The sequence below is a fragment of the Paenibacillus sp. TSA_86.1 genome, assembly GCF_052691815.1.
Map to the genome: position 1 here is coordinate 461,371 of NZ_JBQZGE010000003.1, position 47,162 is coordinate 508,532.

Below are 47,162 nucleotides of genomic sequence, written 5' to 3' on the forward strand. Positions count from 1 at the left end.
AGTATAAGAGTTGTCCTGCAAGGGAAGGAGACATAAGGATGAACAAGATCTTGGCATGGAATATCGGCAAGTGGAAAAAAAGATGTCTGCACGTGCTGGCCATGGGCCGTACACTGTTGCTGCTTATGATGATATCTGCCCTCTTTTTTGTTGCACTGGGGCTTGGTGGAATGGCGGAAAAAAGGCTCAATAACTCCCCTGTTTCTTCAATGAAAGGATTTGCAGGTTCGGTCTCCAGCCGATTCTTTGTAGATATGTTAGGCATGGAGATGCCCCATCTGACGCAGAAGGAACAGAATGCTGCGATCTCCGGTGAGAATCTAACCTCTTTGGTGTTTCAATTGCTTACCAATGTGAATCCACAAGATCCCAAAAGTTTGATCGCACGAGAGATGCCAGGCATGGGGGCGAATCAGCCTGTCATGCTTAGGCCCGGGTCTGGAAATGCCAAGGCCGAAGCACCGGAAGACTATCAGCCAGATCCAGGAATTACGGAAACAGCCGCTTCAGGTGGAGGTAAGCCAGGAAGTGAGTTACATGTCCCCCCGGGACAGGATAATGCAGGTGTTCCCGGTGAGGATGATCCAGAGAACGGAGCAGGAAATGAAGAACCGCCATCCAAGGGAAATGGCCAAGGCAAGGGCAATCCGGCAATGACCAAAAAGTCGGTTCTCATCTATCACTCTCATCCGCGTGAAGGCTATAATCCGTTACTTGGCACCAATAGTGACAATCCTTCCTCTGGTAAGTCGACAGGTAATGTTTTCCAAGTGGGGACCTATTTATCGGATAGCCTGGAAAAACTGGGCGTTGGTGTAGAGCACGCGAAGGAAGATTATCAGACTAAAATTAAAGACTACAACTGGAACTTCTCATATAAATATTCACGGCAGACCGTCAAAGCGGCGCTTGCTCAGAATGATGAACTGACATATTTAATAGATATTCACCGCGATTCCCAGCGGCACAAAAAAACGACAACAACCATCGGTGACCAGAGCTACGCCAAAGTGTATTTTATCATCGGACATGAGAATCCAAATTGGCGCAAAAATGAGGCCTTTGCTGCGAAAATTCACAAAAAGCTGGAAGGAAAGTATCCAGGAGTGTCCCGAGGGGTGTGGGGGAAGAATGGTGGAGGTGGCAACAATGGAGAATATAATCAAACCCTTTCCCCGAATAGCATTTTGATCGAGATCGGTGGCATTGACAATACAGCAGCTGAGTTGAAACGAACATCCAAAATTCTAGCGGATATGATCGCCGAAGTGTATTGGGATGAACAGAACGTAGATAAAGCAAATGCAAAGCCTGTATCAAAGGGTGGATAAGTGATGTGAACGTAAAACTGCAGCAATAGATTGACATGCTCCATTAATAAAAAAAGAGGGAGGAAGGCGAGATGTCCAGATTCGGCAAAAAAATGCTGTCTGTCAGTGTGCTTATGTTACTTGGTGTCCTGCTTGGCATGCAGCTGGCGGGGAGTGGTTTTCAGAAGAACAACCCTGTAGAAAGTATCCCGGTAATGGCGACCACAGAATCGGCCCCAGAGGAAAATAAGCCTGTATCAACTGAGCCTGTGCAGACAGAAATTAAGAAACCGTTCGTTCCTGTCCAGACTCCAAGCCAGGTACTTGGCGCAGATCAGCACAAGGCTTCAGTAGACGTTTTGGCGGAAAAAACGGCAGGGTTGCTACAAAACTTGTCAAACAGCGGCATCAAGTGGGTCGTCTCTCTTTTTGGTGGAGTAGATGAATAGAAGCAGACATAGTAAAGGTACACTAAACCTTCGAGACGTTTATCAAGTGCACTTTATTAAGAAGTTGCACATCATGGGATTGATGCACCTTGCAGCAACTGTTATAATGAAGTGATTGACACTAGGCTGTTTCTGGGGGTAAGGAATGACTGACATTCGGGAAAGACAACGTAAAATTCGTAACTTTTCAATTATTGCACATATAGATCACGGTAAATCAACACTTGCGGACCGGATCTTGGAGTACACAGGTGCGCTGACATCACGCGAAATGCAGGAACAAGTACTGGATCAGATGGATCTGGAGCGTGAACGCGGAATTACAATCAAACTGCAGGCGGTTGCTCTGAATTACAAAGCAGACGATGGTGAAGAATACCTGCTGAACCTCATTGATACACCAGGACACGTAGACTTCACATATGAAGTGTCTCGGAGTCTTGCTGCATGTGAGGGAGCGTTGCTTGTCGTTGACGCGGCTCAAGGGATTGAGGCGCAGACACTTGCTAACGTTTATCTTGCTTTGGACAACAATCTGGAGATCTTGCCTGTCATTAACAAAATTGACTTGCCAAGTGCTGATCCGGATCGGGTGAAGCAGGAAGTTGAGGATGTTATCGGATTGGATACCAGTAATGCTGTTCTGGCTTCGGCCAAAGCTGGCATCGGAATCAAAGAGATTCTGGAGCAAGTGGTACAAAGTGTACCCGCACCTGTTGGTGATCCGGACGAGCCGCTTAAAGCGCTGATCTTTGACTCTCATTACGATCCCTACAAGGGAGTTATCGTGTATGTACGTGTCGTTGATGGCAAGATTAAAGCAGGTTCAAAGATCAAAATGATGGCGACTAACAAGTCGTTTGAAGTGATTGAAGTGGGAGCGTTCAAGCCGCGCATGACAATGGTGGACGAGCTTAACGTTGGTGACGTAGGATTTATCGTGGCGGGTATCCGTCACGTAGGTGATACACAAGTCGGGGATACGGTTACCGATGCCAAACATCCGACAGCTGAACCGCTTCCGGGTTACCGTAAAATTAATCCAATGGTTTACTGCGGTCTGTATCCGATTGAGACATCGGACTACGTAGATCTGCGTGAAGCACTGGAGAAGCTGCAACTGAATGACGCTTCACTCAGCTTTGAACCGGAGACATCAAGCGCACTAGGCTTTGGATTCCGTTGTGGATTCCTCGGACTGTTGCATATGGACGTTATTCAGGAACGGATTGAGCGAGAATTCAATATTCCGCTGATCACAACTGCACCGAGTGTAATCTACCACGTAACATTGACTAATGGCGACAAGATTCAGATCGATAATCCATCTAACTATCCTGAAGTAGGACGGATTGATTATGTTGAAGAGCCGTATGTAAAGGCTGCGATCATCGTACCGAATGATTACGTGGGAACCATTATGGAACTGTGCCAAAACAAACGCGGCGAATACGTGAACATGGAATATTTGGACACCACGCGGGTTACGCTTACTTATGAGATTCCGCTGTCCGAGATTGTATATGACTTCTTCGACCAGTTGAAATCAAGCACTAAAGGTTATGCTTCTTTTGACTATGAGTTATCTGGTTATCGTCAGTCCAATCTGGCGAAAATGGACATTCTGCTCAACGGAGAACAAGTGGATGCCTTGTCCTTTATCGTTCACAAAGATCGTGCTTACAACCGTGGCCGCATTATCTGTGAGAAACTGCGCGAGCTGATCCCGCGGCAAATGTTCGAGGTGCCGATTCAGGCATCCGTGGGTACGAAGGTTGTTGCTCGTGAAACGGTAAAAGCAATGCGTAAGAACGTACTTGCCAAGTGTTACGGTGGTGACATCTCGCGGAAACGGAAACTGCTTGAGAAGCAGAAGGAAGGTAAGAAGCGGATGAAGCAGGTTGGTAACGTTGAGGTGCCGCAAGAGGCATTTATGGCAGTACTGAAAATTGATGATTAATAATGAATTTTTAGGTACAGCACAGAATTGTGTGTATGAAATTAAATTCTAATAATGCATCTCCAGGTACTTCAACACCTTGCGTATCGGAGAATGCATTAAAATGCATTAACAAACTAGATTTACACTTTAGCTGAAAGGGAAGCCAAATGGCTTTCCTTTTTTCAAATAGAGGGGGACTTGCCGTGACACTCGCAGCACATAGCCAGAAAACAGGTGCGCCCCAAGCGGTGTATCTTCACATTCCATTTTGCACGAATAAATGTTTTTACTGCGACTTTAATTCCTACGTTCTGAAAGACCAGCCGGTGATGCAATATCTGGAGGCGCTGGAACGGGAGATGGAGCATACCGTTAAAGCTAATCCGCCAGGTGAGATCAAAACAATCTTTGTCGGTGGCGGTACGCCAACCGCATTGAAACCGGACGAGATGGCGTATTTCCTGCGTTCGGTCAAAACCTATTTTCCGAATTGGGCCGATGATATCGAATTTTCGATGGAAGCCAACCCCGGAACGACGGATGCCGAGAAGCTTGCGGCGATGAAAGAAGGCGGTGTTAACCGTGTCAGCTTTGGCGTTCAGGCTTTTCAGAATGACCTGCTGACAGGCATTGGCCGGATTCATAATACGGATGATGTATACCGAAGCTTGGAAAATGCGCGCAAAGCGGGACTGGATAACCTGTCGATCGACTTGATGTTTGGGCTGCCAAACCAGACGGTCGAGATGCTGAACGAGAGCATTGACAAGGCGCTGGAACTGGATTTGAAGCATTATTCCATCTATAGCCTGAAGGTAGAAGAGAATACTCTTTTCCATACACTGTATCAAAAAAATCAACTGCCTCTGCCTCATGAAGATGATGAGCTGCAAATGTATCTTCTATTAATGAAGCGCATGAAAGAAGCGGGTTATGAACAATATGAGATCAGTAACTTTGCTAAACCTGGCTTCGAAAGCCGTCACAATATCACCTATTGGCGTAATGAGGATTATTATGGACTCGGTGCGGGAGCACATGGGTACGTAGGCCGCGAACGGCATATGAACATCAAGGGAATTAATCCTTATGTAGAAGCTTCTCGGGCAGGACTGCCTCGTTTGGATCACTTTGAGATTGGCCGTGCGGAAGCGATGGAGGATTATCTGATGGTTGGACTCCGTATGCTGGAGGGGGCTTCTTCTTTAAGATTCCATGAGCAGTTCGGAGAGTCTATGGACGTAGTATTTGCGAAGCCGCTTGGCAAAATGCTTCATGCAGGATTGCTTGAGCGGACAGCAGACGGTTTTAAACTGAGTGAACAGGGTATTCTGTTCGGTAATGACGTTTTTGCCGAGTTTATCGGCTCAATATCGCTAAATTCGTAGCTTGAAATTCTATACGCTCTGTTGTATATTTATTCATATTGTTTTACAGGGCGTGTCAATTTCACAACTACGAAGCTAGCTTTCCTCGGAAAGCATCGTTATAGGAGGAGAGCTGGATGTCGGTTATATGCAGGAAAGCTGTACCGGAAGATGTTGAACCATTGTTTGAAATGATTAAGGGATATGCAGAGCGTGGGATCATGCTTCCGCGTTCACGGGAAATACTGCAACGGCAACTGGAGCATTTTATTGTGGCTGAGGTGGATGGAGTCGTTGTGGGCTGCGGCTCATTATGTCGTTTGGGTAATGATCTGGTGGAAGTGAGATCACTGGGCATTTCGGAGGGATATAAAGGGCTGGGCATAGGCTCACGCCTGCTTGACCGGCTTGTTGAGGAGGCCGAGAGACAACAGATTCCAAAGGTGATGGCACTTACTTATGAAGTTTCCTTTTTCTTGAAGAATGGTTTTGCTGTCGTGGAGAAGGAGATTTTCCCTGAGAAAGTGTGGACGGACTGCGTTCATTGCAGCAAGCAAGATTGCTGTGACGAGATTGCCGTTTTGAAGGAACTGAATATTTCAGCCTAATATATGTTTATGAATGATGTTTTATATAAAAGAAAGACGGATCACAAGCCTAAGAAATCGGTTGGTTTCAAAGGGTTTGTGGTCTTTTTTTGTACTTTGTTTTTTTCATATACTTTTCACACACTTATTCCATTATTCTCACACAACCTCTTGTTAAGATGAACTTACATAAGCGATCTGCAGAAAAACTTCACAGTGAAAACAACTGGAGAACATGTATGGGAACAAGGTTTCTAACAACTCCAGCGGGGAGTATGCAGATAGCTCAATCTAAAGAATGAGGTGACTGATCATGAAAAAATGGACTAAACATGTGGCAGCATTGGTAACAGCAGTGAGTGTAATTGGTGGAGCAGGCAGCGCTTTTGCCGCAACACCTGTCGTGAATTCAGTAAAACCGGCTGAAACACAAAAAGCAGGAGCATCGAGCAAATCAACAACTAAATCAACAACGACTCCAGCGGCTAAATCTTCTGTAACGCCAACAAAATCGACGGGATCTAAAACTACACCTACCAAAACAACGTCTTCGACCAAGAAGGAAACAACAACTCACAAAGCAAAAACGGTAACGCATAAAGCAAAAAAAGCTGCTCATAAAGCAAAAGTGGCTAAACATAAAGCAAAAAAGGCAGTGCACAAATTAAAAGTAACTCACAAAGCAAAAAGAGCTTCTCATAAAACAACAGCAATGCATCACAAAGGCAAAAAAACGGCTCACCGAGCAAAAGCAGTAACACATAAAGCAAAAACAACGACTCATAAGGCAAAAGCAGCTGCTCATAAAGCAAAACAGGCTTCACACAAAGCTTCTGCAACAGCAAAGGCTACTGCACATAAAGCAAAACAAACCGCACACAAAGCAACGACTAAAAAAGCAGTTGGAACTAAAACGCCAGTAGCTAAGTCAACTGTAACCAAAACAACTGCACCAAAAACTGGAGCGAAAAAAACAACAACAGCTCCAACTCATAAAGCTGCAGCATCTACTACGAAAACACCAGCCAAAACAAATGTTACAAACAAAAATGAGGCACCCAAATCAAGCTCATCCCATAAATAAGAAGATGGCCTTTGACGTGTCCTAACTGTATCGGTTCAGTCTAACGAAGTATGCATCAGTGACACAAGACACACAGCGGCTTACAGGCGGAGTTCCTCTTATGGGAAGCTCCGTCTTTTCTATGTTGGTCGGTATTTTGAATTTAATAATCGGTGCATTCATGGAAGTTTTGATATGCAGGTGCTGACTCTGTTACATTAGTAGTGACATATTAAATAAGAAACATACCAGAGATGATATATCCGTGATTGAGGTGACTGCTAATGCCGCGTATTTTTGTAGTGGATGATGATCCGTATATTCTGCAACTCATTACAGGTTATTTAAAAAAGGAAGACTATGAAGTGACCTCGTTTGCACACGGTGGAGAGCTGATCGGAGAAGTTCGCTCGAAAAAGCCGGACTGTCTCATTCTTGATATTATGATGCCTGGCGTCGATGGGCTTACGCTCCTGACTGAACTGCGAACCTTCACGGAAATTCCGATTATTATGGTCTCGGCACGAGGAGAGGAGATCGACCGCCTGAATGGTCTGGAACTGGGCTGCAATGATTTTCTGAGTAAACCCTTCAATCCGCGTGAACTCGTTGCTAGAGTGAAAAGTATGCTGCGTCTGATTCATAGCAGTCGGTTGTTACAAGGCAGTGAACTTAAAGAAATGGAGCAGCATCAGCCGAAGGAAGGGGCTTATTTTAGTATAGGTAACGTCCAGATTTCAGAAGATTTTCGGCGTGTTAACGTTCGTGGGGAGGAGCTTGTACTGACTGGCAGGGAATACGAGCTTCTGTTGTTTTTGTCACAGCACCTGGATCGTCCCTTCAGCCGGGAACAGCTGATCCAACAGGTCTGGAATTACGATTTTTATGGTGAAGTGCGTGTGGTGGATGATCTTGTGAAACGGATTCGCAAAAAGCTTGTGCAGGTTCAAGCTACACTGACTATTGATACGGTGTGGGGGTTCGGCTATAAAGCGGCTGTACATGCGCGATGAAGACGATACGCAGCAAAATGCTGCTGGCCTTGTTCGCAAGTGTTCTCGTTACCGTGGCGTTTACCGTTCTGTTTTTTATCCACCTATTCGATGATATTCTGCTCAATCAGGTCAAGCAGCAACTACATGGTCAAACGCAGAAGGCGGTTAAGATCATTCGTGTAGATGATCTGGAGGATCTGGATAATGAAAGTTTCCGTTTCTTCATTAAGGACATTCTTTTCTATGCGGACTATTTTGTGATCGATGGAGATGATAAAATTGTCGCCTCGAGCAGCGCAGGGCGTGTGGGGATGAAGTTGGAGGGATTTCCGGGTACACATGAAGGGTATATGATTTTAAATGGAAAAAAGGTGCTCTACAGTGAAGCTGAGCTGTCACATAAACAGTTCCGGGTCATCTTGTATTCCCCGCTCTCGTCACTCAGGGCAATGTATATTCCGTTATTCCGGACAACACTGCTGTCTATTGCTGCAAGTTTTGTTGTCATTCTGTTAATCGGATTATTTGCGGTATGGCGTACCGTACAACCGCTTAATAGGCTGAAAGAAGCTGTCAGTAAATATGAACCTAATATGCCTGACAAGAAGCAATTTCTACAAGCCGACCATACAGAAATCGGAGAATTGATCCATACTTTTCAATTGATGAGCAACAGACTTGATGACCATCACCGGCAACAGCTGGAGTTTCTGCAAAATGTATCTCATGAGCTTAAGACACCGCTGATGTCCATTCAGGGTTACGTATATGCTATTCAAGATCAGGTGGTATCCACCGATCAGGGGCTTGATATTATTGCTGCACAGTCACAGCGACTTATTGATATGGTTGGTAAGCTGATCCAGCTCTCCAGATTGGAAACCGTAGAAGAAGAGTGGCCTCTGACCGTCATTGACTTGAAGAGCATGGCTGACGAGGCAGTGTACCTGCTGATGCCAACCGCACTTCAGCGAGGTATTCATTTGACAGCAGAAGCTGAATCGTTCATGGTTGAAACAGCGGGTGAGCAGTTGTTTCAAATTTTGCTAAACTTGCTGCAAAATGCAGTGCGTCATACCCGAACTCAAGTGAAATTAACATTGGAACACTCGGGGGATGATCATGCTGACTGGAGTTTTCATATTGATGATGATGGCCCAGGTTTGAACGAGCATGACCGGCAACATATTTTTCGGCGTTTCTATACCGGGAACGATGGGGTTACAGGACTGGGACTGGCAATCAGCAAGCAACTGGCCATACATCTTCATGCAGATTTGGTGTATAGTGACTCGCCGCTGGGAGGCGCACGCTTTAGTCTGAACCATTATCCTGTGGATAAAGAAATACAGCATCAAGGTTCAACATTTGCGTTATAAGTGTTGGTTATTGGCCTATACTATAAATAGATGATCCCATTCCGCAAACTCACTTGACAATGATCATGTCAGTTTGGTATTTTTGTATTACCGATTAGCACTCATCTAACTGGAGTGCTAACGACATGGGACAGTACAGTCAGAAGGAGGGAATACTCACCATGTTAACAGAGCGTCAACGAATGATTCTGAACGCTATAGTGGATGACTATATCCGTTCAGCTGAGCCCGTAGGGTCCCGAAGCATTTCCAAAAGAGGGGATGTTGGATACAGCCCGGCAACCATCCGTAATGAAATGGCCGATCTGGAAGAGATGGGTTTTCTGGAACAGCCGCATACCTCGGCTGGACGCATTCCTTCTCACAAGGGCTATCGATATTATGTCGATCACTTGGTTCCCTGGAATCAGGTGGAGCCGCAGGAGCTGGATGATTTGAAGTCATTTTTTGCAGAAAAGCTGAATGTCATGGAACAGGTTATTCAGCATGCATCCAACATTTTGTCTCATATGACGAATTATACTTCGATTTTACTTGGACCAGAGGTGTTCCATACATCATTACGTCATTTCCAGCTGCTTCCGCTGAATGAGAATGAGGCTGTAGCGATCATAGTGACGAACACGGGTCAAGTGGAAAACAAGACGGTTCAGATTCCGCCCGAAATCTCGGTTGCGGAGATGGAGAATGTGGTTCGTTTATTAAACAGCAAATTGGTAGGCGTACCGATCTACAAGTTGAAATCACGTCTTTATACAGAGCTTGGTCAAGAGATGGAGCGTCATATCACACGTTATGAGGAAGTAATGCAAGTACTCAACAGTGCGTTTGACAATGAGCATGATAACCGACTTTTCCTCAGCGGCGCTACCAATATGCTGACACAACCCGAGTTCAGAGATGTGGAAAAGGTTAAACATATTCTGGACTTGTTAGATGAGACACCAACGTTAATGAAATTGATGATGCCAGTGCCCGGCGGGCCTGGAATTCAGGTGCGAATCGGCACCGAAAATGATCATGAGGCCTTTGCGAACTGTAGCTTGATTACAGCGTCCTATTCATTGGACGGCGAGGCACTTGGTTCAATTGGAATTCTGGGACCAACCCGAATGGATTATGCACGTGTCATCCATATTTTAAATACATTATCCCGTGATCTTACGACTATGCTGACGACTCGCTTTAAATAGGCAACGGGAATTACGATTCATTCTTATAAGGAGGTGAACATCTTGAAAGAGGAGCAATCATTCACAGAAGAGCAAGAAATAACAGCCGCTGAGCAGGAACCGGTCAATGAGGCTGCAGCTGCAGAAGCACAGGCTGAGGAGATAACAGATCAGGAACAAAGTGAGCTATCACGTTTGAAAGCAGAGGCTGAGGAAACCCAGCAGCGTTTTGTACGTGCACAAGCTGATTTTGATAACTTCCGTCGTCGCACCCAGAAGGAAAAAGAGGAGCTTGCCAAATACGCTTCGATGAAGCTGGTCACCGAACTGGTGCCTGTTATGGATAATTTCGAACGCGCTATGGCTACGGTACCGGAAGGTACGGAGACTGAATCTTTTGCCAAAGGATTTCAAATGATCTTACGTCAATTGGAAACCGTGCTGACGAACGAAGGACTGACTTCAATGGAAACGGTTGGACAACCGTTTAATCCTGAATTCCACCAAGCGATTATGCAAGTGGAGAGCGATGAGCATGAGGAAGGCATCGTTGTGGAAGAGGTTCAAAAAGGCTACATGCTGAAGGATAAAGTACTTCGTCCGGCTATGGTTAAGGTAAGTTCTTAATTCAAGCTGAGCCAGGGACAAGTTTTAATATACAGGTTTTGTACACATAGAGCAGTTCACTTACTAGCACAATAAGGCTTAATGCCCTATTGATTTCAAATTGTTGAGGGAGGAAATTTTCCGATGAGCAAAGTAATCGGTATTGACTTAGGTACAACCAACTCATGCGTAGCCGTTATGGAAGGCGGCGAGGCTGTTGTTATTCCAAATCCGGAGGGTGCGCGTACGACTCCATCCGTTGTAGGTTTCAAAAAAGACGGCGAGCGTGTTGTTGGTGAAACAGCGAAACGCCAAGCGATCACCAACCCGGATCGCACAATCATGTCCATTAAACGTCACATGGGTACATCCCACAAAGAAACGATTGACAGCAAAGATTACTCTCCACAAGAGATCTCTGCGATCATCCTGCAAAAGCTGAAAGCTGATGCAGAAGCATACCTGGGCCAAACCGTAACTCAAGCGGTTATCACCGTTCCGGCTTACTTCAATGACAGTCAGCGTCAAGCGACTAAAGATGCGGGTAAAATCGCAGGTCTGGAAGTACTTCGTATTGTCAACGAGCCAACAGCAGCAGCTTTGGCATACGGTATGGAAAAATCCGAAGATCAAACGATCCTCGTATATGACCTGGGCGGCGGTACGTTTGACGTATCTATCCTGGAACTTGGCGATGGTTTCTTCGAAGTTAAAGCGACTAGTGGTGACAACCAACTCGGTGGTGACGACTTTGACCAAGTCATCATCGATTATCTCGTAAGTGAATTCAAGAAAGATCAAGGTATTGATCTGAGCAAAGATAAAGCAGCCGTACAGCGTTTGAAAGATGCAGCTGAAAAAGCGAAAAAAGAACTTTCCGGCGTATTGACTACAACAATCTCCTTGCCGTTCATCACGGTTGCTGACGGCGTTCCTCAGCACTTGGAGTTGAACCTGAGCCGTGCTAAATTCGAAGAGATCTCTGCAGGATTGGTAGAGCGTACACTTGAGCCTACACGTCGCGCACTGAGTGATGCAGGCATGACTGCTAGCGATATCGACAAAATCGTATTGGTTGGTGGCTCCACGCGTATTCCGGCTGTACAGGAAGCAATCAAAAAGCTGACAGGCAAAGAGCCGCATAAAGGCGTGAACCCGGACGAAGTTGTAGCATTGGGTGCTGCTGTACAAGCGGGCGTACTGACAGGTGACGTGAAAGACGTGGTATTGCTGGACGTAACTCCATTGTCCCTGGGTATCGAAACTGCAGGTGGCGTGTTCACTAAAATGATCGAGCGTAACACAACGATCCCTACAAGCAAATCTCAAGTGTTCTCCACGTATGCAGACAATCAACCTAGCGTTGAGATCCACGTCCTGCAAGGTGAGCGTGAGATGGCAGCAGGTAACAAATCCCTTGGACGCTTCATGCTGGGAGATATCCCACCAGCGCCACGTGGTGTTCCGCAAATCGAAGTTAGCTTCGATATTGATGCCAACGGTATCGTTAACGTATCTGCAACAGATAAAGGTACAAACAAAACGCAAAAAATCACAATCACTTCTTCCAGCGGTCTGAGCGATGCTGAAGTTGAGCAAATGATGAAAGATGCTGAACTTCATGCAGAGGAAGACAGAAAACGTAAAGAGCTTGTAGAAGCGAAAAACAGCGCGGATCAATTGATCTACTCTGTAGACAAAACGATCAAAGATCTTGGTGAAAAAGCAGATGCTGGCGAAGTAGAAAAAGCAAATGCAGCCAAAGAAAAACTGCAAGGCGTGCTGGCTTCCGACAATCTGGAAGACATCAAAGCGGCTACAGAAGAGTTGACTGAGATCGTTCAACAGTTGTCTGTTAAACTATATGAGCAAGCTCAAGCTGAGGAGCAAGCAGCTCAAGGCGCTGAAGAGCAACAAGGTTCTGCTAAACGTGATAACGTCGTAGATGCTGATTACGAAGTTGTGGATGAAGATAAAAAATAATTAATTCGCCATTGCTGCGAGTTAAAACATCGGTGACGTTCGGATTAAAGGGAAAGTCATAGCCGGGGCTCCCGTGCTTTGACTTTCCTTTTGTCACGATGTGCGATAAGGTGAATGTTATGGGGGTGGAAGAGTGGCTGAAAAACGTGATTATTATGAGGTGCTCGGGCTAAGCAAAAATGCAAGCGACGAGGAGATCAAAAAGGCATACCGTAAGCTCGCCCGTCAGTATCACCCTGACGTTAACAAGGAAGCAGATGCGGAGGCCAAATTTAAGGAAGTAAAAGAAGCTTATGATGTCGTAAGTGATAGCCAGAAGCGTGCTCAGTACGACCAGTATGGTCACATCGATCCGAATCAAGGTGGGTTTGGCGGTGGAGACTTTGGTGGCGGCGGCTTTGGCGACATCTTTGATATGTTCTTTGGCGGTGGCGGTGGCGGCGGACGTCGTGACCCGAATGCTCCGCAACGCGGGAACGATTTGCAGTACACGATGACTATTGAGTTCAAGGAAGCTGTATTTGGTAAAGAATCGGATATTACAATTCCTCGTACTGAGGGCTGTGATACTTGCCATGGATCAGGTGCGAAGCCTGGAACGAAGCCGGAATCGTGCTCGGTCTGTCACGGTAGCGGGCAGCAGGAAGTGGTTCAAAATACACCGTTTGGTCGTATGGTGAATCGCCGTGCTTGTTCGAATTGTAGCGGTACAGGGCAGATTATTAAAGAGAAATGTACAACGTGCAGCGGCAGCGGTAAAGTTCGTAAACAGCGTAAAATCCATGTTCGTATTCCAGCAGGTGTGGATGACGGTGCACAGCTGCGCATGACAGGTGAGGGCGAAGGTGGCCTTCGCGGTGGACCGGCAGGCGACTTGTACATTGTCATTCGTGTGAAATCACATGATTTCTTTGAGCGCGAAGGCGATGACATCTACTGTGAGATTCCATTGACGTTTGCTCAAGCAGCGCTGGGAGACGAGATTGAAATCCCGACACTGACTGAAAAAGTGAAGCTGAAAATTCCGGCGGGCACACAAACCGGAACGTATTTCCGTCTCAAAGGCAAAGGTATACCGCGCTTGCGCGGTATGGGACAAGGGGATCAACATGTGAAAGTGGTTGTGGTTACTCCGAGCAAGCTGAGTGATGAGCAAAAAGAACTGCTTCGTCAGATCGCTGCACTGGATGGCGAACAGACCCATGAGCATGAGCAATCTTTCTTTGATCGTGTAAAACGAGCCTTTCGCGGCGACTGATTCATATATGAAATAGTAGAGAAGGCACCCTTCGTTGATGGAGGGTGTCTTTTTTTATATGGATCTTGTTGTTTTGTGTGTTCCAAGTGTTAGAAATTCGGTATATTCTGGGCTCGGTTGCGGAAAGATAGCATGGCGGGAACGATATGTTAAACCAAAGCGATTGAGAGAACTCAAGGAAGCAGGTGGAGCAAGTGACGGAGAAAAATATTTTGGCCTATTTTCATAGCCCGGAGCAGGCACAGGAAGCGGTCAAAAAGATGGAGGCGTTACGTGTGGAGGATTTGTCCATTAATCGGTTCAGCCGTTATGCGGGTGTTGGACCAAGTGGAGCTTCCTACAAACCGGGTATCTCTGGCAGTTACTCATCATGGGTATCTGATGCGATGCAAACGAATGCCAGCTCAGGCATTATGGCTGCGGCAGACCCTGCTGCAAGCGGAATGAGTGATGGCGGACAGGGTGGCCCTACAGGCAGGGACATTTTATTAACTGTCGTTGTAGATGAAGAGGTACATCACCGCGCAATGTCAATCATTGAACAAGCCGGCGGAATGATCTAATTTTAAGAGGGAGGAAGAACAAGATGGCTAATCGACAACGCCCAGGTGAAATTCTAACGAAAACCGAAAAGATGAAACGTCTGCAATCTGCGAAAAATGAAGATGTGGAGTTCAGTGCTGAAATGGCAGATCACGAGGATGTGGAAGCCCTGCGCCGCAGTGAGGCAGCAGATCGTCGTCAAGGACGAGAAATTCATGACTGAAGATCGCTCAGCGGTCACGATTGAAGCTGTATTTACAAGCTGGTTAGAAGCTGAATCAGCACGCAGAGCGTTAGAACTGCTGCATCCTAACCAACTGCGCATCGAAAGTTTGCGAGAGGATGCGGGTACACCTGGATCAAGCGGCATTCAAGGTCAAAACAACTCGCCTACAGCGGTTGTTGGTGGTTTCAGCGGGGAACTGAATGTACTCGCTCTGATTAGTGATGAGACGGAAATATTATCGGGTGGACAGGTTGTTGACCCTCCAGCGGACGATACAGCGAGAAGCGTGAAGCAAGGTATATTGTTGACTGTATCCGTCTCACAGGAATCTTTGCCGCAAGCAGCAGAGATGATTACACAAAACGGCGGTCGGTTTTATTAGTTTTACCCAAGAGAAAGACCGGCAAGCACCGAAAAATGGGACAGGATATTCGAACGGTCTACCCGTGGATATCCTGTTTTGTTTTCTTTTACGAGTATGCTTTGTGCTTCGGCTTGCTTGTGTAGTACAATAGTTGGGATGTTTAAATTATAAGCAGGTAAAACCACGTTTTAATTATTGAGGAGGCAAAACCACATATGTTATGGCATGAACTAACAATACATACCACGGAAGAAGCAGTGGAGATGATTTCAAATTTTTTGCATGAAGCGGGTGCCGGAGGGGTTTCGATTGAAGAATCCGGTACTTTAAATAAAAAACGGGATACAACCTATGGCGAGTTATACGATGTTCCACTGAATGATATTCCCGAAGGTTTTGCCGTTATCAAAGGATACTTCTCTGAAGGTACGGACATGTCTGCCTTGCAGGAAGAAGTAAATCCGAGAATTGAAGAACTCCCCGATTTTGGAATTAATGTCGGAGAGATTCGTTACGAAACGCGTACAGTTGATGAAAATGACTGGGCAACAGCCTGGAAACAATACTTTAAACCCGTGCGTATATCGGATCGTTTGACGATCAAGCCAACATGGGAAGATTACACACCAGAGAGCGCGGATGAGAAAATCATCGAGCTCGACCCGGGCATGGCTTTTGGTACGGGCACGCATCCAACGACAACACTTTGCCTGCGTACATTAGAAACGGTTATTCAGGGCGGCGAAGAAATGATTGATGTGGGCACGGGTTCCGGCATTCTAGCTATTGGTGCGGTACAACTGGGTGCAAAGCATGTACTGGCACTAGATCTTGATCCAGTTGCTGTAACTAGCGCTATAGAAAATGTGGAGCTGAACAACATGCAACAACAGATCACAGTCAAAGAAAGCGATCTATTGTCTGTCCTTGGAAGCCAGGATCCTGCTCTGGGTGTCAAGCTGCCGGTTAAAATTATTGTAGCCAACATCTTGGCTGAGATAATTTTGCTTTTCGTCGATGATGTGTATAACGCACTGGAGTCTGGCGGGATTTATATCGTTTCGGGCATATGGAAGAACAAGGAGCAGGTTGTACATGATGCACTGGTGGCATCGGGATTTGAAGTTCGCGCGATCGAGCGTGAAGAGGACTGGCTAGCCTTTGAAGCCAGAAAGAGGTAGTCTATGGACTTCTTAGACCGGATCTTCCGTCTTCCGCTGGATCAACTGCCGTTCTTCCTGGTGACTATTCTGATCGCTTTTACGATACATGAATTTTCACATGCCTATTTTGCGAATAAATTCGGTGACCCCACAGCGAAGTTGCTTGGAAGGGTCACGTTGAATCCAGTAGCGCACTTTGACTTGCTAGGAGTGTTGCTGCTCGTGATTGCTGGTTTTGGATGGGCACGTCCTGTACCTGTGAACCGTGCGAATTTCGACAGACCAAGACTCATGGGGACGATCGTATCTGTAGTAGGTCCACTCAGCAATCTGCTGCTGGCTATTGTCGGTGCAGTTATCTATGGAATGTTGTTTGGATCAGGCGCACTGGGGAACATTGAAAATGAGCGGGTAGTCACAGCTGTGATGACATTTTTGCCGATGTTCAGTGTAACGAACTTTTTCCTGTTTATGTTTAATCTGATTCCGCTTCCGCCTCTGGACGGTTACCGTATCCTTGAAGATGTGCTACCGCCTTCGATCAGCCGCAAGCTGCAAGGTGTGGAACAATGGTCAATCATTGTGTTCCTGTTGATTCTGATTATTCCGCCATTACAGGCAGTCACAATTCAACCGTTATATCTGTTTGCAAACGACATGTACAGAGATTTAGCTGGTCTCGTTATTGAATTATATCGTTAATATAAGCTCTTGAAGGCTCTAGCATCTAGACCCTAGTGCTGGTCAGAAGCACATAAAAGTTGTATGATCATCTGTGGCGATTGGATTCTTGCCTGCTTCCAGGCAGGGAGAATTCCAGTCATAACAGGAAAGAATGGGTGGACAACATATGCAGCGATATTTTGTATCTGCAGAGCAGTTCAGTGAAAGTTCAGTGACGATTACGGGGGATGATGCCCGTCATATCGGCAAAGTCATGCGTGGCAAGCCTGGAGATAAGCTGATTGTCAGCGACGGAAACTCCAGAGAGGCGTTGGTCGCCATCGAAAGTATTGAAGCAGGCGAAGTGCAAGCAATCGTTCTGGAACCGCTGGTTATGGATCATGAAGCACGGTTGAATGTAACCGTGGCACAAAGCTTGCCGAAGGGCGACAAGATGGAAACAGTCATCCAGAGATGCACGGAAATTGGAGCCGTATCCTTTGTACCTTTTTTATCGGAACGGACGATTGTGCAATACGACGCCAAAAAAGAAGGCAAACGTCTGGAGCGTTGGCGGAAAATCGCCAAGGAAGCTGCCGAGCAGAGTCATCGTAACCGCATTCCAACCGTTGAGCAGCCGCTTTCCTGGAAAGGGCTGTTATCTTCTTTTGGGGACTATGACCTGGTCTGTTATTGTTATGAAAAAGAGGACGGCAAGCAACTTAGAGATGTTCTGGGGCCGTTTGTGAAAAAGCTTGCTCCTGACTCGGGGGCAAATGTGTTAATCGTAGTTGGACCTGAGGGTGGATTTTCCGAGAAGGAAACGGCTCAGGCCGATGAGGCAGGTGCAATCTCTGTTGGACTAGGCAAGCGTATTTTGCGGGCTGAGACAGCGGGTATGGCTGCACTGACTTGTGTTTTATATGAATCCGGAGAAATGGGGGGAATGTAATTATGCCATCCGTGGCGTTTTACACCTTGGGCTGCAAAGTTAACTTTTATGATACAGAGGCGATCTGGCAATTATTCAAAAACGAAGGATACGAACAGGTAGACTTTGATGAACAGTCAGCCGATGTTTATTTGATTAATACGTGTACGGTAACGAATACAGGCGACAAAAAGAGTCGTCAAATTATCCGCCGTGCCATCCGGCGCAATCCGGATGCGATTGTAGCGGTAACCGGATGTTATGCTCAGACATCTCCTGCGGAGATTCTGGATATTCCTGGCGTGGACCTGGTCATCGGAACTCAGGATCGGGATAAGATTTTGCCATATGTAAACGAAATTCAGGAGTCCCGTCAGCCTGTTAACGCAGTGCGCAACATTATGAAAACTCGTGTTTTTGAAGAAATGGATGTACCGGATTTCGCGGATCGTACACGTGCATTCCTCAAAATTCAGGATGGCTGTAACAACTTCTGTACCTTCTGCATCATTCCTTGGTCCCGTGGTTTGTCCCGCAGTCGTGAGTCAAACAGCATTGTTCAGCAAGCTCATCAGCTCGTACAAGCGGGTTACAAAGAGATTGTCCTGACAGGCATTCATACGGGCGGGTACGGAGACGACATGGAAAACTATGATCTGACCGACCTGCTGTGGGATTTGGACAAAGTGGAAGGTCTGGAGCGCATTCGGATCAGCTCGATTGAAGCAAGCCAGATTGATGATCGGATGTTAGATGTCATCAAACGTTCGGATAAACTGGTTCGTCATTTCCATATTCCGCTGCAAGCAGGAGATGACACCGTTCTAAAACGCATGCGCCGCAAATATACGACAGAAGAGTTCTATAACAAAATGCTGCGTATACGTGAGGCTATGCCGGACGTTGCGATCACAACCGACGTTATTGTGGGTTTCCCGGGCGAAACCGATGAGATGTATCGAAACGGATATGAACTGATGCGTAAAATCGGCTTCTCGGAAATGCACGTATTCCCTTACTCCAAACGGACAGGTACTCCGGCAGCGCGCATGGAGGATCAAGTAGACGATGACGTCAAAAATGCACGTGTGCATGAATTGATCGAACTGTCTGAACAGATGCAACTGGAGTATGCTGAGCAATTTGTGGGACAAGTGCTTGAAGTTATTCCCGAAGGTGAAGCGAAAGGCCGTGAAGGCAGCGGCAAGCTGCACGGTTACAGTGACAACTACATTCAACTGGTGTTTGACGGCACGCCTGATATGGTAGGTAAAGTGTGCCGCGTGAAGTTGACTGAAGCAGGTGCCAATGAGAGTGAAGGTGTCTTAGTTCGTGTACTTGAAGAGAATGTGAAACCCGCCGCGATGTAATCAAGGCGTGATGAACAAGGATTTCATTTCCTTGGGGAGTGTACCCGGGGAGATGAGGTCCTTCTTTGCCAATAAAAAGAATCGAAGTGCATGGGGGAGAACATGATGAACAAAAAAGAAATTTCAGCAGGCGGCGTTGTCTACAGAACAGGAGAAGACGGTCAGCTCCAGATTCAGCTCATTGTGGATCGTTACGGTAAAACGACACTTGCCAAGGGCAAAATGGAAGAAGGAGAAACGATCGAACAGACGGCACTTCGCGAGATTTTGGAAGAAACGGGTATGGTGGGGCGCATCGTGGAGCCGATTAATATCATTGCTTATACGTATCAACATGCCGAGTTTGGACCCGTGGACAAGGAAGTACACTATTACCTCGTGGAAGCAGAAAGTGGCGACTTGCAGCCTCAGATCGAAGAGATCAAAGGTGTGGATTGGTTTGCTCCGGAAGAGGCATGGTCCAAACAGCTGCAGAATGGATACGATAACAACGATGACATTTTGCGCATAGGTTTGAACAAACTGGGCATCAACGTATAACGTGACAGGTACGATGCTGCGTTCGATGGTCGCCTGACTTCATGTTCTACTGATCGAGAAAACCAGATGAATGGCGACACATCAAACGACAGGTGTTTTTGCCGATGGGGTGAGCACTGGAGTTTTTTTATGCCAGATAGGCAGATAACAGAATGGTAAGGCGAGTAATGAACTGATGATGTTAAAAAGGGTCTGGGCATGCGCAATCTGTGCCCCGTTGTCCGCTGACAGCCAGGCCGACACTGCATGCAGCTGGCCGATCAGCGGCATAAACAGCAGCGCTCCCGCAATGTTGAGCACAACATGGGAGGCTGCCACGAATTTGCCTGCGGAAGCCCCACCCGTAGCTGCAATAACAGCGGTGATACAGGTTCCAACGTTGGAACCGATCACAATGGCGATGCCGATCTCCACAGGTAATACACCTGTGGCTGCCAGGGTAATGGCCATGCTGATGACCGCGGCGCTGCTATGAATGAGCGCGGTCAGGCAGGCGCCGGCGAGAAATCCCCACCACAGGCTGTCGGCCGCCCGTTCCAGAAACCATTGGAATACGCCCATACTCCTTAGCGGGATAGCAATGGATTGCATGACCTGAATGCCTGTCATGACGAGAGCAAAACCTGCTGCTGCGAGAAAGCTGAATTGTATATTCGCCAATGAACGGCGGGTGCGTTCAGGAGCTGCCTGGTTGCGTTCACTTAGGACAACAAATATGGCCCAGCCTGTCAGGGATACAAGCAGTAACGGTAGCGAGGCACGTCCTATCTGAAGGCCGACAAGTTCTGTCGTCAGGCAGGTTCCGATATTGGTACCGAGGATAATGCCAAGTGTGCGGCCATAGGTGATTAATCGTGCGTTAGCCAGTCCAATGGTTAGCACCGTCACGGCAGTGCTACTCTGCAACAAGGCAGTTGCACCTGCACTGAACGCCATGCCCTTCCATGGGGCAGAAGTGGCACGGTTCAGCCAGTCTGCCAGCATCGGCCCTGCCATGCGCTGTAGTGCCGTCTCCATCAGCTTCATCCCGCCAAAAAAGATAATAAGCCCATATAACAGAGGCAGAATAACTTCTCTGAACATCCCGCATCATTCCTCCCGTCCAATTCCTTATCACTTATCCTATGAGGAAGCAGAGACAAGCATGACAAGTGGAGGAGCATTATACAAAATCTGCAATATAAGTTGATATTCTTTAATTCAACTTATATTGCCTCCCAATTCAAAAAATACGGTGATTCGGCAAACGTAGCGGAGGGGACGAAATTGAATCCGAAGAAGCGAAGCGCTCGCCTGAAAGCTTTCTGAAAGAAAGCTACATCGGAAGCATAGGCTTGACATCGGATTTTCCCTTTGGAGAAGGGGAATCCAAAAAATCCGAGGACAACAGCGATCATAGGATCAATTCGTCCCCGGAGTGTCTTGCCGCCCAAACCTATCTTTTCAACTAATTGAAGAAAGAAGTGGATCAATCTTGCCATCCGTAATATTGGAACGAAGCCGCAAAAAGCGGCTGGAACATGCACATCCCTGGATTTTTAATAATGAAATTGCATCTGTAGACGGCGACCCGGAACCGGGAGATATCGTCAACGTATTGAATCACCAAGGTCGCTACTTGGCGACAGGCTACTATAACCCGGCTTCCCAGATTACCGTTCGAGTAGTCTCATACCAGCCTTTGGAGTTTGAACAGATGGACACAGCCTTTTTTGCAGCTCGCTTCCGCGATTGTTTGCGTCACCGGGAACGTTTCATTCAAGATGGTGAGGCCTATCGTCTCGTTTATGGCGAAGCTGATTTCCTACCAGGATTGATTGTGGATCGATTCGGCAGCATCTTGGTTGTGCAAATCCTTACACTTGGTATGGATCGCTGCCGTGAAGCCATTGTGCAAGCTCTCATTGAAGTGATGCAGCCGGAAGGTATTTATGAACGCAGTGATGTATCCATTCGTGAATTGGAAGGTCTGGAGCAGGTCAAAGGACCACTTTATGGAGAATGTCCGCGTCACGTTACGGTGACCGAAAATGGGCTGCTCATCAAGGTGGATATCGTGGAAGGGCAGAAAACGGGATACTTTTTCGACCAGCGTGAGAATCGTGCGGCTATTGAGCCGTTGATGAAAGGTTGGGGGTACAAAAGCGATATCACACTGCAGCAGATCGAGCACGAAGGAACCGAACAGCTGCTGCCAGTGAACAAAAGCGGCAAAGTGGTAACTTTCCCGTATTGGGACGGAGCAACTGTACTGGAGTGTTTCTCTCATACCGGCAGCTTTACCCTGAACGCATGCAAATATGGTGCGAAAAAGGTAACCTGTCTCGATATTTCTGAACATGCCATTGAAAGCGCACGAACCAATGTGGAGCTAAATGGATTCACGGATCGGGTCGAATTCGTTGTAGCCGATGCTTTCCAGTACCTGCGTGAGCAAGTCAAAGGACTTGATGAGCGCAATGCACGTGCACGAGCAGCAGAGCAAAAGGTGGACACGTCCAAGGCATTATCCAGTGCTGGAAAAACGTTTGATGTCGTTATCCTTGATCCTCCTGCATTTGCCAAAACAAAATCGGCAGTCAAAGGGGCATGCCGCGGTTACAAGGATATCAACCTGCAGGGCATGAAACTGGTCAACGAGGGTGGATATTTGGTAACCGCAAGTTGTTCTTACCACATGCGTCCTGATCTGTTCCTTGAAACGATTGCGGATGCGGCGGAAGATGCAGGCAAAGTGCTACGTTTAATCGATTGGAAAGCAGCCGGCAAGGATCACCCGCAAATTTTGGGCGTAGATGAAGGACATTACCTGAAATTCGCTATTTTCGAAGTGCGAAGTAAAAAGAATTAAGAGGATCTTCTTTGATTAAGAATGATAAATGTACCCTATGAGATAGACACTTTAAAAAGTCCATCTTATAGGGTATTTTGTTTAATGATAGTGCATAGACACAGCAGACGTACATGAACATGAGCAAAGTAAAAGATGGGATTAGAAAGCAATTTTGTCCTGCCGTTACGAGGCTGCAACTGAACCATTACATACATTTCTCGACAAGCATCAGATAACGTTGATCTCCAATGCTACAGTCGGCTTTTTCAATATCAGTCTTACTTCTTCTTTTCCAATAACAATATTATGGTCTTATTAGGTGGATCATGGCAAACGTATGTTCCGAAGCGGACGAGGTGTGGTATACTGGAAATTAAAATCTTGTACGTGCAGTTTGGAGGATGACACATGTCCGTACGCTTTGTAATTGGCCGGGCAGGCAGTGGCAAAAGCACACTGATCACTCGGGAAATCACATCCTTGCTTAGGCAGGAGCCTCAAGGAAAACCGCTGATTCTGTTAGTTCCGGAACAGAGTTCATTCCGGACAGAACAGGCACTGGTTTCTTCAGGAGGAATTAAAGGCACGATGCGTGCCGAGGTGTTTGGCTTTCGACGTCTGGCTTATCGCGTCATGCAGGAGGCTGGAGGTTCGGCCCGTATTCCGATTGGAGCCGAGGGCAAGAAGATGCTTTTATATAAAGTCATCCAGCGCCGGAAGGAAGAATTACGGCTGTTTGCTGCTTCGGGCAGCCAGCTTGGATTTATTGGGGAATTGACGAATTTATATAGTGAGTTCAAACGATATGAAGTTCATGCCTCTTCACTCGAAGAGGGACTTGCAGAATGGAGCATTGCATCGGCTTCACCTATTCTGGAAGATAAGCTACATGATTTGAACCTGATCTACCATGATTATGAGCAGGAATTGGCTGATTTATATATAGATGATGAGGATACCCTGAACGAACTGACGGGCCGTTTGCCAGAAAGCACATGGCTACAGGGAGCTGAAGTGTGGATTGATGGATTTCACAGTTTCACTCCTCAAGAGCTAAGTGTTATTGGACAATTGATGTTGCAAGCTTCGTCTGTAACCATTTCCCTAACGCTTGATGGCGCTTACGAGCAAGGTATGCTGCCAGGAGAACTGGAATTGTTCTATCCAACCGCGAGTGCTTATGCGCGCCTTAAAGGCATGGCTGATCATTTGGGTGTGTCCAGCGATACAACGATACTGCATGCTGAAGTGTTGCCGAGATTTAAGGAGCGGCCTGGACTTGCCCATCTGGAGGCTGGTTTTGATCGGCGTGTTCGCTGGAGAAGTCAGGGCGAGGACTCGGGGATACGCTTGATCGCTGCGGAGAATCGCAGGGCAGAACTGGAGGGAGCACTGCGTGAAATGCGCCGTCTGGCGCAGGAGGATGGAGCGAGGTATCGGGATATGGCGGTGCTGGTTCGCGGCCTGGAGACTTATGCTGATATCGCGGAGCCGTTATTCAGGGATTATGATGTTCCGGTCTTCCTCGACCGAAGACGAAGTGAACTGCATCATCCTTTATCCGAATTCATCCGTTCAGCACTGGATATCGTCAGGCGCAACTGGCGTTATGAGGATGTATTTCGCTGTGTCAAAACAGATCTGCTACTTCCGCTGGATGGATCTATCACGCGTGAAGATATGGATCAGCTGGAGAATTATGTGCTTGCCTGCGGGATTCACGGATATCGCTGGACAGATGGAAAGCCGTGGAAGTATGTACCGAGTCTGTCTCTCGAGGAGAACAGTCAGGAAGGACGTAGCCGAGGACGCGATGCAGTATTATCACTGATGGAAAGCTGCAGAACCTTAATCACATCGGCACTTGGCACGTTCGAGAAACGAATGAAAAAAGCAAAAACGGCTGCCGCCCAGTGTGAGGCTTTATTCAGGCTGTTAGAGGATGCAGATATTGCACATAAGCTGGATCAGATGTCTACTCGGGCCAAGGCACAAGGGGATCCGGAGCGATCCAGAGAACATCGTCAAATGTGGGGTGCCGTGCTGGATCTGCTGGATCAGATGGTTGATATGATGGGCAATGAACGCCTGGATATCACTTTGTTCGCGGGCATGATGGAAACGGGATTGACTGAACTCAAGCTGGGGCTCGTTCCCCCGGCGCTTGACCAGGTGTTGTTTGGTTCCATGGATCGCACACGTCTGCGTGATATGAAATATGTTTTTATTCTCGGAGCAGTTGATGGAGAACTGCCAGCGATTCCTCAAGATAACGGTGTGTTAACCGAGCAGGAAAGATGGTTACTCAATGAAAGAGGGATGGGGCTGGGACCTGGAGCAACGAGACTCATGCTGGATGAACGTTTTCTGATCTACACCGCTTTGACAGCGGCCAGCAAGCAGTTATGGCTGAGCTATCCGGTCGCAGATGATGAGGGTAAATCACTACTGCCTTCCGAAATTGTGCGCCATGTACGCAAAATGTTTGGATTGCAGGAGCAGCCTTTACTTGCTCAGCCGCCAGTTTCGGATTCGGAGGCCGTGCATCTCTCATATGCGATTCATCCTGAACAGAGCCTATCCATGTTGATTGGACAGCTGCGCAGATGGCGCAGGGGAGAAGATATTTCCGACATATGGTGGGTAGTCTACAATTGGCATGTTACCCGTGAAGAGAGCCGCCCTGGGCTGGAGCGGTTGCTGAGTTCTGTCTTTTATCGTAACCGTGCGCTGCGGCTGCAAACTTCAACCAGCCGCCGGCTGTACGGTACGGAGGTGCGGACAAGTGTTTCAAGGATGGAACGGTTTGTTGCCTGTCCGTTCTCTCATTTTGCATCACATGGATTGAAGCTCAAGGAACGGCAATTATATCGCCTACAGGCTCCGGATATCGGTCAGTTGTTCCATGCTGCACTGAGTCAACTGGCGATGCGCCTGCGTGAGGAAAATCGTAGCTGGGGCAGTCTGACACCGGATCAATGCCGCCAGGAAGCGGAGCAAACGGTGGAGCAAATCGCTCCTCAGCTTCAGGGCGAAATCTTGCTGAGCACGAAGCGTTATGGTTATATTTTCCGCAAATTAAAAGATATCGTCAGCCGTGCATCCGTTATTCTAGGCGAACAGTCGAGACGCGGCAGTTTTGAACCGATTGGGCTGGAGCTTGATTTTGGTCCTGGGAAACCTTTGCCGCCCTTGCGTTTCGAACTGGAGAACGGCTGTGTATTGGAGATTGTTGGCCGGATCGACCGCGTAGATGTTGCAGAAGGTGAGAATGGTCTGTTGCTGCGTGTGATCGATTACAAGTCCAGCCAGACAGATCTCAAGCTTCATGAGGTGTACTACGGGTTATCGCTGCAGATGCTCACCTATCTGGAAGTGCTGCTCAGTGCGGCTGAGGAGTGGTTGGGGGAAACGGCGATGCCAGGAGGTACTCTCTATTTCCATGTGCATAATCCGCTACTGCAATCCGCCAATGGCATGACATCGGAACAGGCCGGGCAAGAGCTGCTGAAACGTTTTAAAATGAAAGGTCTGCTACTCGCTGACCGTGATGCCGTTGCTCAAATGGATAACACGCTGGACAAAGGGCATTCCGCTATAATTCCGGTGGCATTAAAAGCAGACGGCAGCTTCTACAGCAGTGCCGCTGTAGCGACTCCAGAACAGTGGGATACGCTGCTTGCCGCCGTTCGTGGCAATATCCGCGAGATTGGAACCCGGATTACGGACGGAGATACTGCGATTGAGCCTTATCGGATACAGCAGGAAATTGCATGTACGTTTTGTGCTTTCAAACCGGTCTGTCAGTTTGATGAAAATATTGAGGGTAATGATTATAAACTGTTGTCCAAACCGGGCAAACAGCAAATCTGGGACATGCTGTCTCATGGTCAGGAAGGGGGAACGTTATAATGCATATGCTTAAACCGGAAGGCAGCTTCTGGAGTGATGATCAGTGGAGCGCCATTGCTGAGCATGGAGAAGATATTCTGGTCGCCGCAGCTGCGGGATCGGGTAAAACAGCTGTTCTGGTCGAACGGATTATTCGCAAAATTGCAGACCCTTCCCAAGGATTCAGCGTGGATCGATTGCTTGTTGCTACATTTACGAAGGCGGCGGCTGCCGAGATGAAACAGCGCATTCGGGAAGCGCTGGATCGTGCGCTTGAGGAGCAGCCGGAGGAAGAACATTTGCGCAGGCAATTGTCGCTGCTCGGACGAGCCTCCATTACAACGCTACACTCCTTCTGTATGGAAGTCATTCGCAGGTACTATCAGCAGATTCCGCTGAATCCGGCATTCCGAATTCTGAATGAAAATGAGGCCGAGATGCTTCGTCAGGAATTGCTGGAGGAACTGTTTGAGGAAAAGTATGGCGAAGAAGACGAGGGCAGCACGTTCCGCGAACTGGTGGACTGGTTCAGTGGAGAACGGAATGATGATGCGATGCACCGGCTGGTGCAGCGTTTGTACGATTTCTCGCGAAGCCATTCATGGCCGGATCACTGGCTGATGGAGATGGCTGAAGCTTTTCAAGTGGAAAGCGTAGAGGCACTGGGTCAATCGGCCTGGGTGCAGAGCATTTTACGTGATGCGGCTCTCGCTCTTAGCGGGGCAGCAGGTTTGCTACGACAAGGAATTCAGATTTCGTTGCAGCCTGAGGGGCCGGCACCTTATGCGGAGACACTGCAAAAGGATTTGGCGATGGTTGAAGAGCTTTTATCCGCTGTTGAAGTCATGCCTTGGGACAGGTTGCCTGAGGTATTCGAGCCAGCTGTATTTGGCAAATTGAAGCCTTGTAAAAAAGATCAGACCGACCCTGGAATGCAAGAGCAGGTGAAGGAGCTGCGGGAAACGGCCAAAAAGGCTGTTGCCGATCTGAAAGGTTCACTTTTTGGCAGGAGTGCATTCTCCTTCTGGCAGGAGCTGGAGCAGGCTGCGCCGCTGATGCAAGAACTTTCTCGTCTGGTCAGTACCTTTGGCGAGCGTTATCGTCAGGCGAAGCAGGAACGCGGACAGGTTGATTTTAACGACCTGGAGCACTATTGTCTGCACATTTTGCGCCATGAGGATTCGACACCCGAACATTCGATGCCTTCGGATGCGGCGATGGAATATCGTGCACGTTTTGATGAAGTACTGCTGGATGAATATCAGGATACGAACACGGTTCAGGAGGATATTGTCAGATTGATCTCCAGAGAGAACCCGGGTAACCGATTCATGGTTGGTGACGTCAAACAGAGTATTTACCGCTTCCGCTTGGCTGAGCCAGGCCTTTTCATGAACAAATATCGTAACTACACGGCGAGTGTTCATGTGCATACGGATGACAACGAAGAAAATAGTACAAAAACGGGTGTAGCAACGGGAACGGGGAAACGAATCGACCTTGCCCGTAATTTCCGTAGTCGTGCCGAAGTGGTGCATTCCGTTAATGTTATATTCAGACAGCTTATGAACGAAGGGGTCGCTGAGATTGCCTATGATGAGCGGGCTCAGTTGGCCTACGGTGCATCCTTTCCGTCAGAGACACTTGGAAGCGAGGCGTACACGCCTGAGCTTGTGTTAATTGATCGCCAAGGCAGCGGAACGGATCTATCGGAGGTAACCGAAGATGGAGTAGATGCGGTTGGAGCTGCAGAACTGGAGAGCGCCGAACTTGAAACGGCTCAACTGGAAGCACGTGCTATTGCCGCGCGAATTCGAGAAATGGTCGGAGAAACAGATAAACCTGCGCTCAGCGTCTATGATAAGGCTTTGCAGACGATGCGTCCGGCACGTTATGGAGACATTGTTATTTTGCTGCGTTCGACCCTGATGTGGGCACCGCTGATGATTGAGGAATTCAGACAGCAGGGCATCCCGGCAGGTGGAGAGCAGAGTAAGGGATATTTTCAAGCTACGGAAGTGGAAATTATGTTATCACTATTGCAGCTTGTGGATAATCCAAGACAGGATATTCCAATGGCGTCCGTGCTACGTTCTCCTATGGTTGGACTAAATGAAGAAGAACTTGCCCAGATTCGTCTAGGGGACAAAAGACAGTCTTTTTATGATGCAGTCATATCAGCTGCAGGAGAGTGGAAGAGTGGATCAAATATACCCGGTCAGCGGTCTGAGCCAGGACAGGACCCGATGGATGAAGGTTTGATTCAGTTACAGTGGCCGGAAGGTTGGTCAGAGATCGAACAGGCTCAGCGCGAATCAGCCGTTACTACTGAATTAGAAGTGGATTCGGATCTGCAGCAGAAGCTTATTTGTTTTTTGCGTCAATTGGAACAGTGGAGACTGGAAGCAAGGCAAGGCAGCTTAAGTGAGCTGATTTGGCGCATTTTTCGCGAAACGGGATATCTGGACTGGGTTGGAGGACTTCCAGGCGGCCAACAGCGCCAAAGCAATCTGAAGGCGTTGTATGATCGAGCGCGTCAATATGAGGAATCAACGGCAAATCGTGGGTTGTTCCGTTTCCTGACGTATGTCTCCAGATTGCGGGAAAATGGCGGTGACCTCGGAGCAGCAGCCAGCGGTTCAGGGGAACAGGACAACGTAGTACGAATCATGACCATTCATCGAAGTAAAGGTCTGGAGTTTCCGATTGTGTTTGTCGGAGGTATCTCGAAAATGTTTAATCAGCAGGATCTTCATGCACCGTTTCTGATGCACAAGGAACTTGGCTTTGGCCCGAGATTTGTGGATCGTGACAACAGGGTGGCTTATCCTACATTAGCCAATCTGGCTATACGTCGGCGGGCTCAGTTTGAACTTTTGGCGGAAGAGATGAGGGTGTTGTATGTCGCCTTAACCCGGCCAAAAGAGAAAATGATTCTGGTAGGAACGGTGAAGGATGCAGCCAAAAAGGCGCAGGTTTGGTCTCAGGTTAAAGACAGTCCGGAACTGGCGCTACCCGATTATCTGCTTGCTGCGGGACGGAATTATCTGGACTGGATCGGTCCGGCATTGATAAGACACAGGGATGCGGCGGTGCTGCGTGAGCTTGCAGGGGATCGTGATCATTTTGCGGCATGTTTGGCAAGTGATGAATCACGTTGGAACATATCGGTGGTGGCTGCGGATCAAGTGTCACGTGATATGAACTCAGGCGTAGTACAGAACGAAGAAGACGTGATGAACGAGTTGAGAACAGAACGGACGACAGCTCTGCAAGAGTTGCAGCCGGTTCGATTAAATTCATCGGCAGCAGTGATTGAGCAGTCAGATTTAAACGAATCCAATGAAGAGGTTCTGGATGGACTTGTGCGTGAAATAGACAAACGTCTTTCCTGGACGTATCCGAATGAACAAGCCTCACATGTGGCTGCGAGCACTTCGGTGACCGAAATGAAGAGCTTGCTATCGAACCAGGAGGATGTTTCGTATCGTGTGATGGAAGAGCTGCGGGAGCAAGCGGAGATTCTTCAGGGAACCCAAGCCATGCAATCTTCATTCAAACTACATCTGCGCCGTCCCAAATTCATGGAAGAGAGACAACTGACGGGAACAGAACGGGGAATCGTGTATCACACGTTGATGCAGCATCTTCCTGTAGACGGTTCAGTTGTGGATACAGCTGTTGTTGAACAGACCATTTCCCGCTTGCTGGCGCTTCAAATTTTGCTTCCTTATCAGGTGGAGGCAATTGAACGCAGTGAACTAACGTCCTTCTTTGAAACACAACCAGGAATGGAGATGCTTCGTGCATCATGGATTAAAAGGGAGATTCCATTTACTTATGGCCTCCCGGCACATCAATCTCCTGCGGAGTGGCTAAATGAATTGCAGCGGAATGAAGAGCAGGAGATGTTCGGTGAACATCGTAAAGTGCAGGCTCTGCTAGAGAACGAAACCGTGCTCGTAAGGGGGATCATTGACTGTCTCTATGAGGTCGATGGTGAACTTGTTCTGCTAGATTACAAGACCGATCGGGTGCTGGATCATCGCGGGGGGCTGGAACCGCTGATTGAAAACTATCGTTTCCAACTAGAATTGTACGGACGGGCGATTGAGGATATATTGGGTCGGCAAGTTGACCATACATGGCTCTACTTTTTTGATGGTGGTCATGCGGTTAAATTATAAAGTGATAGAAGAAATGATAGATGAGTTAGGGAAGAGAGGTGGAACGGACGATGCGTATCTTGCATACGGGAGACTGGCATCTGGGGAAAACGCTGGAGGGACGAAGCAGGCTTCGTGAACAGGAGGACTTTGTCGATGAACTCGTCAAACTTGCCGATGATCAACAGGCCGATGCTATTTTGATGGCTGGAGATGTGTACGATTCTGTTAATCCACCTGCCTCGGCTGAACAACTGTTTTATGAGGCGGCAGCACGTTTGACCGAACATGGAAGACCCCTTGTTGTCATTGCAGGCAACCACGATCAACCCGAGCGGGTAGCTTCGGTGACCCCTCTTGTGAACAGACAAGGAATTACGTTGGTTGGCACGCCGGTATCAGAAGCGGTTACCATTCATACACGGCGAACCGGAGAGACAGCATACATTGCAGCTTTACCGTACCCCTCGGAAGCGAGATTAAATGAGCTGTTAACGACAGATGGAGACGAGAATGTGCTTCGTCAAGCTTACAGCCGCAGAGTGGGCATGTTAATGCAGCGTTTGGCCTCTTCCTTTCGTCCAGATACAGTGAATCTCGCCATGAGCCATATTTATGTGTTAGGCGGAGTAGAGAGCGATTCAGAACGGCCTATTCAAGTGGGGGGAGCCTACACGGTAGACCCATCTTCTTTGGCTACAGGGGCACAGTATACTGCACTGGGGCATTTGCATCGGGCACAAGCCGTGAAAGGGGATGGTGTCATTCGGTACAGCGGTTCTCCACTGGCGTACAGTTTCTCGGAAGCTGGACAGAGCAAATCCGTTACAATGGTGGATCTCACACCAGGTGGAGCAGCACAAGTCGAAGAGGTGTTGCTTACCTCGGGGAATCCGCTCGTTCGTTGGAAGGCACGCGGCGGTCTGGCTGAAGTGTACCGTTGGCTTGACGAAGGACGTGACCCCAAGGCATACATCGATATGGAAGTCTGGCTGGAGGATGCGATGTCTCTGAAAGAGATTCAGCAGTTGCGTAAAGCCCATGAGGGCATTATCCATATTCGTCCTGTATATCCCGAGATGGAAGCAGCAGGGCTTATAGAGCAGCGTTCAGAGCTGCCAGTGCATGAACTTTTCCGCAAATTTTATCAGCGTCAGACTGGCGGAGCACAGCCCGAAGATAGCCTTGTACAGTTGTTCCTGGAGCTTGTGGATGAAGACGAGCCAGGTGCGCGCGAGGAGGTCGAAGGCAGATGAGACCGATTTTACTGAAGGTTGCCGGACTGCAAAGTTATCGTGAGATGCAGGAAATTGATTTTACGGTGCTGACGGAGACGGGTTTGTTTGGGATTTTCGGGCCTACCGGCAGTGGCAAATCTTCCTTGCTTGATGCGATTACCCTTGCCATGTATGGCAAGGTGGAGCGGGCTGTGAATGGTACACAGGGCATTATGAATCATGCCGAAGATTCGCTCTCTGTTGCTTTTACATTTGAGCTTGTTTCGGCAGAGGGTACAAGGAGATTTCGGGTCGAACGGCGTTTCAAGCGTAACAATGAAGTATCTGTCAGCAATACGGTCAGCAAGTTTATCGAGACGATTGACGGGGAAGATCAAGTGCTTGCTGACAAGCTGGCCGAAGTGAATCGGTGCGTTGAAGATGTGATTGGTCTGAAAATGGATGATTTCACAAGGGCGGTTGTTTTGCCACAAGGGAAATTTGCCGAGTTTCTCTCGCTGAAAGGGAGTGAGCGGAGGCAGATGTTGCAACGGCTCTTCCATCTGGAAAAGTACGGAGATCAGCTCTCGATTAAATTGAGTCGTCGAGTCAAGGACAACGACATGGTGCATCAATCCCTTGCTGCAGAGCAGCAGGGACTCGGCAATGCCAGTCGAGAAACGCTCGAAGAAACGAAACATTTGCTTCAGGCTGCAATTCAGCATGCCGAGGTATCGCGTAAAGTAGTGGATTCAGCGGTGAAGGAAGCAGAACAATTTGGCAAAATCCGTGAGCTGAGTCAGGAACGGCAAACAAGAATGGAAGAGCAGCAGCAACTGCATTCCAGGGCAGAACAGATTGAAGCCAATGAAGAACGTTTGAAGTTATCGGGAGCTGCCGAAGCGATGCTGCCTGCTCTTCAGACCGTGCAGAGCGCATCTGCAACCCGGAAGCAGCGGCAGATGGAGGCAGAAACGGCTCGGCAGCAGGCGGTAGAGCATGAACGTGTAGCTGTGCAGGAAGCGGAAAAGGCTGAAGAGGCCCGGCAACAGTTGGCAGCAGAAGAGCCGAAATTACTCCTGCGTTTGGATCAGCTGGAACAAGCCAAGGAACTGCAGCGGGAACGGGATGGTCTGCAGGCGGATTGTTCCCGACTTGCACAGCTGATGGAGAAAGGGCAAGCAGAACAGACAACATTGAGGCAACAGCTGCATAAAGAGCAGGAGCTTCAACTGCGTGGACGTAAACGGCGTGAGGAATTACAGGAGAGTCTCAAGCCAAACGAAGTAAAATCCGAGGAGCGCAGACAGCTGCAAACAGCGCTTGAACTGAAACATCGGATCGATACGGCGTCTGAGCAGGTAAAACAGCATAAAGTGGATATGCAGACCTATCAGCAGTCTGCCGAACAAGGAGCCGCCAAGCTGGAAGTGGCGGCTGCGGAAGAGAGACGCCTGACCGAACAGCGCCAGCAATTGGTTGAACAGGCGTCAGCGGGTCTTGAGGCCTTGCTTGCCTGTGAGCAGGATCTCAGCCGCGAACAACGCTTGCTGGCCCAGGCGGAGGAACAGCTGCGTGGCACGATGCGTGAGCAGGAGCTGCACCGGCTGTCCACCGCCTTGCGCGCCGAGCTGCGCGATGGCGAGCCGTGCCCGGTGTGCGGCTCCGCACACCACCCGCTCCCGGCTGCGCCGCCGGGAGAAGGTCCGCACGCAGACGATGCGGACCTGGAACTGCTGCGCAGCCTGCACGCGGAGCTGCAGGAGCTGCGCTTCGGGCTGCGCCAGCAGCTGCACGAACGTCGCAGCCTGCTGACGCAGCTTGGCGCCGCGGCCGGCGATGCCCCGGCCGCAGCCGAGGCCGCGCCTGCGGCAGCGGAGCCCGAGCCTGCCGGATCGCCCGATAGCGGGCGAACTCCGGCGGGCTGGGCAGCGCGTGCCGCTGCGCTGCGCGAAGCCGCGCAGGCGCTGGCTGACGCAGCAGCGCCACTGCAGGGCGAAGCCGCCGCGTTGCAGCAGGCGGCTTCGGGCGCGCAGCAGCGCCGCATGGAAGCGGCAGCTGCGCAAGAGGCCGGCCGTGCCGGGCTCGCCCAGGCGGAGCGCAAGCTGGCCGAGAGCGAAGCCGCCGCGGCTGCATTGCAGGGCCGCTGGGCGGCAGAACTGCCTGACATCGCGCAGGAGGAGGCCGCAGGCCGCTATCAAGCGATGCAGGAGCGCGATGCACGCGCCGAAGACATCAAGGAACGCCTGAGCAAAAGCGTCACGTTCCTTGAGGAAAAAGAGCAGCTTGTCCAGACATTGCAGCAGAAGCTGGTGGAATTGGACAAGCAGCTGATCCAGTGGCAGACCGAATGGCAAGGCGGCAGCAAGCAGCTTGCCGAGAAAGAAGAACGTCTGCGCCAGTGGGTTGGCGAGCAACGGGTAGAAGATCTGATCCACGGGGCGCAGCAGCGCTTGAACGAACTGCGCAAGATTGCGGAAGAATCTGCACAACGCTTCAAACAAGCGGATGCGCAGAAGCAGGAATCCGTGAAACGTGACGTAATGACACAGCAGGCGTCCGTTTCTGCGGCAGAGCATCTGGAACAGGCGCAGGAGCGTTGGCAACAACTGCTGGAACAGTCGCCGTTCGAAACAGATATCGCTGTTACACAGGCGGCTATGGCTGCCGAGGACGCCGAACGGTTGAAGAAAGAAATTCAGTATCATCGTGAACGTGAGCGCGAACTGGCTTCTCAGCTGCGTGAGCTGGAGCAGAAGCTGGATGGTGCAGTTGTTACGGAAGAGCAGTGGATCGCTTGCACAGAGCGTTTGAAACAGGCCCGTTTCGAGGATGAGACAGCGTTACAATCGAAAGCGCGTGCCGAGCGAGATCTGGAGGATGTGCAGCAACGCCATGTTCGCTGGACTGAGCTGGAGACGAAACGACTGGAGATTAGCCATCAAGGCGAGTTACTGAGCAAGCTGCAGGCCGCTTTCCGGGGCAATGCATTTGTAGAGTACATTGCTGAGGAGCAGCTGATGCAGGTAAGTCATGCGGCTTCCCAGCGTTTACGTTTCTTGACGAAGCAGAGATATTCCCTTGAAGTGGATTCGGGCGGCGGTTTTGTTATCTGCGACGATGCGAATGGCGGCGTCAAACGTCCGGTGTCTACCTTGTCCGGGGGAGAGACATTCCTAACCTCGTTGTCACTGGCCCTGGCTTTATCCGCTCAGATTCAGCTGCGGGGACAATATCCGCTGCAATTTTTCTTCCTGGACGAAGGGTTCGGCACATTGGATCCGGACCTGCTGGATACGGTCATCACATCCCTGGAGAAATTGCATGACGATCGGCTCACCGTAGGGATTATCAGTCACGTTCCTGAACTGCGTGCGCGTTTGCCGCGCAAGCTGGTCGTTATTCCGGCGGGGGATGCTGGTGCGGGATCGAGAGTTGTGTTGGAAAGTTTGTAAATTCTGATTGAATGTAAATGAATTGTTTGTAAAATATTTCTCTTTTTCTACCCTACGTTAAACGAGTGAGTTACATCACAGATACAGGTTCACCACGCTGTTATACTACAGCTAAGCCGACAAACTTGCTTTAAGCTCCCCGCCCGGACATCTGTTCAGGAAGCATCCTGTATAGATGTCCGCGTAGCAGGACTTCTACGGAAGCCCTATCGCGAGGGGCTTCTTTTTTTTGTTCAGCATGCTTTCCCGTTGTGTTATTTTATCCTCTCATGCTCACGCTTTGATCTAAACCTCTCTAATGCAGTGTCAATCTGCCCAGTTCTGAATACGATGAAGGGTGAAGAAGAGAAGCATTGGGAGGCGTTAAGCGTGGATAAAGTAGCAGCAAAGAAACTATGTAAGGATCACATCCATCGTTATGTATGTATTCAGATGAATGATGGTTCGCATTATGATGGCATTGTAGAGAATGTGGATGATGAAATGATTTATTTGGCCGTTCCTGTTGGGAATGAAGTGATGGCAGGCCATGCCAATGTGGGTCCGAATATGATGCCTGTAGCTCATTATCCAGCGGCGGCTGCTCGTGGATTTTATCCTGGTTACGGTTATCCGTCCCCTTATCCTTATTATGGCTATGGTCGCAGACGCTTTAACAGGCTGGTTCTGCCTTTATTTGCACTGACAGCATTAAGCTTGCTGCCGTATTATTAAAACCGGTTTAAGTCCGCATCACATGTGACCTCATAACGAGCAAACATCTTAAGGTCATACCCTGGCAATGGCATTCATGCCTGCGGGTGTGACTTTTTCTTTTAAAAACGATCACAAGGGAAAAGGAGTACGCGCACGTAGATAAAAGCATTTGTTCCAGTGTTGTGCAGAAATTAAACAAGCCCGCGCAGCATTGGACGTACGATTTTACTTTTAGTATGATATAGGGGTATACATAATTTGAAGTCAAAGGAAGGAGGGATTGTACGATGGACTGCTTATTTTGCAAAATTGTAGAGGGCACCATTCCCTCCAACAAAGTACTGGAGAACGACCATGTGATTGTATTTCACGATATTCATCCTGCGGCACCTACGCATGTGTTGATTGTTCCGAAGAAACATATTGCATCCATGAATGATGTAACCGCAGAAGATTTACCTTTGATCGGGGAAATTCATGCGGCTGCACAGGAGGCTGCCAAACGGCTGGGCGTGCAGGAATCGGGATACCGGTTAATTAACAATTGCGGCCAAGACGGCGAGCAGACGGTGCACCATTTGCACTATCATTTGCTGGGCGGAACCAGACTGGGTGCGCTCACGAGTTTGTCTGATTCTCACCAATAAGATCACGTTATGATGCACTCAGGTTGCAATATTGTTTTTTGCACTTGATAAATTGCTGTAGCTCAGCTAATATTAAGGGATCACGTTAAGGTTGACACTTTTATTGCCTTTCGCCTATAATGAAAGATGATGAACCGTGTTATTGCTCTTGGACGGTCTGGTCGGAGGGAGGGAAAACTGGTGTCTGAAACTAAAGTTCGCAAAAACGAGACTATTGATGCTGCACTTCGCCGTTTTAAACGTTCCATCGCTAAAGATGGCGTCTTGGCTGAGGTGAAGAAACGTAAGCATTATGAGAAGCCAAGCGTAAAGCGCAAGAAAAAGTCCGAGGCTGCTCGTAAGAGAAAGTTTTAGGAGGATTTTAACTACATGAATCTTAGCGAACGATTGAACGAAGATATGAAGCAAGCGATGAAGAGTAAGGACAAGTTCAGACTCTCCACCATTCGGTTGATTCGTTCGACGATCAAGAATCTTGAAATAGATTTGAAAAGAGATTTGGATGACAACGAAGTGCTTGATATCCTGAGTCGTGAAATCAAACAGCGCAAAGATGCCCTCCAAGAATTTGGCAAAGCAGGTCGCGAAGAACTCGCGGCAAATGCCGAAGCGGAAATTGAAATACTTATCCAGTATCTTCCTGCACAGCTTACCGAAGAAGAAATTAAAGTAATTGTACAGCAGACCATCCAGGAAACCGGTGCTTCTTCGAAAGCCGAGATGGGGAAAGTGATGGCGGCCCTTATGCCGAAAGTCAAAGGCAAAGCGGACGGCAAACTGGTTAATCAAGCAGTTCAACAATTTCTGCAATAAAGCAAATTCAATAAACACCTCCTGACTTGTCAGGAGGTGTTTTTTCTATTTTCGTCTTCATCGTCATTAGCATCATCTTCTTTTTTATAGTGAAATAGTTCACGAGAAGGTCATTCTCCAAATTGTTGCTATAATACACGATTACATTCTATTACATGCGTAGGGGGCTTATTCATATATAATTGCATTTCTTTCCTTCACTAAAACTACACATAAATTTATAAATAATGGATCTAAAACATGATTTTGGATATATATTTCTTGCAATTACTCGAACATTCAAATATAATTTTAAGTTTTTGAAACGTAATGTTGCATTGTGCGTAATAAATACCATAAGCTGGACAGTATAACATTATCGGAAAAGGGGGGGACTTATGTGAAGGGAAAGCGCCGGAAGAAGCTTGCGGGCTCAATACTGCTCTTGATGCTGCTGACGCTTTTGCTTCCTGTTTTGATTGGAATACCGTCAGCGCATGCAGCTGAGAAAAGCGGCGCCGTATATATTATTCCGGTAGATAAACCAATCGAGCAGGGGTTAGGCAAATTCATGGAGCGCGGATTCAAGGAAGCAGAGAAAATGAATGCTGGCTTGATCATTCTTGATATCAATACGCCGGGAGGCCGTGTGGATACTGCAGATGCGCTAGGTACGATGATCAAAGACAGCCCGATTGAAACGTTGGCGTTTGTCCGTGGTGACGCTGCATCCGCAGGGAGTTTTCTTGCCCTGAATGCAGATAAGATCGTAATGTCACCAGGCAGTATGATTGGTGCGGCAGCCATGGTAGACAGCACAGGCAAACATGTCGACGATCCCAAGCTGGTAGCATACTGGACGAGTAAAATGGAGGGTGCTGCCCAAAAGAGTGGCCGGGATGGTGATATTGCAGCAGGCATGGCTGACGTGAATATGGTGGTAGAGATGCCGGAGATCAATAAAACCAAACAAAAAGGTGAAATTATTGCTCTCTCCGCAGAGGACGCATTGAAAGTGGGTTATGCCGACCATATCAGCAATACACCTGAGGAAGCAGCAGTTTGGCTTGGTTATAGTCAAGAGCATGTGTTCAAATTGGAACGCACTGCTGCCGAGAACATTTCCACATTTTTAACCAATCCGATTGTGATGACGGTACTTCTGTTCATTGGTATTGCTGGTGTCATCATTGAGCTGATTGTGCCTGGATTTGGCGTTCCAGGAATTGTAGGGATTGTATGTTTTGTGCTTTATTTCTCCGGAAACTACATTGCGGGGTTTGCCGGGGCGGAGACATGGGTATTATTTACGGTCGGGCTTGTCATGATGATTCTGGAGATGTTTATTCCGAGCTTTGGGATTCTGGGGATTTTGGGATCCATTGCGCTGGTAGCCGGAGTTGTCAGAGCAGCTTACGACACGAGTGATGCGTTTGTGTCCCTGGGTATTGCTTTTGGAGCTGCACTAGTCGTAATCGCGATCATCGCTGTGGTCTTCAAGGATCGAGGAATATGGAATCGATTCATATTAAGCGATAAGTTGTCAGCTGACCGTGGATATTCTTCGGCTACAGAACGTAAAGAGCTGATTGGCTTGCAGGGCATCAGTCTTACACCGCTTCGTCCATCAGGAACGGCGATGTTTGATGGTGAGCGCATCGATGTGGTCACCGATGGCGGATTTATTCCAATTGATACGCCGATTATTGTGATCAAAGCAGAAGGTACCCGGATCGTTGTTCAACAGGCTTTGCCGGTGTAACCCTGCGGTTGCCGAAGCGATGATATCACTTCGGCAACGTACATAACCATGCTGCCGAGCTGCAGGCAATGTGGTGCAAGAGGTTTCAGCAGCGGATTCATTAGCGTCAGTTCTGATGCTCCCTTTTACAAAAAAACATATTGCAAACGGAGGAATTTAAACTATGGATCCAATGATCACCATTTTGCTCATCGCGGTACTGGCGATTATCGTATTGAGTGTATTCTTCAGCTTTTTCCCGGTTATGCTCTGGATCTCGGCTATTGCATCCGGCGTGCGTGTAGGTATCATTACGCTGGTGGCCATGAGATTGAGACGTGTAACACCAAGTCGTATCGTTAACCCGTTGATCAAAGCAACCAAAGCGGGTCTTCAACTGACAATGAACCAATTGGAGAGTCACTTCCTTGCGGGTGGTAACGTTGACCGTGTTGTTAATGCATTGATTGCTGCACAACGTGCCAATATTCCACTCGAATTTGAACGTGCTGCAGCCATTGACCTTGCAGGTCGTGACGTATTGCAAGCCGTACAAATGAGCGTTAACCCGCGTGTTATTGAAACACCAATCGTATCCGCTGTAGCCAAAGACGGTATCGAAGTTAAAGTTAGAGCGAGAGTCACAGTTCGTGCCAATATCGATCGCCTCGTCGGTGGTGCTGGTGAGGAAACCATTATTGCCCGTGTCGGCGAAGGTATTGTAAGTACGAACGGTTCCTCGAACTCTCACAAAGATGTCTTGGAAAATCCGGATTTGATCTCTCGTACGGTATTGTCCAAAGGTTTGGACGCGGGTACCGCGTTTGAAATCCTGTCTATTGATATCGCGGACGTAGACGTAGGTAAAAACATTGGTGCCTTCTTGCAAACCGAGCAGGCAGAAGCAGATAAACGTATTGCACAGGCAAAAGCAGAAGAGCGTCGTGCAATGGCCGTAGCACAAGAGCAAGAGATGAAAGCACGCGTTGTTGAGATGAGAGCACGTGTCGTAGAGTCCGAGTCCCAAGTTCCACTCGCGATGTCTGAAGCACTCCGCAGTGGTAAAATTGGCGTGATGGACTATATGAACCTGAAAAACATTGAAGCGGATACTCAGATGCGCAACACTTTGGGAAAACCTGCTGAGGGTCCGAATTCCAATGATCAGGGTGATTCCAAAAACGGAAGATAGGCGGTGAATGCATATGAGCCTATTTGAGTGGATATTTAACAATCTGTATGTTGTAGCCATTGTTGCCTTTGCCCTCTTTTCGTTCCTTGGAAAGTTGGGGAAATCGGCAAACCCCAATCAGAAGCGTCCTGGTAACGGAATGCCGACGTTTGGAGGCGGTGAAGACGCGAATCGTCGTTCCGGTAATGCTTCTCCGCAGCAGTCATCCGGAACAGATGACCGCCGTTACGAGGAGCAGCATGACGAGCGTTATGACAGTGAGCGCTATGATGATGAACGTTATGACCAGCCTTACCCAGAGCCTGCAGCGTCTTCCCGTTTGGAAGGTGATTTTCGAGGTGACCAATCCATGGGTAGCATGAAGAGCTCGGTCGATGAGCAGATGAGATTGATGGAAGAACAGCAACGTTTGATACAGGAGAGACTGAATCGTATCTCTTCAGCAAGTTCTCCATCGGTATCGAACTCCAGTTTTGAAGATACGGATACAACGGATACAGGGGCTTCCCGTCTTCGCCAAGAGGATATACGAACAGGTGTCCTCTGGGCAGAAGTGCTCGGTTCTCCCCGTTCGAAGCATCCTTTTGGCACAAGAGGTAAGCTGTAGACGTCTGCAAGTTATCTGTTATATCTAAGATCCAATGAAGCCTTTTCTGGCGGTATCCTGCCTCCAGAGAAGGCTTTTTTTGTATGCCTGTGTTTTTAGCAAAATTTGTACATTACCGCTCACCAATTCTTCATAATTCCCTGAATTTGCGCATAAGTTGAACTGTAGAGGAAGGGGGAAGACCTTCGAATGACCCGGATCAGTCGCAAGCTGCGCAGATGGACCAGTGAAGTGCTGGATCTGCCGCAGGATGTGCTTTATGATATGCCACGGTTAACCCTGATCGGCAGCAAGCAACTGTATATAGAAAATCATCGTGGTGTCATCCATTTCACACCGGATCGCATCGTACTTGCTCTGTCACAAGGCCAGTTAGAGATTAAAGGCAGCGCTTTGGTCATACGTAACATTTTGCCGGATGAAGTAGCAATAGAAGGTACTATTCTGGATATCCATATGAATGGAGTGGAGGGAAACGGATGAAGCAGCCCAGTCTGTATAAATTGCGAGGAGCCGTGAAGATCAAAGTTACAGGCGGAGACATTGAGACTTTAATCAATATGATAACAGAGCAGCGGCTGAGTGTATGGGATTTGCGTGCACAGGTTGGACGCCAGGCGGAGATGAGCATTTTGCTTCCGCATTTTTTCAGACTGCGTCCCCTTGTAAAAAGGACAGGCTGCAGAGTGAAAATCACTCACCGCAGTGGATTACCCTTTTTCCTGGCTCGTTTGTTCCGCAGGAAGTTTTTTGCCTTCGGCATGTTATTTTTTGTGGCGGCCCTATTTGCGCTATCGTCCATGATTTGGAATGTGGAAGTCAAAGGGAATGTAACGATTCCAACAGATGAGGTGCTGGCTGCGGCCAAAAAGGAGGGCCTCTATCCCTTTCAATGGGGGTTCCGAATGGAAAGCCCGGACAAGCTCTCCAGACAGCTTGCGCTTGCACTGCCGAATGTAACCTGGATTGGCGTAACCAAAGAAGGGACAAGAGTTACGATTCAGGTGGTCGAGTCGGCGCAGCCTAAACGTGAGCCATTGCTGAACCCAAGACATCTGATCAGTAAATCCGATGCGGTTGTCACCCAGATTTATGCCGAACAGGGACGTCCTGTTGTACAGAAGGACATGCGTGTCAAGAAAGGACAAGTGCTGATCTCGGGCATTCTTGGTGATGAGGAAAATACCAAAACGATTGTTGCTAAAGGAGAAGTCCGGGGAATGGTCTGGCGGGAATACGATATACAAGTCCCCCTGATACAGAAACATCAAACGATGACGGGGGAGAGCAAAGAGCGGTTTTATGTGGTACTTGGGGGTTGGGCAATCCAATTATGGGGGTATGGAAGTACGCCCTATAGTTCATATGATACGGAGACCTACCACAAACCTCTCACCTGGCGTTCCTTCACCTTACCTATGGGATGGATGACAGAGAAGGATATGGAAACGAATTTTCATCAGGAAGAGCAGAGTGTCGCTTGGGCCAAAACAAAAGGTTTGGAAGGGGCGCGAAATGATATTTTGGCCAAGAACGGTAAAGGTACGGAAATTTTAAGTGAAAAAATTTTGCATGAGAAGAAAGAGAATGGTAAAGTTTATATGAAAGTATTATTTGAAGTAGAAGAAAGCATCGCGGAAGAACTTCCGTTAGTCCATAGTCAAGGAGAATGAGGATATTTGTCAGAGCAAACACGCAGCATACAAATCTCGCTCCAGAGTGCGGGAGAGGGGCAATCTCTGTTTGGCCCCCAAGATATTTTTCTGAAACTAATTGAATCCGAGATTCCTGCCCAGATCGCGTCACGCGAAGCAGAGATTAATATCTTTGGTACTGTGCAGCAGGTGGAATCCCTTGAACAACTATTCGATGTCTTATTGCAATTGATACGTAACGGTTACGTGTTAACCGAAAGGGATGTCAAGTATGCAATAGAACTGGCAAAAGACTTGCGGGCAGATCAGCTTCTGGATCTGTTCAAAGGCGAAATTACGACGACATATCGTGGTAAGCCGATCCGTGTGAAAACGATTGGACAGAAACATTACGTAACCACGATTAAAAAACGGGATATCGTATTCGGGATTGGTCCTGCCGGAACAGGCAAAACCTACCTTGCTGTTGTGCTGGCTGTTGCCGCAATTAAAGAAGGCAGTGTCAAACGCATCGTGCTTACAAGGCCTGCGGTTGAAGCTGGTGAAAGTTTAGGTTTCTTGCCAGGTGATCTGCAGGAGAAGGTAGACCCGTATCTGAGACCACTGTATGACGCGCTCTATGACGTTATGGGGCAGGAACAGACAGCAAAGGCACTGGAACGCGGATTGATTGAAATCGCTCCCTTGGCCTACATGCGTGGGCGCACGTTGGATGATTCCTTTATCATTCTGGATGAAGCACAGAACACAACACCGGAGCAGATGAAAATGTTTTTGACTCGTCTTGGTTTTGGCTCCAAAATGGTCATCACAGGAGACGTGACACAGATTGATTTGCCGCGCGGCAAAAAATCAGGACTTGTCGAAGCGAATACGATCCTGAGCGAGGTTCAGGAGATTGGATTTGTACATTTCGCCGAGCAGGATGTTGTGCGTCATTCCCTCGTCCAGAAAATCATTGTGGCTTACAACCACGCCGCAGAAAATCAAGCATAGAAAGGGATTGTCTAAAGTGACCTCGAAAGAAATGTCAAAAGGCAAATCTTTTCAAAATAAAGCGACAGGATGGAAGTATAGCGTGTGGGCACGCTATCTTCTCTTTTTGTTTTTAGTGATCCTCTTTTTCGTGAGCCTTTCCTCCAAGCTCTTACCCGAGAAATATGATATCCAGGAAGGTACACGAAGTGAAGTGGACATTGCTGCGCCTATGCAGATTCCGAATAACAAGGCTACGCTTAAGGCTCAGGAAGAAGCAGCCGAGCGTGTGCAGCCGATATATCAGATCGTGCAGATGCGCAATGAAAACTTGATGACAACGCTGCTGGATCGCATTGACCGTTTAAATCAGGACGATCAAATCTCAAGTCAGGACAAGATTGATATATATCGGGACGAAATTCCGCAGCGTCAGAAGGATTTTGTGTCTAATTATATTAATAACAATCGGAAAACAGGTACATACTCCGACACGCTGCTTGAAGAAATTCGAAACGTGGTGCAGGAACAGAGCTACCGCATTCCAGAAGAAACGTATATCAAAATCTCCCGTTTGACTTCGGATGATATTCAGGAGATGAAACCTGTAGCACGGGACATTGTGGCGAGATTGATGACAGATCAGGTCGGTGAGGCTTCAGCGGCGCGTGCAAAAGTGGCGGAAATGGTTAGTGTTAGCTCACTTAGCAAACGTACACAGCGTGAGGTCGTGCAGGAGCTTACGCGACTGGTGGTAACCGCTAACCGTTTTTACGATGAAGAGGGAACCAAGGAAGCGAAAGTTCAAGCGCGTGAAAATACACCGACCGTCTTTATCAAGCAAGGGGATACACTTGTTTCCAAAGGGGATATGATTACCCCGGAAATGTATGCATTGCTTAATGAAAATGATTTGCTGAAAAATGAAGTCAACTACTGGCCGCAGCTGGGACTGCTTTTGTTCTCAGGTATGCTGTCGGCGGGGATTTTAATGTTTATTCAACAAGGCAGCGGAACACATTTCAAATACAATAATGCGCAGCTGCTCATGTTAGTACTCATTTTTATTATTACGATTGTTGTGATGCACGTGACCGCTTTAATCCAGACCAATGAACGTCCGTTTATCGGTTTCCTGGCACCTGTGGCAGTGGGTGCGATGTTGATTGCTCTGTTATTGGATACTTCACTTGCGTTTGTGTGTTCGATAATGATCGGTATGTTGTCCAGTATTATTTTGAATACACATCAGGGGCAGCTGTTCGACTTTGAGCTTGGTTTCTTTGCGGTTGTCGTTTCATTTGTAGCGATTTTTGCAACGCATCGAGCAAGTCAACGATCGACCATTTTAAAAGGCGCTATTATGGTCTGCCTGTTTGGTTCATTGGCTGTATTCACCCTGGCTTTGATCGACACAGGAGACTGGAATCGAACTACGACGCTTTATGGCATCGGATACGCCTTTGCTGGCGGAGTACTGACAGCTATTCTGGTGATCGGCTTAATGCCGTTTTTTGAAACGTCATTTGGAATTTTATCGGCTCTTAAACTTGTGGAGCTTTCAAATCCAAACCATCCGTTGCTTCGCAAATTGCTTACCGAGACACCTGGCACATATCATCACAGCGTTATGGTTGGTAATCTGTCGGAAGCAGCCGCTGAGGCTATAGGTGCTAACGGGTTGCTCTGTCGTGTCGGCTCATATTATCATGATATCGGCAAGACTAGACGCCCCATCTATTTTATTGAAAATCAGAACAATATGGAGAATCCGCATGATTCGATTGATCCCAAGTTGAGCAAGTCGATCATCGTTGCACATGCAAGGGATGGCGTAGAAATGCAGAAGGACTTTAAGTTGCCAAAACCTATTCGGGATATTGCCGAGCAGCATCATGGCACAACATTCCTTCACTATTTCTACCATAAGGCGCTGCGTCAGGCAGAAGAAGCGGGGATCGAACCTGATTTCACGGAAGAGGATTTCCGTTATCCAGGTCCGAAGGCACAGTCCAAAGAATCTGCTATTGTGGGAATTGCCGATAGTGTAGAAGCTGCGGTTCGCTCGCTTCGCAAGCCGACCGTGGAGCAGGTAGAGTCGATGATTGAAAAAATTATTAAGGGACGTCTGGACGATCATCAATTTAACGATTGTGATCTTACCATGCGTGAACTGGATATCGTTGCCAAGACATTAAAGGAAACGGTCATGGGCATTTTTCACTCCAGAATCGAGTATCCGGAAGAGATCAAGAAACCAAAGCCGACATCGCCTGAGGCCGGCTGATCAATATTACGAGTAGACAGGAGTTATGAAAGAATGAGTCTTAACCTCGCATGGAATAATGAACAACAGGATAAAGAAATCACAGAGCCGATGATCGTGATGTTGGAGCAATTGCTGGCACTTGCTGGTGAAGCCGAGGGAATTACGGATGGAGAGGTTGCTCTCACGTTTGTTAATGATGAGCAGATTCACGAGCTGAACCGTGATTATCGAGGCATCGACCGTCCTACAGACGTGTTGTCGTTTGCTATGAACGAAACCGTGGATGAAGAGCTGGACATTATCTACGAGCTTGATGAGGATGAGGAAATGGAAGAAATGCCGGATGTGCTTGGTGACATCATCATTTCTGTTCCGCGGACGATATTGCAAAGTGAGGAGTATGGACACTCGTTCGAGCGTGAGCTGGGATTCCTGTTTGTTCATGGCTTCCTGCATCTGCTCGGTTATGATCATCAGGATGAGGCAAGTGAAGCAGAAATGATGGGGAAACAGGAAGCTGTTCTCGCCCGGGCCGGGTTGACACGATAATGAAAAGGCGCTCCTGGGGTCTGGTATTCCTTAACGCTCTGGAAGGAATTGCATACGGCTTGCGTACGCAACGGAATGTTAGAGTTCACACAGGAGTTGCCATTTTGATGTGTGCAGCCGGATTTTTTTTCCACATTTCGAGAACAGATTGGATGTTTGTTCTGACAGCTGTATTTATGGTTTTAGTCACCGAACTAATGAATACAGCTTTAGAAGCAGCTGTTGATTTGGCACAGCCCGATATTCATCCGCTCGCAAAAGCAGCAAAAGACACCGCGGCTGGGGCAGTTTTACTGGCTGCGGTGTTCGCCGTCATCATAGGATGTATTGTTTTCCTCAAACCAGTACTTACTTGGTTGAGGATTTTACTGGGATAACAGCGATCAAAAGGTTATTCTGTCATCGGAGTGCCCAGTGCAATCAAATGGTTTAAGGTTTTATTGCACACCATCAATGAAGGTGTGTCTCTGCTTTTAAGTTGATTTCCTAAGATTACACAATAACGGAGAGGACAGAAAAAACCTGAAGAAGCGAAGCGCTCGCCTTTATCATCGGATTTTCACTTT

At 48.1% G+C, this 47,162-nt stretch carries 39 protein-coding genes; 38 read left to right on the top strand and 1 reads right to left on the bottom strand.

Translation table 11 applies throughout. The features are described 5' to 3' along the window. Positions 1 to 38: 38 nt before the first annotated feature. From ACUTVW_RS11015 to ACUTVW_RS11110, 20 genes are all read left to right on the top strand, one after another. A complete protein-coding gene (locus ACUTVW_RS11015) occupies positions 39 to 1,331 on the top strand; it encodes a stage II sporulation protein P (protein ID WP_445645828.1) in 1,293 nt (430 codons plus the stop codon). 71 nt (positions 1,332 to 1,402) lie between these two features. Next, complete coding sequence (locus tag ACUTVW_RS11020) at positions 1,403 to 1,759, top strand: DUF3679 domain-containing protein (RefSeq protein WP_445645829.1); 357 nt, start codon at positions 1,403 to 1,405, stop codon at positions 1,757 to 1,759. Between the two features lie 145 nt (positions 1,760 to 1,904). Beyond that, the gene (gene lepA / locus ACUTVW_RS11025; protein ID WP_445645830.1) at positions 1,905 to 3,719 is read left to right on the top strand and encodes a translation elongation factor 4; all 1,815 of its coding nucleotides are present in this window, start codon (positions 1,905 to 1,907) and stop codon (positions 3,717 to 3,719) included. A 185-nt stretch (positions 3,720 to 3,904) separates the two neighbouring features. Further along, entirely contained in the window at positions 3,905 to 5,089 is a 1,185-nt protein-coding gene (hemW, locus tag ACUTVW_RS11030; RefSeq protein ID WP_445645831.1) for a radical SAM family heme chaperone HemW, read from the top strand. Between the two features lie 116 nt (positions 5,090 to 5,205). After that, a complete protein-coding gene (locus ACUTVW_RS11035; protein ID WP_445645832.1) occupies positions 5,206 to 5,676 on the top strand; it encodes an N-acetyltransferase in 471 nt (156 codons plus the stop codon). A gap of 292 nt (positions 5,677 to 5,968) precedes the next feature. Continuing rightward, positions 5,969 to 6,739, top strand: a complete 771-nt coding sequence (locus tag ACUTVW_RS11040) for a hypothetical protein (RefSeq protein WP_445645833.1) — start codon at positions 5,969 to 5,971, stop codon at positions 6,737 to 6,739. A 263-nt stretch (positions 6,740 to 7,002) separates the two neighbouring features. Beyond that, complete coding sequence (locus ACUTVW_RS11045) at positions 7,003 to 7,731, top strand: response regulator transcription factor (protein ID WP_445645834.1); 729 nt, start codon at positions 7,003 to 7,005, stop codon at positions 7,729 to 7,731. Beyond that, complete coding sequence (locus ACUTVW_RS11050; protein WP_445645835.1) at positions 7,728 to 9,092, top strand: sensor histidine kinase; 1,365 nt, start codon at positions 7,728 to 7,730, stop codon at positions 9,090 to 9,092. Before ACUTVW_RS11045 ends, ACUTVW_RS11050 begins: the two co-directional genes overlap by 4 nt. A 161-nt stretch (positions 9,093 to 9,253) precedes the next feature. Beyond that, complete coding sequence (hrcA, locus tag ACUTVW_RS11055) at positions 9,254 to 10,285, top strand: heat-inducible transcriptional repressor HrcA (RefSeq protein WP_445645836.1); 1,032 nt, start codon at positions 9,254 to 9,256, stop codon at positions 10,283 to 10,285. A gap of 42 nt (positions 10,286 to 10,327) precedes the next feature. Continuing rightward, on the top strand, positions 10,328 to 10,891 hold the full coding sequence (grpE, locus tag ACUTVW_RS11060; RefSeq protein WP_445645837.1) for a nucleotide exchange factor GrpE: 564 nt from the start codon (positions 10,328 to 10,330) through the stop codon (positions 10,889 to 10,891). Between the two features lie 123 nt (positions 10,892 to 11,014). Then, a complete protein-coding gene (gene dnaK, locus ACUTVW_RS11065) occupies positions 11,015 to 12,853 on the top strand; it encodes a molecular chaperone DnaK (RefSeq protein ID WP_445645838.1) in 1,839 nt (612 codons plus the stop codon). Positions 12,854 to 12,986: 133 nt separating this feature from the next. Further along, the gene (gene dnaJ, locus ACUTVW_RS11070) at positions 12,987 to 14,111 is read left to right on the top strand and encodes a molecular chaperone DnaJ (RefSeq protein WP_445645839.1); all 1,125 of its coding nucleotides are present in this window, start codon (positions 12,987 to 12,989) and stop codon (positions 14,109 to 14,111) included. A 194-nt stretch (positions 14,112 to 14,305) separates the two neighbouring features. Next, positions 14,306 to 14,674: a hypothetical protein gene (locus ACUTVW_RS11075; protein WP_445645840.1), complete on the top strand. Its 369-nt coding sequence runs from the start codon at positions 14,306 to 14,308 to the stop codon at positions 14,672 to 14,674. A 23-nt stretch (positions 14,675 to 14,697) separates the two neighbouring features. Continuing rightward, positions 14,698 to 14,877, top strand: coding sequence for a YfhD family protein (locus tag ACUTVW_RS11080; protein WP_434750076.1), 180 nt, complete (start codon positions 14,698 to 14,700; stop codon positions 14,875 to 14,877). Further along, positions 14,870 to 15,262, top strand: coding sequence for a hypothetical protein (locus ACUTVW_RS11085; RefSeq protein ID WP_445645841.1), 393 nt, complete (start codon positions 14,870 to 14,872; stop codon positions 15,260 to 15,262). Before ACUTVW_RS11080 ends, ACUTVW_RS11085 begins: the two co-directional genes overlap by 8 nt. Before the next feature lie 197 nt (positions 15,263 to 15,459). Continuing rightward, positions 15,460 to 16,425, top strand: coding sequence for a 50S ribosomal protein L11 methyltransferase (gene prmA / locus ACUTVW_RS11090; RefSeq protein WP_445645842.1), 966 nt, complete (start codon positions 15,460 to 15,462; stop codon positions 16,423 to 16,425). Positions 16,426 to 16,428: 3 nt separating this feature from the next. Continuing rightward, entirely contained in the window at positions 16,429 to 17,109 is a 681-nt protein-coding gene (locus ACUTVW_RS11095) for a site-2 protease family protein (protein ID WP_445645843.1), read from the top strand. 148 nt (positions 17,110 to 17,257) lie between these two features. Continuing rightward, a complete protein-coding gene (locus ACUTVW_RS11100; protein ID WP_445645844.1) occupies positions 17,258 to 18,022 on the top strand; it encodes an RsmE family RNA methyltransferase in 765 nt (254 codons plus the stop codon). Between the two features lie 2 nt (positions 18,023 to 18,024). Beyond that, complete coding sequence (gene mtaB, locus ACUTVW_RS11105; RefSeq protein ID WP_445645845.1) at positions 18,025 to 19,371, top strand: tRNA (N(6)-L-threonylcarbamoyladenosine(37)-C(2))-methylthiotransferase MtaB; 1,347 nt, start codon at positions 18,025 to 18,027, stop codon at positions 19,369 to 19,371. Positions 19,372 to 19,473: 102 nt separating this feature from the next. Then, positions 19,474 to 19,911, top strand: a complete 438-nt coding sequence (locus ACUTVW_RS11110) for an NUDIX hydrolase (protein ID WP_445645846.1) — start codon at positions 19,474 to 19,476, stop codon at positions 19,909 to 19,911. Positions 19,912 to 19,992: 81 nt separating this feature from the next. On the opposite strand, the gene ACUTVW_RS11115 is transcribed toward ACUTVW_RS11110, so the two are convergent. Next, on the bottom strand, positions 19,993 to 20,994 hold the full coding sequence (locus tag ACUTVW_RS11115) for a Na/Pi cotransporter family protein (RefSeq protein ID WP_445645847.1): 1,002 nt from the start codon (positions 20,992 to 20,994) through the stop codon (positions 19,993 to 19,995). Between the two features lie 391 nt (positions 20,995 to 21,385). Here ACUTVW_RS11115 and ACUTVW_RS11120 point away from each other — a divergent pair, with 391 nt between their 5' ends. The 18 genes from ACUTVW_RS11120 to ACUTVW_RS11205 all read left to right on the top strand — a co-directional run bounded on the left by ACUTVW_RS11120 (position 21,386) and on the right by ACUTVW_RS11205 (position 46,973). Next, complete coding sequence (locus ACUTVW_RS11120; protein ID WP_445645848.1) at positions 21,386 to 22,762, top strand: class I SAM-dependent rRNA methyltransferase; 1,377 nt, start codon at positions 21,386 to 21,388, stop codon at positions 22,760 to 22,762. 390 nt (positions 22,763 to 23,152) lie between these two features. Further along, positions 23,153 to 26,656 (top strand): helicase-exonuclease AddAB subunit AddB, encoded by a 3,504-nt coding sequence (gene addB / locus ACUTVW_RS11125; protein ID WP_445645849.1) that lies wholly within the window; start codon positions 23,153 to 23,155, stop codon positions 26,654 to 26,656. Next, positions 26,656 to 30,822 carry a helicase-exonuclease AddAB subunit AddA gene (addA, locus tag ACUTVW_RS11130; RefSeq protein ID WP_445645850.1) on the top strand — a complete coding sequence of 1,389 codons (4,167 nt, stop codon included), beginning with the start codon at positions 26,656 to 26,658 and terminating at the stop codon, positions 30,820 to 30,822. Before addB ends, addA begins: the two co-directional genes overlap by 1 nt. A 50-nt stretch (positions 30,823 to 30,872) precedes the next feature. After that, positions 30,873 to 32,057: an exonuclease SbcCD subunit D gene (locus ACUTVW_RS11135; protein WP_445645851.1), complete on the top strand. Its 1,185-nt coding sequence runs from the start codon at positions 30,873 to 30,875 to the stop codon at positions 32,055 to 32,057. Next, on the top strand, positions 32,054 to 35,473 hold the full coding sequence (locus ACUTVW_RS11140) for an SbcC/MukB-like Walker B domain-containing protein (RefSeq protein ID WP_445645852.1): 3,420 nt from the start codon (positions 32,054 to 32,056) through the stop codon (positions 35,471 to 35,473). The genes ACUTVW_RS11135 and ACUTVW_RS11140 overlap by 4 nt, the downstream gene beginning before the upstream one ends. A 330-nt stretch (positions 35,474 to 35,803) precedes the next feature. Then, on the top strand, positions 35,804 to 36,187 hold the full coding sequence (locus tag ACUTVW_RS11145; RefSeq protein WP_445645853.1) for a hypothetical protein: 384 nt from the start codon (positions 35,804 to 35,806) through the stop codon (positions 36,185 to 36,187). A gap of 269 nt (positions 36,188 to 36,456) precedes the next feature. Beyond that, positions 36,457 to 36,816 carry a histidine triad nucleotide-binding protein gene (locus ACUTVW_RS11150; RefSeq protein WP_445645854.1) on the top strand — a complete coding sequence of 120 codons (360 nt, stop codon included), beginning with the start codon at positions 36,457 to 36,459 and terminating at the stop codon, positions 36,814 to 36,816. Positions 36,817 to 36,996: 180 nt separating this feature from the next. Next, complete coding sequence (rpsU, locus tag ACUTVW_RS11155; RefSeq protein ID WP_005547957.1) at positions 36,997 to 37,170, top strand: 30S ribosomal protein S21; 174 nt, start codon at positions 36,997 to 36,999, stop codon at positions 37,168 to 37,170. Positions 37,171 to 37,185: 15 nt separating this feature from the next. Next, positions 37,186 to 37,629 (top strand): GatB/YqeY domain-containing protein, encoded by a 444-nt coding sequence (locus ACUTVW_RS11160; protein WP_090914751.1) that lies wholly within the window; start codon positions 37,186 to 37,188, stop codon positions 37,627 to 37,629. 427 nt (positions 37,630 to 38,056) lie between these two features. Beyond that, positions 38,057 to 39,370: an NfeD family protein gene (locus ACUTVW_RS11165; RefSeq protein ID WP_445645881.1), complete on the top strand. Its 1,314-nt coding sequence runs from the start codon at positions 38,057 to 38,059 to the stop codon at positions 39,368 to 39,370. A gap of 163 nt (positions 39,371 to 39,533) precedes the next feature. Then, positions 39,534 to 40,541, top strand: coding sequence for a flotillin-like protein FloA (floA, locus tag ACUTVW_RS11170; RefSeq protein WP_445645855.1), 1,008 nt, complete (start codon positions 39,534 to 39,536; stop codon positions 40,539 to 40,541). Positions 40,542 to 40,554: 13 nt separating this feature from the next. Continuing rightward, positions 40,555 to 41,148: a hypothetical protein gene (locus tag ACUTVW_RS11175; RefSeq protein WP_445645856.1), complete on the top strand. Its 594-nt coding sequence runs from the start codon at positions 40,555 to 40,557 to the stop codon at positions 41,146 to 41,148. Positions 41,149 to 41,337: 189 nt separating this feature from the next. Then, positions 41,338 to 41,631 (top strand): sporulation protein YqfC, encoded by a 294-nt coding sequence (yqfC, locus tag ACUTVW_RS11180; protein ID WP_123062571.1) that lies wholly within the window; start codon positions 41,338 to 41,340, stop codon positions 41,629 to 41,631. Then, complete coding sequence (gene yqfD / locus ACUTVW_RS11185) at positions 41,628 to 42,821, top strand: sporulation protein YqfD (RefSeq protein ID WP_445645857.1); 1,194 nt, start codon at positions 41,628 to 41,630, stop codon at positions 42,819 to 42,821. Before yqfC ends, yqfD begins: the two co-directional genes overlap by 4 nt. A gap of 6 nt (positions 42,822 to 42,827) precedes the next feature. After that, entirely contained in the window at positions 42,828 to 43,799 is a 972-nt protein-coding gene (locus tag ACUTVW_RS11190; protein ID WP_434750093.1) for a PhoH family protein, read from the top strand. Between the two features lie 16 nt (positions 43,800 to 43,815). After that, positions 43,816 to 46,065 carry an HD family phosphohydrolase gene (locus tag ACUTVW_RS11195; protein WP_445645858.1) on the top strand — a complete coding sequence of 750 codons (2,250 nt, stop codon included), beginning with the start codon at positions 43,816 to 43,818 and terminating at the stop codon, positions 46,063 to 46,065. Positions 46,066 to 46,098: 33 nt separating this feature from the next. Further along, positions 46,099 to 46,596, top strand: a complete 498-nt coding sequence (ybeY, locus tag ACUTVW_RS11200; protein ID WP_434750095.1) for an rRNA maturation RNase YbeY — start codon at positions 46,099 to 46,101, stop codon at positions 46,594 to 46,596. After that, entirely contained in the window at positions 46,596 to 46,973 is a 378-nt protein-coding gene (locus tag ACUTVW_RS11205) for a diacylglycerol kinase family protein (RefSeq protein ID WP_445645859.1), read from the top strand. The genes ybeY and ACUTVW_RS11205 overlap by 1 nt, the downstream gene beginning before the upstream one ends. The last annotated feature ends 189 nt before the right edge of the window (positions 46,974 to 47,162 follow it).

Bases quoted from the DNA above. Each gene is read 5' to 3' on its own strand.
- yqfD (WP_445645857.1), top strand. From the start codon at position 41,628: ATGAAGCAGCCCAGTCTGTATAAATTGCGAGGAGCCGTGAAGATCAAA.
- ACUTVW_RS11165 (WP_445645881.1), top strand. From the start codon at position 38,057: ATGCTGCTGACGCTTTTGCTTCCTGTTTTGATTGGAATACCGTCAGCG.
- ACUTVW_RS11050 (WP_445645835.1), top strand. From the start codon at position 7,728: ATGAAGACGATACGCAGCAAAATGCTGCTGGCCTTGTTCGCAAGTGTT.
- mtaB (WP_445645845.1), top strand. From the start codon at position 18,025: ATGCCATCCGTGGCGTTTTACACCTTGGGCTGCAAAGTTAACTTTTAT.
- ACUTVW_RS11020 (WP_445645829.1), top strand. From the start codon at position 1,403: ATGTCCAGATTCGGCAAAAAAATGCTGTCTGTCAGTGTGCTTATGTTA.
- ACUTVW_RS11040 (WP_445645833.1), top strand. From the start codon at position 5,969: ATGAAAAAATGGACTAAACATGTGGCAGCATTGGTAACAGCAGTGAGT.
- ACUTVW_RS11135 (WP_445645851.1), top strand. From the start codon at position 30,873: ATGCGTATCTTGCATACGGGAGACTGGCATCTGGGGAAAACGCTGGAG.
- addB (WP_445645849.1), top strand. From the start codon at position 23,153: ATGTCCGTACGCTTTGTAATTGGCCGGGCAGGCAGTGGCAAAAGCACA.
- ACUTVW_RS11045 (WP_445645834.1), top strand. From the start codon at position 7,003: ATGCCGCGTATTTTTGTAGTGGATGATGATCCGTATATTCTGCAACTC.
- addA (WP_445645850.1), top strand. From the start codon at position 26,656: ATGCATATGCTTAAACCGGAAGGCAGCTTCTGGAGTGATGATCAGTGG.
- dnaK (WP_445645838.1), top strand. From the start codon at position 11,015: ATGAGCAAAGTAATCGGTATTGACTTAGGTACAACCAACTCATGCGTA.
- hrcA (WP_445645836.1), top strand. From the start codon at position 9,254: ATGTTAACAGAGCGTCAACGAATGATTCTGAACGCTATAGTGGATGAC.
- ACUTVW_RS11205 (WP_445645859.1), top strand. From the start codon at position 46,596: ATGAAAAGGCGCTCCTGGGGTCTGGTATTCCTTAACGCTCTGGAAGGA.
- floA (WP_445645855.1), top strand. From the start codon at position 39,534: ATGGATCCAATGATCACCATTTTGCTCATCGCGGTACTGGCGATTATC.
- ACUTVW_RS11015 (WP_445645828.1), top strand. From the start codon at position 39: ATGAACAAGATCTTGGCATGGAATATCGGCAAGTGGAAAAAAAGATGT.
- ACUTVW_RS11150 (WP_445645854.1), top strand. From the start codon at position 36,457: ATGGACTGCTTATTTTGCAAAATTGTAGAGGGCACCATTCCCTCCAAC.
- ACUTVW_RS11080 (WP_434750076.1), top strand. From the start codon at position 14,698: ATGGCTAATCGACAACGCCCAGGTGAAATTCTAACGAAAACCGAAAAG.
- lepA (WP_445645830.1), top strand. From the start codon at position 1,905: ATGACTGACATTCGGGAAAGACAACGTAAAATTCGTAACTTTTCAATT.
- ACUTVW_RS11110 (WP_445645846.1), top strand. From the start codon at position 19,474: ATGATGAACAAAAAAGAAATTTCAGCAGGCGGCGTTGTCTACAGAACA.
- ACUTVW_RS11100 (WP_445645844.1), top strand. From the start codon at position 17,258: ATGCAGCGATATTTTGTATCTGCAGAGCAGTTCAGTGAAAGTTCAGTG.
- ACUTVW_RS11035 (WP_445645832.1), top strand. From the start codon at position 5,206: ATGTCGGTTATATGCAGGAAAGCTGTACCGGAAGATGTTGAACCATTG.
- ACUTVW_RS11095 (WP_445645843.1), top strand. From the start codon at position 16,429: ATGGACTTCTTAGACCGGATCTTCCGTCTTCCGCTGGATCAACTGCCG.
- ACUTVW_RS11140 (WP_445645852.1), top strand. From the start codon at position 32,054: ATGAGACCGATTTTACTGAAGGTTGCCGGACTGCAAAGTTATCGTGAG.
- ACUTVW_RS11175 (WP_445645856.1), top strand. From the start codon at position 40,555: ATGAGCCTATTTGAGTGGATATTTAACAATCTGTATGTTGTAGCCATT.
- yqfC (WP_123062571.1), top strand. From the start codon at position 41,338: ATGACCCGGATCAGTCGCAAGCTGCGCAGATGGACCAGTGAAGTGCTG.
- ybeY (WP_434750095.1), top strand. From the start codon at position 46,099: ATGAGTCTTAACCTCGCATGGAATAATGAACAACAGGATAAAGAAATC.
- ACUTVW_RS11145 (WP_445645853.1), top strand. From the start codon at position 35,804: ATGAAGGGTGAAGAAGAGAAGCATTGGGAGGCGTTAAGCGTGGATAAA.
- prmA (WP_445645842.1), top strand. From the start codon at position 15,460: ATGTTATGGCATGAACTAACAATACATACCACGGAAGAAGCAGTGGAG.
- ACUTVW_RS11085 (WP_445645841.1), top strand. From the start codon at position 14,870: ATGACTGAAGATCGCTCAGCGGTCACGATTGAAGCTGTATTTACAAGC.
- ACUTVW_RS11160 (WP_090914751.1), top strand. From the start codon at position 37,186: ATGAATCTTAGCGAACGATTGAACGAAGATATGAAGCAAGCGATGAAG.
- ACUTVW_RS11115 (WP_445645847.1), bottom strand. From the start codon at position 20,994: ATGTTCAGAGAAGTTATTCTGCCTCTGTTATATGGGCTTATTATCTTT.